The 56,949-nt window shown below is 71.3% G+C and carries 53 protein-coding genes and 3 pseudogenes (2 of these 56 only partly in view); 34 read left to right on the forward strand and 22 right to left on the reverse strand.

Features of this window, described 5'->3' with window-relative positions; genetic code table 11:
- Positions 1-176 carry the beginning of an SDR family NAD(P)-dependent oxidoreductase gene (locus IE239_RS07680; protein ID WP_190148501.1) on the reverse strand. 748 nt of this gene lie to the left of the window's left edge, so the window shows 176 of its 924 coding nt (coding positions 1-176); it begins with the start codon at positions 174-176; its stop codon lies beyond the left edge, outside the window.
- Between the two features lie 127 nt (positions 177-303).
- Here IE239_RS07680 and IE239_RS07685 point away from each other — a divergent pair, with 127 nt between their 5' ends.
- The 4 genes from IE239_RS07685 (at position 304) to IE239_RS07700 (ending at position 3,795) form a co-directional block, all read left to right on the forward strand.
- Positions 304-1,218 (forward strand): helix-turn-helix domain-containing protein, encoded by a 915-nt coding sequence (locus IE239_RS07685; RefSeq protein WP_229877893.1) that lies wholly within the window; start codon positions 304-306, stop codon positions 1,216-1,218.
- Between the two features lie 92 nt (positions 1,219-1,310).
- Positions 1,311-1,757 carry an IS3 family transposase gene (locus IE239_RS07690; protein WP_190148503.1) on the forward strand — a complete coding sequence of 149 codons (447 nt, stop codon included), beginning with the start codon at positions 1,311-1,313 and terminating at the stop codon, positions 1,755-1,757.
- A 199-nt stretch (positions 1,758-1,956) separates the two neighbouring features.
- On the forward strand, positions 1,957-2,655 hold the full coding sequence (locus IE239_RS07695; protein WP_190148504.1) for a tectonin domain-containing protein: 699 nt from the start codon (positions 1,957-1,959) through the stop codon (positions 2,653-2,655).
- Positions 2,656-2,997: 342 nt separating this feature from the next.
- Positions 2,998-3,795 (forward strand): SDR family oxidoreductase, encoded by a 798-nt coding sequence (locus IE239_RS07700; protein WP_373308069.1) that lies wholly within the window; start codon positions 2,998-3,000, stop codon positions 3,793-3,795.
- 210 nt (positions 3,796-4,005) lie between these two features.
- Here IE239_RS07700 and IE239_RS07705 read toward each other — a convergent pair whose 3' ends face one another.
- Both IE239_RS07705 and IE239_RS07710 read right to left on the reverse strand, forming a co-directional pair.
- Positions 4,006-4,878 (reverse strand): DUF3592 domain-containing protein, encoded by an 873-nt coding sequence (locus tag IE239_RS07705; RefSeq protein ID WP_190148506.1) that lies wholly within the window; start codon positions 4,876-4,878, stop codon positions 4,006-4,008.
- A gap of 38 nt (positions 4,879-4,916) precedes the next feature.
- The gene (locus IE239_RS07710; RefSeq protein WP_190148507.1) at positions 4,917-5,993 is read right to left on the reverse strand and encodes a hypothetical protein; all 1,077 of its coding nucleotides are present in this window, start codon (positions 5,991-5,993) and stop codon (positions 4,917-4,919) included.
- A 633-nt stretch (positions 5,994-6,626) separates the two neighbouring features.
- Between IE239_RS07710 and IE239_RS07715 the strand changes: the two genes are divergently transcribed.
- From IE239_RS07715 to IE239_RS07725, 3 genes are all read left to right on the forward strand, one after another.
- The gene (locus IE239_RS07715; protein WP_229877895.1) at positions 6,627-7,616 is read left to right on the forward strand and encodes a Rieske 2Fe-2S domain-containing protein; all 990 of its coding nucleotides are present in this window, start codon (positions 6,627-6,629) and stop codon (positions 7,614-7,616) included.
- A 413-nt stretch (positions 7,617-8,029) separates the two neighbouring features.
- The gene (locus IE239_RS07720; protein WP_190148570.1) at positions 8,030-9,790 is read left to right on the forward strand and encodes a S8 family peptidase; all 1,761 of its coding nucleotides are present in this window, start codon (positions 8,030-8,032) and stop codon (positions 9,788-9,790) included.
- Between the two features lie 85 nt (positions 9,791-9,875).
- Positions 9,876-10,121: a hypothetical protein gene (locus tag IE239_RS07725; protein WP_190148508.1), complete on the forward strand. Its 246-nt coding sequence runs from the start codon at positions 9,876-9,878 to the stop codon at positions 10,119-10,121.
- A gap of 25 nt (positions 10,122-10,146) precedes the next feature.
- Here IE239_RS07725 and IE239_RS07730 read toward each other — a convergent pair whose 3' ends face one another.
- A complete protein-coding gene (locus tag IE239_RS07730; RefSeq protein ID WP_229877896.1) occupies positions 10,147-11,373 on the reverse strand; it encodes an MFS transporter in 1,227 nt (408 codons plus the stop codon).
- A 403-nt stretch (positions 11,374-11,776) separates the two neighbouring features.
- Positions 11,777-12,584 (reverse strand): annotated as a pseudogene (locus tag IE239_RS43240) (SDR family NAD(P)-dependent oxidoreductase).
- A gap of 39 nt (positions 12,585-12,623) precedes the next feature.
- On the opposite strand from IE239_RS43240, the gene IE239_RS07740 reads away from it, so the two are divergent.
- A complete protein-coding gene (locus IE239_RS07740) occupies positions 12,624-13,007 on the forward strand; it encodes a MerR family transcriptional regulator (protein ID WP_190148509.1) in 384 nt (127 codons plus the stop codon).
- Positions 13,008-13,343: 336 nt separating this feature from the next.
- Positions 13,344-13,520, forward strand: a complete 177-nt coding sequence (locus IE239_RS07745; RefSeq protein WP_190148510.1) for a hypothetical protein — start codon at positions 13,344-13,346, stop codon at positions 13,518-13,520.
- Between the two features lie 773 nt (positions 13,521-14,293).
- On the opposite strand, the gene IE239_RS07750 is transcribed toward IE239_RS07745, so the two are convergent.
- The gene (locus IE239_RS07750) at positions 14,294-14,797 is read right to left on the reverse strand and encodes a GNAT family N-acetyltransferase (RefSeq protein ID WP_190148511.1); all 504 of its coding nucleotides are present in this window, start codon (positions 14,795-14,797) and stop codon (positions 14,294-14,296) included.
- Between the two features lie 366 nt (positions 14,798-15,163).
- Positions 15,164-16,012, reverse strand: a complete 849-nt coding sequence (locus tag IE239_RS07755; RefSeq protein WP_190148512.1) for a helix-turn-helix transcriptional regulator — start codon at positions 16,010-16,012, stop codon at positions 15,164-15,166.
- Between the two features lie 136 nt (positions 16,013-16,148).
- Between IE239_RS07755 and IE239_RS07760 the strand changes: the two genes are divergently transcribed.
- Positions 16,149-17,003, forward strand: coding sequence for an NAD-dependent epimerase/dehydratase family protein (locus IE239_RS07760; RefSeq protein WP_190148513.1), 855 nt, complete (start codon positions 16,149-16,151; stop codon positions 17,001-17,003).
- Here IE239_RS07760 and IE239_RS07765 read toward each other — a convergent pair.
- A complete protein-coding gene (locus IE239_RS07765; protein WP_229877900.1) occupies positions 16,961-17,290 on the reverse strand; it encodes an alpha-amylase family protein in 330 nt (109 codons plus the stop codon). The genes IE239_RS07760 and IE239_RS07765 overlap by 43 nt on opposite strands.
- A gap of 521 nt (positions 17,291-17,811) precedes the next feature.
- On the opposite strand from IE239_RS07765, the pseudogene IE239_RS41890 reads away from it, so the two are divergent.
- Together IE239_RS41890 and IE239_RS07770 are read left to right on the forward strand one after the other, a co-directional pair.
- Positions 17,812-17,919, forward strand: a pseudogene (locus IE239_RS41890) (IS21-like element helper ATPase IstB); the annotation flags it as partial.
- A gap of 150 nt (positions 17,920-18,069) precedes the next feature.
- The gene (locus tag IE239_RS07770; protein ID WP_190148514.1) at positions 18,070-18,420 is read left to right on the forward strand and encodes a hypothetical protein; all 351 of its coding nucleotides are present in this window, start codon (positions 18,070-18,072) and stop codon (positions 18,418-18,420) included.
- A 304-nt stretch (positions 18,421-18,724) separates the two neighbouring features.
- Here IE239_RS07770 and IE239_RS07775 read toward each other — a convergent pair whose 3' ends face one another.
- The 6 genes from IE239_RS07775 to IE239_RS07800 form a co-directional block, all read right to left on the reverse strand.
- Positions 18,725-20,641: a hypothetical protein gene (locus IE239_RS07775; RefSeq protein ID WP_190148515.1), complete on the reverse strand. Its 1,917-nt coding sequence runs from the start codon at positions 20,639-20,641 to the stop codon at positions 18,725-18,727.
- Between the two features lie 160 nt (positions 20,642-20,801).
- Positions 20,802-20,966, reverse strand: a complete 165-nt coding sequence (locus IE239_RS07780; protein ID WP_190148516.1) for a hypothetical protein — start codon at positions 20,964-20,966, stop codon at positions 20,802-20,804.
- Positions 20,967-21,148: 182 nt separating this feature from the next.
- On the reverse strand, positions 21,149-21,946 hold the full coding sequence (locus IE239_RS07785) for a hypothetical protein (protein ID WP_190148517.1): 798 nt from the start codon (positions 21,944-21,946) through the stop codon (positions 21,149-21,151).
- Between the two features lie 715 nt (positions 21,947-22,661).
- Positions 22,662-23,882 carry an NUDIX domain-containing protein gene (locus IE239_RS07790; protein ID WP_190148518.1) on the reverse strand — a complete coding sequence of 407 codons (1,221 nt, stop codon included), beginning with the start codon at positions 23,880-23,882 and terminating at the stop codon, positions 22,662-22,664.
- Positions 23,883-24,143: 261 nt separating this feature from the next.
- Positions 24,144-24,320 (reverse strand): hypothetical protein, encoded by a 177-nt coding sequence (locus IE239_RS07795; RefSeq protein ID WP_190148519.1) that lies wholly within the window; start codon positions 24,318-24,320, stop codon positions 24,144-24,146.
- Positions 24,317-24,655 carry a hypothetical protein gene (locus tag IE239_RS07800; protein ID WP_229877902.1) on the reverse strand — a complete coding sequence of 113 codons (339 nt, stop codon included), beginning with the start codon at positions 24,653-24,655 and terminating at the stop codon, positions 24,317-24,319. Before IE239_RS07800 ends, IE239_RS07795 begins: the two co-directional genes overlap by 4 nt.
- Before the next feature lie 16 nt (positions 24,656-24,671).
- Between IE239_RS07800 and IE239_RS07805 the strand changes: the two are divergent.
- Together IE239_RS07805 and IE239_RS07810 are read left to right on the forward strand one after the other, a co-directional pair.
- Positions 24,672-24,812 (forward strand): annotated as a pseudogene (locus tag IE239_RS07805) (lamin tail domain-containing protein); the annotation flags it as partial.
- Between the two features lie 422 nt (positions 24,813-25,234).
- Positions 25,235-26,605 (forward strand): hypothetical protein, encoded by a 1,371-nt coding sequence (locus IE239_RS07810; RefSeq protein ID WP_190148520.1) that lies wholly within the window; start codon positions 25,235-25,237, stop codon positions 26,603-26,605.
- A gap of 42 nt (positions 26,606-26,647) precedes the next feature.
- Here the strand turns inward: IE239_RS07810 and IE239_RS07815 are convergent, their stop codons facing one another.
- The 3 genes from IE239_RS07815 to IE239_RS07825 form a co-directional block, all read right to left on the reverse strand.
- Positions 26,648-26,977: a cupin domain-containing protein gene (locus IE239_RS07815; protein WP_190148521.1), complete on the reverse strand. Its 330-nt coding sequence runs from the start codon at positions 26,975-26,977 to the stop codon at positions 26,648-26,650.
- Positions 26,978-27,373: 396 nt separating this feature from the next.
- The gene (locus IE239_RS07820; RefSeq protein WP_190148522.1) at positions 27,374-27,589 is read right to left on the reverse strand and encodes a hypothetical protein; all 216 of its coding nucleotides are present in this window, start codon (positions 27,587-27,589) and stop codon (positions 27,374-27,376) included.
- A 200-nt stretch (positions 27,590-27,789) separates the two neighbouring features.
- Complete coding sequence (locus tag IE239_RS07825) at positions 27,790-29,076, reverse strand: NAD(P)H-dependent oxidoreductase (RefSeq protein ID WP_190148523.1); 1,287 nt, start codon at positions 29,074-29,076, stop codon at positions 27,790-27,792.
- Positions 29,077-29,569: 493 nt separating this feature from the next.
- Between IE239_RS07825 and IE239_RS07830 the strand changes: the two genes are divergently transcribed.
- The 7 genes from IE239_RS07830 to IE239_RS07855 all read left to right on the forward strand — a co-directional run bounded on the left by IE239_RS07830 (position 29,570) and on the right by IE239_RS07855 (position 36,391).
- On the forward strand, positions 29,570-31,270 hold the full coding sequence (locus IE239_RS07830) for an ABC transporter transmembrane domain-containing protein (RefSeq protein ID WP_229877904.1): 1,701 nt from the start codon (positions 29,570-29,572) through the stop codon (positions 31,268-31,270).
- Positions 31,267-33,009 (forward strand): ABC transporter ATP-binding protein, encoded by a 1,743-nt coding sequence (locus IE239_RS07835; RefSeq protein ID WP_190148525.1) that lies wholly within the window; start codon positions 31,267-31,269, stop codon positions 33,007-33,009. The genes IE239_RS07830 and IE239_RS07835 overlap by 4 nt, the downstream gene beginning before the upstream one ends.
- Positions 33,010-33,179: 170 nt before the next feature.
- A complete protein-coding gene (locus IE239_RS07840; protein ID WP_190148526.1) occupies positions 33,180-33,941 on the forward strand; it encodes an SAM-dependent methyltransferase in 762 nt (253 codons plus the stop codon).
- A gap of 32 nt (positions 33,942-33,973) precedes the next feature.
- On the forward strand, positions 33,974-34,366 hold the full coding sequence (locus IE239_RS41895; protein WP_229877906.1) for a hypothetical protein: 393 nt from the start codon (positions 33,974-33,976) through the stop codon (positions 34,364-34,366).
- Positions 34,367-34,438: 72 nt separating this feature from the next.
- Positions 34,439-34,720 (forward strand): hypothetical protein, encoded by a 282-nt coding sequence (locus tag IE239_RS41900; RefSeq protein WP_229877909.1) that lies wholly within the window; start codon positions 34,439-34,441, stop codon positions 34,718-34,720.
- Positions 34,720-35,748, forward strand: coding sequence for a phosphotransferase family protein (locus tag IE239_RS07850; protein ID WP_229877910.1), 1,029 nt, complete (start codon positions 34,720-34,722; stop codon positions 35,746-35,748). Before IE239_RS41900 ends, IE239_RS07850 begins: the two co-directional genes overlap by 1 nt.
- A 4-nt stretch (positions 35,749-35,752) precedes the next feature.
- Positions 35,753-36,391 (forward strand): HAD family hydrolase, encoded by a 639-nt coding sequence (locus IE239_RS07855; protein ID WP_190148527.1) that lies wholly within the window; start codon positions 35,753-35,755, stop codon positions 36,389-36,391.
- A gap of 5 nt (positions 36,392-36,396) precedes the next feature.
- Here the strand turns inward: IE239_RS07855 and IE239_RS07860 are convergent, their stop codons facing one another.
- The gene (locus tag IE239_RS07860) at positions 36,397-37,668 is read right to left on the reverse strand and encodes a DegT/DnrJ/EryC1/StrS aminotransferase family protein (protein ID WP_190148528.1); all 1,272 of its coding nucleotides are present in this window, start codon (positions 37,666-37,668) and stop codon (positions 36,397-36,399) included.
- A 299-nt stretch (positions 37,669-37,967) separates the two neighbouring features.
- On the opposite strand from IE239_RS07860, the gene IE239_RS07865 reads away from it, so the two are divergent.
- Positions 37,968-39,491, forward strand: coding sequence for a GMC family oxidoreductase (locus tag IE239_RS07865; protein ID WP_190148529.1), 1,524 nt, complete (start codon positions 37,968-37,970; stop codon positions 39,489-39,491).
- A 60-nt stretch (positions 39,492-39,551) separates the two neighbouring features.
- Positions 39,552-40,790: an aminotransferase class I/II-fold pyridoxal phosphate-dependent enzyme gene (locus IE239_RS07870; protein ID WP_190148530.1), complete on the forward strand. Its 1,239-nt coding sequence runs from the start codon at positions 39,552-39,554 to the stop codon at positions 40,788-40,790.
- A gap of 81 nt (positions 40,791-40,871) precedes the next feature.
- Here IE239_RS07870 and IE239_RS07875 read toward each other — a convergent pair whose 3' ends face one another.
- A complete protein-coding gene (locus IE239_RS07875; RefSeq protein ID WP_190148531.1) occupies positions 40,872-41,645 on the reverse strand; it encodes an inositol monophosphatase family protein in 774 nt (257 codons plus the stop codon).
- Positions 41,646-41,810: 165 nt separating this feature from the next.
- Here IE239_RS07875 and IE239_RS07880 point away from each other — a divergent pair, with 165 nt between their 5' ends.
- The 3 genes from IE239_RS07880 (at position 41,811) to IE239_RS07890 (ending at position 44,353) form a co-directional block, all read left to right on the forward strand.
- A complete protein-coding gene (locus IE239_RS07880) occupies positions 41,811-42,743 on the forward strand; it encodes a phosphotransferase enzyme family protein (RefSeq protein ID WP_229877911.1) in 933 nt (310 codons plus the stop codon).
- 62 nt (positions 42,744-42,805) lie between these two features.
- Entirely contained in the window at positions 42,806-43,675 is an 870-nt protein-coding gene (locus tag IE239_RS07885) for an inosamine-phosphate amidinotransferase 1 (protein ID WP_190148533.1), read from the forward strand.
- Positions 43,676-43,750: 75 nt separating this feature from the next.
- A complete protein-coding gene (locus tag IE239_RS07890) occupies positions 43,751-44,353 on the forward strand; it encodes a dTDP-4-dehydrorhamnose 3,5-epimerase family protein (protein WP_190148534.1) in 603 nt (200 codons plus the stop codon).
- Between the two features lie 95 nt (positions 44,354-44,448).
- Here IE239_RS07890 and rfbD read toward each other — a convergent pair whose 3' ends face one another.
- The 3 genes from rfbD to IE239_RS07905 form a co-directional block, all read right to left on the reverse strand.
- Complete coding sequence (gene rfbD, locus IE239_RS07895) at positions 44,449-45,360, reverse strand: dTDP-4-dehydrorhamnose reductase (protein ID WP_190148535.1); 912 nt, start codon at positions 45,358-45,360, stop codon at positions 44,449-44,451.
- A gap of 94 nt (positions 45,361-45,454) precedes the next feature.
- Positions 45,455-46,444: a dTDP-glucose 4,6-dehydratase gene (gene rfbB, locus IE239_RS07900; RefSeq protein ID WP_190148536.1), complete on the reverse strand. Its 990-nt coding sequence runs from the start codon at positions 46,442-46,444 to the stop codon at positions 45,455-45,457.
- 62 nt (positions 46,445-46,506) lie between these two features.
- Complete coding sequence (locus tag IE239_RS07905; RefSeq protein ID WP_190148537.1) at positions 46,507-47,574, reverse strand: glucose-1-phosphate thymidylyltransferase; 1,068 nt, start codon at positions 47,572-47,574, stop codon at positions 46,507-46,509.
- Between the two features lie 520 nt (positions 47,575-48,094).
- Here IE239_RS07905 and IE239_RS07910 point away from each other — a divergent pair.
- The 8 genes from IE239_RS07910 to IE239_RS07945 form a co-directional block, all read left to right on the forward strand.
- On the forward strand, positions 48,095-49,093 hold the full coding sequence (locus tag IE239_RS07910) for a ParB/RepB/Spo0J family partition protein (protein ID WP_229877913.1): 999 nt from the start codon (positions 48,095-48,097) through the stop codon (positions 49,091-49,093).
- A 206-nt stretch (positions 49,094-49,299) separates the two neighbouring features.
- Positions 49,300-50,223 (forward strand): aminoglycoside phosphotransferase family protein, encoded by a 924-nt coding sequence (locus IE239_RS07915; RefSeq protein WP_190148539.1) that lies wholly within the window; start codon positions 49,300-49,302, stop codon positions 50,221-50,223.
- A gap of 595 nt (positions 50,224-50,818) precedes the next feature.
- Positions 50,819-51,865: an inosamine-phosphate amidinotransferase 1 gene (locus tag IE239_RS07920; protein WP_190148540.1), complete on the forward strand. Its 1,047-nt coding sequence runs from the start codon at positions 50,819-50,821 to the stop codon at positions 51,863-51,865.
- Positions 51,866-51,947: 82 nt separating this feature from the next.
- Positions 51,948-52,793 carry a glycosyltransferase gene (locus IE239_RS07925; protein WP_190148541.1) on the forward strand — a complete coding sequence of 282 codons (846 nt, stop codon included), beginning with the start codon at positions 51,948-51,950 and terminating at the stop codon, positions 52,791-52,793.
- Positions 52,794-52,802: 9 nt separating this feature from the next.
- Complete coding sequence (locus tag IE239_RS07930; protein ID WP_190148542.1) at positions 52,803-53,402, forward strand: streptomycin biosynthesis protein StrG; 600 nt, start codon at positions 52,803-52,805, stop codon at positions 53,400-53,402.
- Positions 53,403-53,571: 169 nt separating this feature from the next.
- Entirely contained in the window at positions 53,572-54,723 is a 1,152-nt protein-coding gene (locus IE239_RS07935) for a dTDP-dihydrostreptose--streptidine-6-phosphate dihydrostreptosyltransferase (RefSeq protein ID WP_308435384.1), read from the forward strand.
- Between the two features lie 247 nt (positions 54,724-54,970).
- Complete coding sequence (locus tag IE239_RS07940; RefSeq protein ID WP_190148544.1) at positions 54,971-56,308, forward strand: alkaline phosphatase; 1,338 nt, start codon at positions 54,971-54,973, stop codon at positions 56,306-56,308.
- A 64-nt stretch (positions 56,309-56,372) separates the two neighbouring features.
- Positions 56,373-56,949: the 5' portion of a DegT/DnrJ/EryC1/StrS family aminotransferase gene (locus tag IE239_RS07945; RefSeq protein ID WP_190148545.1), read on the forward strand. It continues 566 nt past the right edge of the window; 577 of the gene's 1,143 nt are visible here — the first part of the coding sequence; the start codon lies at positions 56,373-56,375; its stop codon lies off the right edge, out of view.

Below are 56,949 nucleotides of genomic sequence, written 5' to 3' on the forward strand. Positions count from 1 at the left end.
CGCCGGACCGCCAGGGTCACCTCGGCGCCGGCGGCCAGCAGCGCCCGCGCGGTCTCCACCCCGATGCCGGACGTGGCCCCGGTGACGATCGCCCGCTGTCCGGAGAGTTCGACCCCGTCGATGACCTCGGACGCGGTCGAAAGCCGGCCGAACGGGCTCTGAAAGAACTGCGGCATGAGAATTTCACTTCCTGTGTGGTTGCGTCCCACCATCCGGCGTCGGCCGCCCACCGGCCAGGACCCTTCGGGACTGGGACTGCCAGGGCTACCCAGGCTTCGGCGGGAGCGGGTTAGGTTGGGGGATGTGCCACGCAACCAGGACGCCGACAGCCTGGGCGGCTTTCTGCGCGCCCGCAGGGGGCTGGTCCGGCCCGAAGAAGCCGGTGTGCCCGATCAGGGCAACCGCCGCGTCCCGGGTCTGCGCCGGGAGGAGGTGGCCTTCCTCGCGGGAGTCAGCTCCGACTACTACGTCCGCCTCGAGCAGGGCCGCGACCGGAACCCCTCCGAACAGGTACTGGAGAGCATCGCCCGTGCGCTGCGACTGGATGAGGACGCCACGCGGTACCTGCTCCGGCTGGCCAAGCCCAGGAGCACGGGGCGCAAGCGTCTCCGAAGGCCGGAGAAGGTCGGCGACGGCATCCGGAGCCTGATCGACAGCTGGCCGCTGACCGCCGCGTACGTCCACGACAACTACATGGACGTACTCGCCGCCAATCCCCTGGCGATCGCCCTTTCGCCGTTCAACGCACCGGGGCAGAACAGCGTCCTCGCCGCCTTCCTGGAGCCGGAGATGCGCGAGCTCCACGCGGACTGGGAGGACATGACGGCTCGCGTGGTCCCCTATCTGCGCTCCGTTGTCGGGGCAGCCGTCGACGACTCGCGTCTGGTGGAGATCGTCGGCGAGCTGTCCGTGCGCAGCGAACGCTTCCGCACCCTCTGGGCGCGGCAGGACGTCAAGTACAAGACGACGGGGGCGACTTTGCTGAACCACCCCCAGGTCGGCCCGCTGGAACTGCACTACGAGAAGCTGCTCGTGGCCGGCACCGGCACCCAGACCATGATCACCTACCACGCCCGGCCGGGCAGCGCCTCCGAGGAACGGCTGCGCCTGCTCGCCGGCATGAACGCACCGCGCGGCGCTTCCCCGCACGGTTCCGGGAACCGAGCGCACCCGGAAGCCGGTGAGCCGAGGCAGCGGGGCGCCGGCGCACAGCCGTAGCCGACCCGGCCGCCGTGGACCGGCCCACGGCCACGATTCTCGTGGGCTCGGCGCGCTGCGAGCCCGCCCACGGGTGCTGCCCGGGGGACGCGGTGCACGCCGTCCTCGAGCGCGAGGGCGTCCACATCGGCCGGAAGCGTGCCGAGCGGCTCATGAGCGAAGCCGGTATCGCCGGCATGAGCCCCCGCAAGTCCGAGGGGTTCACCCGCGGCGACGGGGATGCCGAACTCTCACCGGGCCTGCTGCAGCGCGACCTCACCGCGAGAGCGCCGAACCGGCTGTGGGACCAGGCCGTCGGGCAGTTTGCGCAGCCGGCCGCGGTCGACCAGCCTGACCGGCTTCTCGCGCAACGGTTCCAGCTCGGCCCGCATGCTGATGCCCACGCCCAGTATCTCGCCGACCTGCCGGGCCATGACCGGTCCCGCGGCCTTCCGCACACCGGCGCGGATGCGCTGGCAGTCCGGCGGGACCATATTCTCTTCCACGTCCGGTGCGCGGTGCGGGATCGGCATAGGCGTCAACCCGATGATCGCGAGTAGCCCGCAAGTGGGACCTCTGATCAGGTCGCCCCTGGGTCAACCGCCGGCCGCACCGTCCCAGCTCGAAGTACGCGACCCATCCGATAAACGTGGCTTTACGGACAAGAGAAGAATCATGCCGTAAGTGCGCTTGCATGCTGAATCGTTCCGTCGCGGGAGCGTCTGCATGCAACATCGCCGACGAAAAGGAGCCGGTGGAATGGCCGACTGGAAGCAGATCAGCGGTGCGCTCGTTCGGATCTCGGCCGGGTCGAGGACGAACGTGTGGGGTGTGAACTCGGCCGGGAACATCTACCGCTACACCAACGACGACGCCAGTCCCTGGGTGCAGGTCCCGGGGGCGCTGACGGACATCGGAGCCGCCGCGGACGGCACCGTCTGGGGCGTCAACTCCGCCGGCAACATCTACCGCTACACCGGCGACCGGGAAAGCGGCCACTGGAAGCAGATCAGCGGTGCGCTCGTTCGGATCTCGGCCGGGTCGAGGACGAACGTGTGGGGTGTGAACTCGGCCGGGAACATCTACCGCTACACCAACGACGACGCCAGTCCCTGGGTGCAGGTCCCGGGGGCGCTGACGGACATCGGAGCCGCCGCGGACGGCACCGTCTGGGGCGTCAACTCCGCCGGCAACATCTACCGCTACACCGGCGACCAGGAAAGCGACCACTGGAAGCAGATCAGCGGCGGACTCAAGGCGATCTCAGCAGGCTCCCGCACCGTGGTCTGGGGGGCGAACGCCGGCGGAAACATCTACCACTACACCAACAACGACGCCAGTCCCTGGCTGCAGATCCCCGGCGCACTCACCGACGTCGGAGCAGGAGTGGACGGCACCGTCTGGGGCGTGAACTCCGCCGGGAACATCTACCGCTACACCGGTGATCTGCCGGGCTGACCCCCAACCACTCGGCATCCCGCCGCCGGAAGTCAGGCCGGTCACGCCCCCCCCGGGGCGTGACCGGCCCCGGCACGAACAGCAACCGGCGAGGCGACGTCCCGGTCAGACGATAGAGGCGCGTCACGGGCTGACGGCATGGCGCGTAGTGCTCGGGCGCGCCTGCGGCCACGCCCGGAGCGTGGCCCGTCAGAAGGATCCCTGCCCCGGGACCGGTGAACTCGTACGGTCTCCTACGGCGAGGTGTCGCGTGACTCCGGACGGGAATGAGCTCTCGTCAGTGTGCCAACAGCCCGCAGGGGCGGGGGGCCTGGTGTGCCAACAGCCCTCAGGGGCAGGGGAGTGTGCTTTGTGACGACTGCGGAGGAGAGGCCGCTGCGCCACGCCGCCAGGCCGGTCGCGTTGGTGACCGGCGTCGGCAGGTCCATCGGGATCGGTGCGGGGATCGCTCGCCGACTCGCCGAGGCGGGCTGGAACATCGCCTTCACCTACTGGACGCCGTACGACGCGCGCATGGCTTGGGGCGTCGAGGCCGACGCCGCAACCACCATCGCCAGGACGCTGGCGGAGCAGGGTGCCACCACGATGGCGGTCGAGGCGGACCTCGCCGATCCCGAGGTCCCGGGGCGGGTCTTCGACCAGGCCCAGGACCGTCTCGGCAACATCACCGCGTTGGTGATGTGCCACTGCGAGTCGGTGGACTCGGGCCTGCTCGACACCACTCCGGAGAGCTTCGACCGCCACTTCGCGGTCAATGCGCGTGCCTCCTGGCTGCTGATCCGTGAATTCGGCCGCCGCTTCCGGGGATCTCCAGGGACCGGACGTGTCATCGCCCTCACCAGCGACCACACCGTCGGCAACCTGCCCTACGGGGCGAGCAAGGGCGCACTCGACCGCATCACCTTGGCCGCTGCCCACGAACTCGCCCACCTCGGGATCACCGCCAACGTGATCAACCCGGGCCCCGTCGACACCGGCTGGATGTCTGACGACATGCGCGATCACCTGCTGCGCCGGACACCGCTGGGGCGTCTTGGCAGCCCGCAGGACACCGCTCACCTCGTGGAGTTCCTGTGCTCTCCGCAGGGCCAGTGGATCAACGGCCAACTGCTGAAGAGCAACGGGGGTTTCGCCGGCTGACGGTTCGCAGGATGGGCGCGCTGTGCTCCTGCCGCTGGGCGATCACGGATTCGGCGCCGAGTTCGGCTGGGCCGGTGACCGGTTCGCGCTTCCTGGAGGCTGAACCTCTCCGCATCGGGCCTTGTCGACCACGTGGCGGGCGTGTCGACCACGTGGCGGGCGTGGCGGACGTGGCGAACCGGAGGTGTGTCCCCCCGGTGCACCGTGGTCTCACAACAGCGCCACTCCCACCACGGCCGCCGTCGCGAGCACGACGATCATCAAGACGTGGAGCGCGAGGTCCCACGTCGACGAACGGTGTTCGGCGACGCGATCGAGCGTGAACTCAACTGGATTGTGGGATGTGTGATGGACCGTCACCTCGCGCCCGTATGCGGTGGCGGGGTCTGCGAGGTGCGATGTGCAGTGGGCTGTGACGGCAGTGCCCTCGCGTGTGGCGAACGACACGACGGGGGTGATGGTGGTCGAGGTGTGGCTGTCGTCCTGGTCGACGGTGATGTCCTGCAGGACGGCGATGATCCGTCCTCGTGTGGTGTCCATTGCCGCCAACGTGCTGAGGCGGGGGGTGCGTTCGCGTACCGCTCCGGGGAGGTACGCGATTCCGAGGAGCGCCCACGGTCCGCAGAAACCGATCAGCGCCCACGGCCATCCCTGACGGACCGAGACGAGGATCACCAGTGCGGCATAGGCGAGGAAGACCGCGGCATTGGGCAGACCCGTTCCGCGATCGGGTTGTGCGGCGGTGTCGGAGAACCGGTAGGCGTGCGGTCTGTCCCGCGGGTGACTGACCTCGATCTCCCGGCCTTTCCACGCCGACGTGATCATCTCACCGCGTTCCCCGTCGTTCGTCACAGTGACTTCCTGTCCCGACACCGGGTCGCGGTAGGAGACGACCACCGATATCCCGCCCTTCCGGGATCCGCCGTGCCGTGGCTCCCGGACGCGCTCGATCCGTCCCGTCAGCCGGACCGTGCGCTGCGCCTCGGTCATACCGGCCAGTGACCTGCCGTACCCCACCAGCGCCACGCCGCCCCATGCCGCGCACCACAGCAGTACGAAGCCGTCCCACCCGTCCCACGTCACGCGTTCTCCTGCCTGCCTGCCTGCCTGCTTCGTGCCGGTCAACTGCTGCTGCGACGGGTCACTTTGCCCTGTCCGTCCGCCTCCAGTGTTCCTGTGCCCGCGGCGCCGGTCACCACGATCCTGAGCGTGACGGAGCCGGTGAGGCCGTCCGCGGTCAGCTGCCAACTGTGTGGGGAGCCGACGCCGAGGGTGGTCGTGGCCTCTTCGACCAGCGGCTGGACGCGGTCGAACGGCAGTGAACGCGGGTCGAACCCGGTGCTGCGCACACCGGTGGGGGAGAAGACGACTGTGAGCATGCGGTCCTGGACGACCACGCTGAGCGCCTGGCGCCTGTGGCCTCGCGTCAGCGACTCGACGGAGGAGCGAAGTTCGTTCTGCCCCAGCATCGACCGGCCTGGCCCGAGAGTGATCGTGCCCGTCGCCGACGTCACGGTCGTCGTGGACGAGGAGGAGGAGACGGACGGTCGTGGTGCGGCGCGGCTCGCGTCGGCGCCGAACAGGTCGGCCCGGTACGGCACCAGGACGGCGGCCGTGCCGAGCAGCAGGCCGAGCAGCGTGAGGAGGCCGCCGGCCCAGCCCTGCACGGGATCGCTCCTCATCACCGGACCGGGCGCCGAGTCCAGGCGTGCGCCGGCCGCCCGTTGCTCCCACTCGGGCGTCGGCCGCCTCACGATCCGGGCCTTCCACGGCCGGTCCGGCGGATACTCGACCACGACGATGCCGCGCGGCCGGTAGTCGGCGAGCTCGACGAGATTGACGTCCTGTCTGACCTCGACCCGGTACGCGGGCGAGTCGTCCGGTGCGACGGTCAGGTCGAACTGCACCGGCACGTCACTGGACTCGCCCCCCACGGCTTCCAGACTCTCGATCATCGCGAGAGCCGTGCGGGGCGCGACGGCCGCCTCACGCGCGCGTCGCGGCAGCGTGGCGAGGAAGAAGGCCAGGGCGTAGACCGCGGCTATGAGCAGCCCCATGACGATCAGTGACGTCTTCTCGATGACGCACCCGCTGACGAAGGCGGTCACTGATGCCCCGATCACGCCGCCCGTCACGAGGCCGCGCGCGAGGTCGGCGGGCGTGTCGTGTGTGGGCGGCGAGCCCGTGGTGATCGTCATGTCGCTGATTGTGCCCGTCGCGGGCAACCGCCGACAGGCCTGTGGACAACCGGACGCCTGTCGACGGCGGCGGTGACAGGCCCGGCGAGTCCCGGCGCGACCTGCCGTGCCATCCAAAGAGGGACGCCCACGGAGCGTGCCCGGGCCGCCAAGGCGGCCACCTCGCACCGGTCCTGGTGCCGCCGACCCCCGTGCGGTACGAGAGCCCGGACCCGCTGTATGCCGTCATGGCGTACGTCTTCGCCGCCGCGTTCGGGCTCGGCGACAGCACAGGCCTGGCGCGGTTCCCGGGGCAGCGCCGCCCGGTGCGTCAGCGGCGGCGCTCCGGATCACCGGCGAGGCGGCACGCGCGCGGGTGCCGTTCGGTGGCTTCCCCCGGGGTGAGCCGGTCGCCGTCGACGACGACCGGGACCGTCCCTGACTCGGCAACCTGAGCAGGGCGGGCGAGAACAACGAGCCCGGCGGCGGGAACGGCCCGGGCGCGGACAGCGGCGACGGCGGGGACTCCGGCGACGGCGATGGCGGGGCGGTGGTGGTGACGGAGGCGGTGACTGGGCCTGTTGTGGACGTCCCGAGTCCGCCCGGCGGCCCTCCGGACGACGACAAGAACGGTCGGACCGCTAGCATCTGCGCATGCCTTTACGTCGCAGTCATGACAACTTGGCCGCTCTGCCGCGCGATCCCCGGGCCGACCGGTATCCGATGCCGACCGTGCCGTACGGCTGGTACGCGGTGCTGCGCAGCCGTGAACTGCGGCCGGGCAAAGTGGTCAGCCTGCACTACTTCGGGCGGGCGCTCATCGCCTTCCGGGGAGCCGACGGCCGGGCCGCCGTGCGGGACGCGCACTGCCCGCACTACGGCGCGCATCTCGGCGCCGGTGGGAAGGTCGTGGACGGCACGGTGGAATGTCCCTTCCACGGGTGGCGGTTCGGTGCCGACGGCCGGTGCGTGGAGGCCCCGTTCGCGGTGCACACTCCCAAGGTCTCCCTGGGCGGATTCCCCGTCCGCGAGCACAGTGGGCTCGTCCTGGTGTACGTCGGGCCGGGCGAGCCGTCGTGGGAGGTGCCGGAGATCCCCGAGACGGGAGCGAAGGAGTTCGCCGCGCCCGTCGACGACACCTGCCGGGCACGCGTCCATATCCAGGAGATGCGCGAGAACATCGTCGACGAGTCCCACTTCCACTTCATCCACGGCCAGAGCCAACCCCCTGTCCAGGAATGGCGGGCGGACGGTCCGTTCGCCGAGGCCCGCGGCCGGATCTCCCGCCGCGTCCTCGGCCGGGACATCGACAACACCTTCGACGCGTTCATGTACGGGCCCGGCGTCATGGTGGTCCGTACCCACGGCCCCGTTCTGTCGGTGACCGCCGTCGCCCTGAGTACGCCCGTCGACGACCGCACCAGCGAACTGCGGATGCTGTACTACATCCGCAAACCGGCCCGGCTGCCGTTCCTGACGCCCCTGGCCAAACTCGTCTTCCGCATGGAGGCATTGGGCGAGGTGCGCGAGGAGGTCGGAATCTGGGACCACAAGGTCCACCAGCCGCGGCCCGTCCTGCTTCCCCACGAGAAGGGCATCAAGGCGCTGCGCCGCTGGTACGCGCAGTTCTATCCGGCCGAGTGACGGATCGCTCGAGCGATCGGCCAGGGGCGACACGCCCACTGCCGCTGTGCGGCCACCGCCTCCGGCACACCGCGCAGGTCGTGCTCCAGCGGCTGGTCGGGGCTGGTCGGCGTCCGTGTCCAGCAGCCACCGCTCGTGCCGGACACACACCCGCCGCCGCGCACCAGATACCGCACCGCCCGCACCGCCCGCACCGTCTGCCCGGTGCGCCCCGATGCCCGGAGCGCGTCTCTTTTCGGCCATACCCCTGTGGCGTCCCTGCACGGAAAGGTACTTCCGCACACGAGCATGCACCTGACATCTTGCATCCACCACTCGTTTCGTACGGTCCGGCCGGTGCCCTCAGCACGGCCGGGCCGTCTCCGGAGGACGCATTGATACCCCACATATCCAGCCGACCCAGACGCACGCTGGTGCTGGCGGCCACGCTCGGCGCCGCCCTCGCGTTCGGCGCTCCGGGAGCCCTCGCGGGCACGCTCCCCGTCGCCCCCTCCGCCGCGCCGGCCGCCAAGGCCCACGCTCCTGCCGCCGTGCCGGCTTCCCAGAGTGCGACCTGGGTGGCCGGCACGCGTGCCTACCTCGTGATCACCGCCCCCGGTGACAGTTCGGCGGTCCGCTCCGCGATCGCGGCCAACGGCGGCACCGTCTTCTCGAACTTCGACGCCATCGGCGTGATCGTCGCCCACTCGGCGTCCAGCGGCTTCGCCGCTGCCATGCGCGGCGTCTCCGGCGTGCAGAAGGTCGGCGCCACGCGTACCTCGGACGTTCCGGCCGACGCCTACAACCCGGCGCTCCCGGCCAATCCGGCCCAGGCCTCGACCCCGGCCGGAGAACCGGTCCGGGCCGACATGAGCCAGATCAAGGCCGACCAGGCCTGGGCGGTGAACCCGGGGTCCGCCTCCGTCACGGTCGGCATCCTGGACACCGGTGTGGACGACCAGCACCAGGACCTGGCGCCCAACTTCGACGCGGCCGACTCGGTCTCCTGCGCCTACGGCAAGCCCGACACCCGTGCCGGCGCCTGGCGGGACGTCGACACGCACGGCACCCACGTAGCGGGCACCGTCGCCGCGGCCAAGAACGGCAAGGGCGTCGTCGGCGTGGCACCCGGGGTGAAGATCGCCGCGGTCCGGGTCGCCGAGCCGGGCAACTCCTTCTTCTTCGCCGAGAACACCATCTGCGGCTTCGTCTGGGCCGGTGACCACGGCTTCAAGGTCACCAACAACAGCTATTACACGGACCCGTGGCAGTTCAACTGCCCGGACAACATCGACCAGGCCGCCATCATCGAGGGCGTCACGCGCGCCCAGGAGTACGCCGAGGGCAAGGGCTCCCTCCAGATCGCCGCCGCGGGCAACGAGAACTACGACCTCGCCCACAAGACGACCGACTCCGCGAGCCCGAACGACTCGACGCCGGTCACCCGCACCATCACCAACGCCTGCATCGACATCCCGACCGAGCTGCCGGGCGTGGTCACGGTCGCGGCCAACGGCACGGGCGTCACCAAAGCCTCGTTCTCCAACTACGGTCAGGGCGTCATCGACGTCGCGGCGCCGGGCAGCAACGTGTACTCCACCGTCCCCGGCGGCGGCTACGGCAGCAAGAGCGGCACCTCGATGGCCACCCCGCACGTGGTCGGCGTGGCGGCACTCATCGCCAGCGCCAACCCGGGCATCACCCCGGCGCAGATCCGCGCCAAGCTGGCCGAGCAGGCCAACGACATCGCCTGCCCCTCGGACAGCCGCTGCACGGGCACGACGGCCGACAACTCGTTCTTCGGCGAAGGACAGGTCGACGCACTCAAGGCCGTCGGGACCACCCCGCCGCCCGGCAAGTACTTCGAGAACCTCGCGGACTTCGCCGTCAACGACAACGCGACCGTGGAGAGCCCGATCGCCGTGACCGGTGTGACCGGCAACGCCCCGGCCACCCTCAAGGTGGGTGTGGACATCAAGCACACCTACATCGGTGACCTGAAGGTCGATCTGGTGGCGCCGGACGGCACCGTCTACACGCTGCACAACCACGCCGGCGGCAGCGCCGACAACATCGCCCAGACCTACACCGTGAACGCCTCCTCGGAGGTCGCGAACGGCACCTGGAAGCTGCGCGTCAACGACAACGCAGCATCCGACACAGGCAAGATCGACGCCTGGAGCCTGACCTTCTAGCGCAGGGCCCGGCAACGCCCGCTCTCGGCTGTCCCGTACGACTCGCTTTCCAGGAGCGGGTCCGCCGGACCCCTGACGCGCCGCCGTGAACTGCGGCGACCAGCGGCTGACCTATGCGCAGCTCGACGCCTGGGCCAACCAGCTGGCTCGGCGGCTGCTGGAGCCGGGCGTCACCGCGCCGATCCTGGGCCCCCGCACGGCCGAGCAGCTCGAGAACGGGCTCGCGGCGCTGCGGGTCTCCTCCGACGGCGACCGGCTCAAGGAGCTGGACGCGCTGTTCCCCGGCCCAAGGGGCCCGCCCCGGAGGCGCACGCCTGGTGAGGCCGGCTGACGCCGACGGGACCGCTCCGTCGGCGTCAGCCGCGTTCGGTGACGGTGTCCTGCGTCGACGGTTCCGGGCGGGCCTCCTGCGCTGCCCTCGACGAAGGCGGCAGCAGCCGCTCGCCGATCAGCACCGCGCAGGCGCCAACGGTCAGCAGTCCGCCCACGGCGAAGGTTTCGCGTACTCCGGTGAGCGGCAGGGCCAGGCCGCCGAGTGCGGCGCCCGCCGCGATACCGGCGTTGAAGGCACCGGAGTTGGCCGCGAGGGCGATCTCCGTACGGCCCGGCGCACAGCGCAGCATCTCGTTCTGGGTGGCCATGAACACGGGGCCGAGCGAACCGCCCAGCAGAGCCAGGAACGCTACCGCCGCCACCGGAGAGGAGCCGGAAGCGTACAGGCCGAGCAGACCCGCCGCCTGGGTGGCCACGGCGGTCGTGAGGGTGCCGCGCGGGTGCCGGTCCAGCAACGCCCCGGTGATGCTCACCCCGGCCACGCCCGAGACACCGGAGACCGCCAGCAGCACGCTGACCGTGCCCTGGGAGAACCCGCTCACCTGGACCAGGAACTTGACGATGTACGTGTATCCCGCGAATGCCCCGGTGACGGACAGGGTGGTGGCGGCCAGCACGATTCCGAACCGGCGAGTGTCCGGAGCGGTGCCGTACGCGGCGTGTCCCTCCTCCGGGCGCGAGGTCGGCAGCAGTACGGCGATCGTGATGAGGGAGAGCAGTCCCAGGCCCGCCAGTACCCCGAGCGGCACCGGCCAGTCGCTCTGCTGGCCCAGCCAGGTCCCGGCGGGCACACCGATCACCAGGGCCAGCGAGCCGGCGACGGACAGCGCCCCGACCACCCGCCCACGGACCTGGGGGAGAAACAGGCCGACCGCGACCGGCCCCATCACCGCCCAGAACAGAGCCTGGGCGAGTGCGGTCAGCAGCCGGGCGACGAGCAGCATCCCGTACGAGGTGGCGAGCGCCGACATCAGGCTGGACACGACGAGCACGGCCAGCAGCCCGGTCAGTACCTGGCGTCGGGGCACGGCCCGTGTGGCGTGGGCCAAGGGCAGGGACACCACGGCGACTGTCACTCCGTAGCCGGTGATCAGGTAGCCGACCGACGACGGAGACACGTGCAAGCCCTGGGAGATCAGTTCCAGGAGGCCGATCGGCAGGTTCTCAGCGGTGTTGAACGTGAAGGCGGCCGACATCAGAGCCACGAGCACCGACAGCCTGCGCCATCGAGCGGGTTGCGCCGCGACCATACGCCTCTCTTTCCGTTCCGGCTTGTGGCAGCCCGCACCGCCCACCCCGAAGCTGCTGAGCCTCATTCAACGTACACACAACCCCAGACGTGCAGACCCGTTGAGCCGAGGCTGTCCGAAAGCACACGGTGACGGAGCGGGAAGGGGTTCATCCATCTGTTCGGTGCATGTCTGTCTGTGAGGTTCCCCCGAGATGCGCTGATGGGTGACAGAGGGTCAGACGGGTTTCGTGAGAGGAGTCCGGACGATGCCTGCCCCGAGGAAGTACCCGCTGGAGTTGCGTGCGCGTGCGCTTCGGACGTATCGGACCGGCGGATGAGGGATGAGGGATGAGGGATGAGGGATGAGGGATGAGGCATGAGGCATGAGGCATGAGGGATGGATGCGGGGCTTGCGCGGGGCTTCAGTTCCCGAGCGCCGCCTTGCGCAGGATTCGCTCCGCGATCCGGGCAGCCGCTGACGCGGGCAGCAGGCGGCCGAAGACGAAGGTCTGGAAAGTGTTGAGACGGCCGTCCACGACCGCCGGGCCCCGGCCGCGCAAGGCGGACATGACGGTGTCCGGCACGGAACCGGGCCCCCGCTTGCCCGGCATGCGCCGTGTGTTCATCGCCGTGTCGGTCGGACCGGGGCTGACTGCCGCGACCCGCACCCCCGTCGCCCTCGTCTCGGCCCACACCGCCTGGGTGAAGGACAGCACGAACGCCTTCGAGGCCGCATAGGCGGCCACATACGGAGCGGGCGCGTACGCACCGGTGCTCGCGATGTCGACGATCGCTCCCCCGCGCGACCATGGGGGGCAGCAAGAGCGCCGTCAGCTCTGCCACCGCGCCGGCATCGAGGTCGACCAGGCCCCGCACCCGCGCGGCATCGCTGTCGGCGACCGGCCCCAACAGGCTGACGCCGGCATTGTTGACCAGCACGTCGACCTCGGTTCCCGCACCCGCCAGCCGCTCGGCCAGCCGGGAAGGAGCACCCTGGTGCGACAGGTCCAGAGCGAGCGTCGACACCTGAGCCCCGTGCTCGGCGTGCAGCCGCTTGGCCTCCGCCTCCAGGCGTGCGCCGTCCCGTGCGACCAGGACCAGGTGCATGCCCTGCCCGGCCAGCCGCTCGGTGATCGCGGCCCCGATGCCTGTCGCGGCGCCGGTCACGACTGCAGTTCCCGGCCTGGTCTGTTCCTTCGTCTTCATGCGCAGAACGGTAAATTTTGACATTAACGTGAATGTCAAGCCTGGATCGGCGGAGGAGACGGCGTGCGCATCGGAGAACTCAGCAGGGCCACTGGGACCAGTACCCGTTCGCTCCGGTACTACGAGGACCAAGGGCTGCTCTCCAGCGACCGCCGCTCCAAGGGATACCGGGAGTCCGGTGAGGAAGCCGTCCGCCAGGTCGCCTTCATCCAGGACCTCTACCGCGCGGGACTGCCCTCCCAGATCATCCGGGACATCCTGCACCGCACCGCACCGACACCGCCCGCAGGCGAGTGCACACAACTCCTGGCCCGCGTCCGGCAGGTCCGCGACGAACTCGCCCGTCAAGAGCAACAGATCGCTCAGCGCCGCGAGATGCTCGACCGGTACCTCACGGGCACGGCGGCCCCCACCGGCCTCGGCGGCCAACCCCACGGCTCCGCTTGAGGCGACTGAAACCGCCACGAGGAGGATGCCGCACACTCGGCTGGCTCCACCGAGTTCTCAACTCGTGGAGAGGCAGTATTCCGATGCTGCCCTGTTCCCTGGTCGCGACTGACGGGACTCACCCCCACCAGCCGTGCTTCAAGGCGGAAGTCGGCGGGCGTCGGGCAACCCGGGGTGAGGTGCGGCCGGGGCAAGGTGATCGGGGCAGAGTCGGTTGTGGGAGCTACTCTGTGCAGAACGCGTCAAGTTCGGCGTGGGGCGTGCCGGGAAGTCCGCTCGGCGTCTTTCCAGGGCCGTGTGCCCGTTCGTCGACGTTGCCCGGAGGACTTCACTGTCATGTCGCTTGCCACCAAACCGTTTATCGGCGTCGCCTTGGTGATCGTAGGAGCACTACTGCTCCTGGCCGGAGCTGTGCTCTACGTGCTGCCCGGTCCCGGCTTCCCCGTTCTTGCGCTCGGTCTGGCCACCCTCATCATCGGCTTCTTCGTGATCGCCGCGCTCCGCCGCAAGTGATCCCTTCACTGCCCGACAGGAGCTTGGCGCCGATGCTCTGGCAGTGGATTGGCCTCGCCGTTTTCTCTGTCACGCTGTTGCCTGTCGGCATCGCCCGCCTCACCGGCCGTGTACCACAGCGACTACGCCCTCGCCTGCATCCGACGCGTCCGCGCGGCCTGGCGTGTCTCGCCTTCTATGCCGCTGCGCCGCTCAACGCCATTCCGGCCCTGGCTCTGTGGCTCCTTGGCCATGCCGCTGGTCACGCCTTTGCCCTCACGGCATGCGCCGCATCTCGGCGTTGCTGGTCGGCATCGGGGAAATCGGGGACCGGGTGTGCCGGCGCTGGGCGACTCACCGCGGACAGACAGAGCCCTCTGCCGAAAGGTGCCGTTCGGGTCACGTGCAGGAGTGATCAGGTGCTCTCTCGTTGGTGGTTTGCCTGATCAGCGCCGCGTGCCTGCTGGGCTTCCTCGTCGCCGCGAGCACGGGAGCCTGCGCCGATGAGAACAAGGCCGGCCGGCTGTCTTCCGGCTGCGTCGCCATCGGAGGCGCCATGCTGGGCGTCGGACTGGGTATGGCCGGGAGGGCCATTGCACACCGTGGCCCGCGTGGAGAGCGACACACCACTGACGACTCTGACCGCCATGCGCGCCGACGGCACACACCTGGCCGCCATCACCGGAACCAAGGGCACCGTTGTCGGCTTCGTCACCGTGGAAGACCGCCGCACTCACCCGATCGAGACTCCCGGTCGATCGACAGCCTTCAAGATCGGTACGGGCAACAACCACTTACGTGTCGGGATGCTCCGGCAGGGCGAGCCAGTCCGACCAGGAGATCTCGCGACCGAGGAAGCGAGGCTGCTCGAACGGCCAGTCGTCGGCGATCCACTGCGGCACCAGCGGGTCGAGGGCTTGCTCGACCTTGCTGCCCACCAGCTCGTCCACCACCCACCAGGAGATCTCGCCGTCCGCGCCGGCCCTCTCCGGTGGGTCGATGTAGACGCAGCCGAGCAGAGCTGTCTCCGCCGCGTCGAACAGCGCGTAGTTGAAGGACTGGTGCGCGGCGATCTCCTTCTCGTGCCGCAACAGGTCGGCCCGGTCGGCCTCGTAGGTCATGGTGGCCGCGGGCCAGCCCCAGGCCGGGCCGAAGATGGTCCACAGCCGCTCGCGCGAACCCATCACAGCCGGATAGTCGAGCGGGGTGTCCGCCTCCCGGATCGGCCGCAGGTGATGACCACCGCCCGGGAGCGGTACCAGGACGGGGTGGACGAAGTCATCGGGAAGCCAGCTCATGGCGCCCGACCGTAGCAGCGAGCGCCCGTCCGCTCCCCTGGATTTTCCCCGTATATCCACAGGCCCTGCTCTCATGCCTGGCAGGACCCGCGCGATCACCCGATCGAAACTCCCGTTCGATCGACAGACTCCATGATCGCTATGGCAACGGCTTCTCACTGGCGGGGCCGCGGTGTGCTGTCGATCGCCTCGCCGGCTATTCGGCGTGGGTGTCGAGCAGAGCTTGAGTGCTCGGTAGCAGGGGTGGTCGTCTGCCTGCCTGTGCCAGTGGCGGGCATTGTGCCGCTGTCCCCCAGACGGCGCGGGAGTTCGCCGATCGTGGGCGATGAGCGGTGGCAGGGGGCGTCCGCGAAGGCGCGCACGCGGTCAGGGGCCCGTCGGCGTCAGGTCCTGCAAGCCCACCACCTGCAGCAACTGCAAGCGCTCGTACGACTCCGTGCCTGGGCGAGCCGTGTGGATGACGAGTTGCTGGTTGTGGTCGGAGTTGACCAGGACCTCGCAGTCGAGTTCGAGGATGCCGATCGTCGGGTGCCGGAAGCGTTTCGCGGCACCGCGGCGTACGGCGACCTCGTGCTCGTCCCAAAGGTTGGCGAACTCCTCGCTCGCCGTGCGTAGTTCGGCGACGAGGGAGGCGGGTTCGGGGTCCTTGGGGCGGGCCGAGACCACCGCTCGCAGGCCGGCGACCTGCTCGCGGGCGCGCTTTGGGCGGTCCTCGGGCGGGAACAGCTCCCGGGCCGCCGGGTCCAGGAAGAAGCTGCGGATCATGTTGCGTCCTCGGGGCGGACAGGCGAGGACGTCTCCGCTCAGCACCCGCGACAGCGCGTTCTGGGCCAGGACCTCGCCGTAGTCGGTCACCACCATCGCCGGGGTGTCGTGCAGCCGGTCCAGCACCAGGAGCAGGCCCGGGCGCACGTGCGTGCTGGTCGCCTCCCAGCGCGGCGGCTGTTCACCGGTGAGGTGGAAGAGGTGGTCGCGTTCGTCCTCCGTCAGGCGCAGGGCACGGGCCAGCGCGGTGAGCATCTGACGGGACGGGCGCGGGCCCCGGGACTGTTCCAGCCGCGTGTAGTAGTCCACGGACATGCCGGCCAGCTGGGCCACCTCCTCGCGGCGCAGCCCCGGCGTACGGCGGCGGGCTCCGGCCGTGAGGCCCACGTCGGAAGGGCCCAGGCGGGCGCGAGCGCGGCGCAGGAAGTCGGCGAGTTCGGCTCGGTTCACCTCTCCAGGGTGTGGGAGACCGGCCGGCTTATCCAGGGACTTGCGATCCCCTGATGAAGAGGTCTCTCCCGGTCGTCCCCGCATCCGCCGAGGCTGGTCATCAACGACAGGCGACACAGCGCGTGAGGAGCACATCATGCTGACTTTGGTGACCGGTACGACGGGACAGGTCGGACGCCGCTTCGTGCCGAGGCTGCTGGCCCAGCGGCAGTCGGGCGAGCAGGTGCGGGTCCTGGTGCGGGACGCGGCCCGCGGCGAGCGCTTCGCGGAGCTGGGAGCCCACGTCGCCGTAGGAGATATGCGCGACGAGGAGACACTCGGCAAGGCGCTCGCCGGTGTGGACGCCGTCGTGAACGTCGCCGCCTCCTTCCGCGGGGTGCCGGACGAGGAGGCGTGGGCCGTCAACCGGGATGCCGCGGTGGCCCTGGGCCGCGCCGCGCAGGCCTCCGGGGTGGAGCGGTTCGTGCAGGTCAGCACGAACAATGTGTACGGCGTCGGACGGGGCCGTCCGCTGACTGAGGAGGACGACAGCCGGCCGGGCGGCGAGATGTGGGGCGCCTACCCCGAGTCCAAGGCCGAGGCCGAGCGTGAACTGCTCGCGCTCAAGGGCCTGGACGTACGCATCGGGCGGCTCCCCTTCGTCTACGGTGAGGGCGACCCGCACCTCGCCAACGTCTTGCACTGGGCTGCCGGTTGGGCGCCGCACCAGCGCCTGCAGATGGCCCACCACGCGGATGTCGCCCAGGGTCTGATGCGATTGCTGTACGCGCCGGGTATCGCCGGCCGGATCTACAACATCGGCGATGACGCCCCCGTCACGACGGTCGAGCTGTACCAGCTCAACGGAGTCGAGGTGCCCGCCGGGCTCCACGAACTCACGGACTCCGACCCGTGGTTCGGGATCGTGTCCACCCAGCGGATCCGCCGGGAGCTCGGCTTCCGACCCATCTACCCGAGCGTCTGGACGGCCCGCGACGCCGGAGCCCTGTGACGGTCGTCCGTCGGATCGTCCAGGGACACCCCGAGAAACCGCACCGTGGTCATCGGCGAGGCGTCGGTGCCGGGCGACAGGCTCAGCTCGATCGGCCGCCCGCTGCGCTCAATGGCCCGCGCGTATGCGGCGATCTCCCGCTCGTGGTAGGGGAAGAGCATGTCGTCGGCCTTGACGAAGTCCATGCCCCACTCGGCGAACTGCGCGACCTGGGAGTCGTAGTACGCCTGGGCGCCCGGGTGGTCGCGGTCGAGACCGTAGTTGTCGGCGTTCCAGGGTGGCCCCACCCTCGAAGGCGCGGGCCGTGGCAGAATGCCGACATGATTCTGATCCGAAAGGGCGATGCCGCGTAGGCGCCCGAAGGCCGTCCGCGCTGAGCGGTGGCGGCCACCCAAGCACGTGCTGGTCCGTCAGATTCCAGGTGTATCCGCTCGAACCCGGGCGGCAGTGCGACGTGTTGAGGCCGAGTACTTGTGGCCGGACGCCGTCGCTTACGCACTGAGCCGGTTCGAGTGGGCTTTCAGGCAGCCGGGACGATATCTGACTGGCCCTTATGAGAGTCCCGGCATCGAGATCGAAGACGGCCGAGATGATCTGGAAGTGGCTTTGCAGCGCCTCCCGGGAGGAGCCCGAGCTGATCTGGGCCGCTTGGTAGAGCAGATCGACATCGAGTTCGAGCGGCGTACTCTTCCGAACCCGGGCTGGGTGAGCGAGTGGACAGCGGGGCGCTGGTGGTGGTGGCGCATTCGGGAACGGTGACACCGGTCGTCGGGAGCCCGCGCTGGCCTGTTGGCGGGCTCTGGTGTGGGCCATTGTCGACCGCCTCACCTACGGCGGCAACATCATCGAGGCCGGCACCGACTCATACCGTCTCGCCACTACTCGCGCCCGGGCCGGGCAGCAGCCGACCAGCTGAGCCCGTCCCGAAGACTTGATCTCTGCCGCCAGCGAGATCCAGGGTCGGGCGACCCGATGTCTTCCTCTGGAAGTGTTCATGCCTCGCCGGTCACCGGGCGAGATCAGAGCGCGGCTCCTGCCGCGCCGCATGCACCACCGGCGGGCACCCGTGATCCACGGGCTGTCCGCCTCGGCCAACAGACAGATCACCGTATTCGAGCGCCGTCACGGCCTTCCCGCGGGCCAGGTTGCGCACGCGTTTCGCCGGTGGAGTGACGTTGCCCGACGGCCATGCGAGAAGACGGATCGGTTCTACGAATGCGATGACATCGACCTCCGCAACGGCATCTACCACGTCCGCACCCTGCTGGAGATCACGCTCCATGCGCTGAGGACCAAGGCACGCCGCGAACTTGCCGCAGCTGTCGGCCCCGCGGACGACACCAACCTCCGGCGCACACTCAACAATCCCTTCGCAGCCACAGGTCTGCCGTGGTGGATGCGTCGAATCGATGTCTGACAGCCCAGCCGCTTCTACTTCTGACCGACATTCCCGAGCCGCTCGGGCGAGAACCGCTGTCAGCACTCAATGACATTCGTTCCTACGACTCACCTACGTAGCCAGGCCCGAGAAGCCGCGCCCCCTTGATGCCGCAGGGGGCGCGGTGGCGCCCGTGGGCTTCACCGGGACGGCTCCTGCCGTTCGACTCTCTTACCGCCGCTTGTGGCAGCGCCTCGGCCGCCGATCACGCCTGATCACCGTGCCGGATTGAGGGCCGCCGGACCCGGCATCGAAACGGCCCGGCCCCACGGCCGACACCACCTCACGCGGCGGCCAGCAGCTCCTCGATCGTGCCGCGCTCGGGACGACGTGGGTCGCGGCCCGCCAGCCGCCCGTACAGCCGCTGCCAGGCGGCGTCGTCCGTCGCTGGCAGGTGGGTGCGGACCAGGGCTCTGAGCTTCTCCACCGCCTCCCCGAGCTGCGGGAGAGCGTCCGGCCGGCACTGGGCGTCACCGAGGAGGCGCAGTACGCACGGGCCCTGATCCACGCGCCGCAGCAGGTCCTCGGACGTCACCACCCCCTCCGCGAGCAGTTCGTCGAGTTGCCCGGTGTCCTGGTCGGTACTGAAGTCCAGCAGGCCCCGCGGCGTGCCCCCGTCCGTGATCCACGTCCGCACGTACGACCGGTGCCTGCGGTGGTCGCGGCGTACCGCTTCGAGGTGGCGGGCCACGACGCCGGATGGTGTGCCGGGGCGGTTGACCATCTGTGACCAGTACCGGAAGGGCTCACGGGCGTGCTCCGCCTCCAGGTGGTCCCAGTCGGGGTCCGGGAAGAGCTGCATCAACCGGTCGGCGGCGACCGCGCCGGCCTGCGGACCGAGACGGCGCAGGCGCGAGGAGAGCTTCTGGGTGGTCAGCTCCTTGTCCACCCGGGCGCTGAGGGCCGTGAGCGGGTCGGCGGCGGTCAGCGCCTTCCGGCAGACACGGGTGACCGTCGGGCTCACGACCCCGGTGTTGAGCAGTGCCGCCAACCGGGCCGGACCCGCGTGCCGCAGCAGGTTCAGGCAGCCCGTGAGCTGCTCGGGCATGCCGAACTTTGACCGGTGGCTGCTGGCGAACGCCGCCTCGACGAGTTCCGGCTCGGCGGCATGCAGGCAGTCGGGGAGCGCGTTCCACGGGATGCGGTCGACGTGCGGCGCGAGCCGCACCGACGGGTCGGCGAGGGCCGCGCGGCGCTCCTCGGGGCCCACATAGAAGTGGAGGTCCAGGACGGCGAGGTGGATCTCCGGATCGCCGCACGCCAGCAGCCGCAGCGCGGTGCCCCGGGTCAGGTCGGCACCACGCCCGAGCACGAGCAGGGCCTCCCGGTCCCGGCTGCGCAGGAGGTGTTCCAGGACCGCCCTGGGCGTACCGCGGCGGAGGGCGAGCACATACTGCGCCAGCAACGTGCCCGTGCCGGAAGGTAGTTCCGGCATCAGGGCGTCCAAAACCTCGGCCTCGCACCGCAGGAGCACCTCGCCCGTCGGCCACCACCACTGGGCGCGCAGCAACTGGTCCGCCGTCTTCCGTCCCGTCAGCTGCTGCTCGGGCAGCAGGCGGGCGGGGGCGACCGCCACGGTGTCCGCGCAGCGTCGCACCAACGCGGGCCAGCCGAGCAGGGCGTCCGGGCCCGCTCCACCGGGCCGGCACAGGGCGTCGACGGTGATGAGCAGCTTGCGCCAGGAGGCCGGATCGGTCCCCAGCGAGGCCGTGAGGTGTCTGCGCACCTCGAGTTCGAAGGCACGACGCGCCCGGCTGCGCTCGAATTGCGCGCCGATCGGCATCGTCCAGCGCGCCGGGTACGTCTCAACGACGTCCTTCACCGCGAGCGTCCCGGCCTCATAGGCGGCCGACAGCCGGCGGACGTTGGCCCAGCGGCGATCAGCGGCGAGCGGGCCGGCCGCCACGTCGTCACGCAACGACTCAAGTGCCTCGCCGCCGTCGGCCGGAGGATGCGGGCGGAGCACCTGGGCGTCCGCCGGCAGGCCGCAGCGGAGCCAGGCCTCGGCCAGCCACTCAGGACGGCCGACAGACCGGGGGTACCGGTGGGCGGGAGTACGCCCCAGAAAGCGCACGACGTCGGCATCGGCGGGCAGCGGCGGGTCGCCCTGGCTCTCTTCGGCAGCCAGGCGACGCAACAGGTCGACCGCGGCGACCGCCGCCCTGTGGACCTCCTCGTCCGGTGCGTCGTACGACCCCATCACGGCCTCCCCCGGTGATTGTTCTCCTGATCGAAAACAGTGCATCACAGGGGTCTGACAGTGGGACGGCCGGACCCCGTGCGACGTGCACCGGCGCGTTCGCCGTCCACCGTCGTCGCGCCCCTGGAGGCCCGGCCCGGGTGCGCGCCGGGGGCTGGACCTACTTGACTGACATGCGGGCCGCGCCTGCGGCGCGCATACGCTGGCCGAGGAAGAGAACCACGTGGTCCAGTGCGTCGCCCGCCTCGCCCAGGACGCTGGCGAACGACTGGAAGAGGTGCGGCACGTCGGCGGTGGCGTCCAGTATGACGTCCGCTCCAGCCACCCTCCCGCGCGCGGCTGGATTCTGTCCGGCGGATCATGTGACTTTCCGACCGGTCGCTCGTTGGTCCGGTCATGGGGCGGGGGGATCTGACGAACGGCGCTCTTCGCCCTCACCAGGGTAGAGCGATCCTGTCCCAACCAGCCGCGAGGTGGTCGTCGATCGGGCCGTCCGCGAGCGGTTGCTCAGAGTGTGAGCACCGGGCGCGTGGAGAAGTTTTCGTACATGTCCTCTCCGACCGGTCCGTACACGGACTCGGCCATCCCGGGGTTACGGTTGGCTGTCGCCAGGGGGAGCCAGGCCAGCAGATGGCCGTAGCCGCCGCACACCGACTCGCCCCCGTCGCCGCCGTGGACCGCGGTGACATCGCTGGTCAGCTCGGCGCGGTAGGTGTCGTAGGCGATGTGCAGCCCGAAGGCGTTCAGCTCGTTGTGCGGGCCGGTGTCGTCGCCGTAGGGGATGCGGTCGAGGGGACAGTCGTCGCCCCACCGGAACAGGGTGTCCGATCCGGCGCCGCAGGCGTGTTCCCACTCGTCGGAGCTCGGCATCCGCAGACCACGGGCGGAGAGGGCTGCCGGTATGTCGGCCGGAGGTTCGGTCAGGTTCTCGTCCTCCACGGCCATGAGGAGGGTGTCCAGGTGAACGCTGCGGCGAGCGCTGAGGATCCGCTCGAGGTGGGTCCGCAGATCGGGCCCGTAACCGTAGCCCTGCTCCAGGCTCTCGGCGTAGTCGGCGGTCTGCTGCGCGGTCGGCTGCCAGGTGGCGACGTCGAAGCCCAGGGACATCCGGCCTCCGGGTATCAGGGCGAACTCTTGCCCGTCCCGCTCGACCTGGACGCGGTGCAGCGGGGCACCGAGGTGTTCTGTGGCCTCGACCAGTGACACCCGGCCGCCAACGTGGTCAGCGGCGTCCTGGGCAATCCGCCGGGCGGTGACCTCGTCGAAGGTCCGCCACAGGTCGAGAGTGAGATCAGCGAGCGACATGGCCAGCAGTGTGGCAGGCGGCACTGACACAGCAGCGATGTCCGCCACGCCGACCCCTGCCTGGTGTTCACCGATCCCCGTCGGGAGGGGGGAGCGGTGGCGGGCTGGGGTCCCGCGGGCCGTCTGCCGGAATCGGACCGCCCGCTGTACTACCGCCGTCGCGACCGCTGACGCGTGAGCAGACCGCGTCGTCCGGTCGTGGTTGCGGGGGCGCAGCAGCTGCTGCGATGTGGCCGGGCCCGTCGCAGGCGCATGGCCGGTTGCAGCTGCCTGGGCATCCCGGCATCAGTCCGGGTCGGGGCACCCTTGGCCAGGCGTGCGGGCGGCAGCTTCCCTGCGCCGGCCCGCCGCGCCAGGGCGGCGAAGGTGCGTCGTCCCTTCGCCGCGCTCAACCAGCGGCGCGGCCGGGCCAGTTCCACCGGCTCGGGCGTCCGGCGGCTCACTCGCGGCCGCCGCCGACGGCGGCGGCGAGCTCGGCGACGACGAACAGGAGCCGGGCCGCGCGACGGCCGACGAGCAGCAGCCCCGCGGCGCCCGTGAGCAGGGCCAGCGGCCGTCGCCTGTCGCACAGACGGCTACCGTGCTGCGGGCGGTGCCGAAGCCGGGCTGCGCCCCGGTACGCCCGGAATGTGCATGGCTACCATCCGTATCCCGCGTCGAGTCGGCAGGCCCGGAACGCCGAGAGGGCGCTCGTCGACGGCTGCGTACCGGGCGACTACGTTCCGGCCTGAACGGCGATGTCCTGACCGGCGCCCTGCGGCTTCGCGAAGGGGGTGAAGCGGGCGGGTGGGTGGTCGATGGGCAGGTCGGGGCGCCAGGCGGTGAGGATCTGGGCGCTGCAGTCGAACAGGCCCGGCGGCAGGGCGTCCAGCGGCCACCATCTCCAGTCGCCGACCCGCTCGCCCGGCTGGTCGGCGGGCTCGCCGCGCCACCGCGTGACGAGCGCGCCGAACGTGATCCGCACGACGCCGCCGACCTGGTCCAGGAGCATGCCCAGCAGGCGCACGTCGGCCGGGTCCGCGTGCAGACCGCTCTCCTCGGCCAGTTCCCGTACGACCGTCTCCTGCAGCGACTCGCCCGGCTCCACCGTGCCGCCGGGCAGCTCGAGGGTTCCTCGTTGATGGCGGCCGAGCAGCAGACCGTCCGGTCCCACCAGCACCGCGCCGACGCCGGCCGCCGCGTGGGCGACGGGCGGCCGGGCGGTGCGGGGACGGGAGGGGATCCGGGCCGGCCTGCGGACCTGGAAGAGCCGGTAGGAGGCCTGGTTGCCCTCCTCGGGGGCGTCCAGCACGGTGACCTCCTCGGTGCGCAGCCCGTGCTGCGCGAGCAGGTCCGTCCACAGCCGGGTGGTGAGCACCCACATCTGCCCGCTCAGTTCGCCGCCGCCGGCCAGGTGGAGGATCTCCGGGCGGGACATCACCTGCGAAGAGGGGCCGTTCCCGGCAGAGTTGGTGTGCAGCACGGTGAAGTACAGCCGTCCGCCGGGCCGGAGGGCCGCTGCAAGGGCGGGCAGCAGCCGGTGCGGGTCGATGAAGTGGACGGCGGACAGGGAGCAGATCACGTCGTACGGCGCCGAAGTGCGCAGATGCGCGACGGCGTCGGCGTGGATCAGCCGCAGGCCCGGCAGACCGTTGTAGCGCGCCCGGGCGCGCTCGATCTGCGTCGGTGAGAGGTCGACGGCGTTCACTGCGGCGTGACGGGTGCGGGCGAGGTGGGCGGCGTGCCGGCCCGGGCCGCAGCCCAGGTCGAGCACGCGCAGGCCCGACAGCTCGCCCAGGACCGCGTCCCCCGGCCCTGTTCCACCCGGCCCCCAGGCGATCTCGTCCACCTCGGGCACAGGTGTGGCCCGGGCGAGGTGGTGCGCTCCGTAGGTGTGCCACATTGCGGCGTTGACCTGCTCGGCCTCGGTCCTACCGGCTGCGTCGGGTGCTGTCATCGCGTCCTTTCGTCAAGCTCGTCGCCGAGCCGCCTCGTCATATCGTCCCGCTCGCCACCGGGCGCTGTCCCGGTCTCCGGCTTACTGCCGAGCCCTGATCTCCCTCCCGCGGCCCTGGCGGTCACCGACCGCTCAAGCCGGTTTCCCGGCGCTGCCCGCGCTGCCCCCGGAAGTGCCCCTGTCCACTGACGCGGCCAGGTTCGCCCTTCTTCGGCTGGGGAGCGGACCTGGCCACGGCTGCTGCCGGTGGCGGCTCAGGTCTCAGATCGCGTGGCGCAGCCACCAGGAGAGGAGGCCGACGGCGCCGGCGCCCGAGCTGTAGGCGGCACCGCGCAGGGCGCTGGAGATGAGGGCGTTGCGGCGGCGGATCCAGGCGTGTGCCAGGCCGAAGCGGCCGGGCACACGCGCGGCGGGGGCGGTGCGGTCAGGCTCGTTCATGGCGGTGCTCTCTCGTGGGTCTGCTGGTGAAGTCCGGTGGGGCGGGTGGGCGTGGAAACCTTCGTCCCTGCCGGGCTCTCTTCTGCCGGTGCCTGGTCAGTGGGGTGCAGTGAGTTCCTGGATGCGGTCGGGCAGCCGGCGGTCGGGCCCAGACCGACCTCGTCGTGGCGGTCGGCGAGCGCCTCGTAGCGCTGTTGCAGGTGGTGGGTGGGGATCGGCGCCGGCTCGCGGTGGCGGGCGCAGGAGGCGGTGAAGGCGTCCACGGCGCCGACCAGGTCGCGGGTGTAGTCGTTAGGCGGGCCGTCGAACCACTGCTGTGAGGTGCGGTCGCGCATAGCGCTCATCTGCCGCCGCGACACCCGCACCGACCTCTGCCAGGACTGCCGTGCCTACGTGTGGAACAACGACCACGACACCGCCAGCCTGCGCAACGACCGCGGCCGCCTCATAGACCGCGAGTCCTGGGGCCGTCACCGAGGCGGCCGCCACTGACCACCCCCACCCGCCACGCACCGGTGAGGGCTGACCGCCCCACCCGCACGCACGCATGAAGCACCGGCGCGCCCGGCCACCTCCACGGCCGGGCGCGCCACGGTGCATGCTCCGGTGAGGACTGGGCCGTGCGCTGTACCCGAACCGCAGTCGCCGCCGCCACGCTCGCGGCCCTGCTCCTCCTCGCCACCGCCCACCTTGCCCCCGGTCGCGGCCGTCTTCGCTGTGCGCGAGCCGGGCAGGAACATCGCTGTGCCGGTGCTCGAGGTGTCCGCCAGGCTGCCCGTCCTTCACCAGCGGCCGACATCCTCACCGGCCCACGGCCTCCTCGGCTCTGTTGTCAGTGGTCTGCAGCATGATGCGGGGCAGGTGACGGCCCGTCCGACGGGGATTTCCGAGGCCGTCCTGGACGAGGGGGTGCTGTGCGCAGGCCGGTCACGGGCGAGGTGCATGTTCACTACAGTCAGATCTACGTCGAGAGCGATCCGGGCGGTACGACGCCGGGTCTCCTGGAGGCGTTCGCGGGCCAGAGCGGCGGGTTGTGCGGGGCTGCGGTCCCGGGCGCGCTCCGGCTGCACACCGGACTGCACACGGGCGATGTCGGCTTCGTCGTGGAAGTCCACGACGCACCCCCGGCAGTGGACCCGGACTGGGAGGAGGTGGTGGAGGTGTCCTTCCGGCCGGTGTCGGAACGCACCAGCTTGGTGCAGTGGGCGGGCGAGGCCGCGTGGGACCTGGACCTGTCCCGGACCGACCACCGGGTGCGGTACTGCGCCCGGGGGATGGACCGGGGACGCGAACGCGGCACCAGAGTGACCGGGGAGCCGCGGGCGGACAGCTACCTTCTGCAGTTCTGGCCCGCCCCGCCCCGCCCGGACCGGGTGATCCGCCAGACCTCGCAGATCGCCGCGTACTGGCACCGCTACGCCCGCGAACTTCCGCCCCAGCCCACCCCTGAGCGCCGCGCCGAGACCGAACGCCTGGCCCGCCGGGCGCAGGAGCGGGCCGCCGAGGAACGGCGAGTGCACCACGAGCGGTGGCAGTGGGGCGGACGGCTGCCGAGCCAGACACTGCGCGACGCCCGCGAGAGCAATGTCCTCGGTCTGCTGCGCTTCGACAGCGACCTGGTGCACGCCCTCGATGCCGCAGGCCCCCGGGTCCAGCGTGCGGTGGCGTTGCTGGCCGCGCGGCGGGCCTGCGAAGCGGCAGGCCTGACCGATGTGCCGTGGGTCGCCGAGGCGCTCACCGCGTTGGCGCACAAGCGTCCGCTGCCGCCGCCGTTCGACGACCGGGCCCTGCTGTCGCAGACCCTGCGCTCCGATCCGCGCGTACCGGATCGGTCGGTGCTCGAGGCGATACCTCCGCAGCGACCGCCGTACCGGCCCCCGACCCCCGCGGACCGACCGCTCCACCAGCAGCAGGCCCCTCCGGCGGCGGCTGGCGGAAAGTGGGTCTCGGCCACGAAGTCGGGGGAGGACCCACCGAGCCGGCCGGGCCTCGGCCGGGCACCGGGCACGCTCGCATCGACGGCGCCCGCCGACCGGAGCACCACATCGACCACAGGCACGGGACACGATGCCGCCGTGGTGGTCCACACCCGCGGCACCCCGCGCGAACCCTCGCGGATTTCACAGCCGCACTTCGCCCTTCCCGCCGTGCTCGCCGCCGCCGAGCCCGTCCCGCTCAAGGCGGCACTGGACGCGGTCTGGCATGCCCTGAACACCTACGGCGAGCACTACCCGGAACTGCTGGAAGAGGTCCGGTCGGCGCACGCCGAGGGGACGGGGGAGTAGACCGCCCCTCCGTTGTTGCCGGCTGGCGATGACGGTGGGATGTCAGGTCTTCGCGACGGTGAGCAGCATCGCGGCGTCTTCCACCGCCTGCAGGCTGTGCCGGTCTTCTGGGATGGCGATCAGGTCGCCGGTGCGGCCCTCCCAGGAGGTGTCACCGCTGCTGAGACGGACACGTCCGCGCAGCATCAGCAGGGTTGCATCACCAAGGTTCTCGTGCTCGGCGAGCACGGCGTCGGCGGTCAGCGCGAGGAGGGTCTGGCGCAGGACGTGTTCGTGGCCGCCGTGGACGGTGGCGGCGCTGCGTCCGGTGGAGGCGGCCCTGGCGCGTTCCAGGTGCTCGCGGAGCAGTGCGTCGAGTGAGAGTTTCTGCATGGTGACAGGTCTCCATGGGGGAGAGCGGTGACCGCCGACGCGCCGTACGGGTGACGGGCAGCAAGTGCTTCAGGGGCGCTGGTGGCGGAGAACCGGCATCGGGTGCGGGTGGCCCCGGCCGCGAGGTCCCCGTCTGCCGTGAACAGCCCGGACGACGGCTCGGCCAGGATCCCGCGCTCCGCCAGCCGCTTCAGCTTCGAGCGCATCCCCGCAACATGGCGCGGTTCGGTCCCCAGGCCCAGGTGCTGGCACACCTCTTTGCAGCGCATCGCCGCCCCCGAAGTCGCGAACAACGCGATAACCGCCCGGTACTCCTGCGACCTCACCGTCACATCCAACTCAGCCTCAGCCTTCACCGGCGCCGCGGCCCCGCCACCGGCATCCCCGCCACCGCCCTCAGCGTCCGGCACCTGCGAAGAAGGCGCCGCCTGCCTCCTCCACCGTCTCCCGCGTGATACGCAACCGCGACAGCCGCTCCTCGGCCGGCGGCAACTCCTCCGACAGACCAGCGATTTGCTCACGCAGCCGCTCGGCCTGGCCCGGTACCCCGGCCTGGCTGGTCTCCAACGCCTCGATCAACGACGGCACCGCATACCCGCCCTCGCTCAGCACCCGCCCCTCACGGCGGGTTCGACCCCGGCGACGGTAGAAGCTGACACAACCTGCCACATCCCGAACTGCCGCGAATCACCGCAACGAGGCACCTTCATAAGATCTGCTCCCAAAGCCGTATGGGGAGGACCGTACGTACGGTTCGAAGCGGCGGGGGCTGGAAACGGCGCGGAAGCCACCGCGCCAGTCCCCGACCCTCCTCAGGGACTGAACAGCTCGTTCTGTTCCGTGCGCAGTTCGTCCACGAGCCGTCCCGGCGGCAGAGTGACGTCCGCGTATCCGATCACGGTGTCCTTCGCCACGGCACGGCGCAGGACGCAGCCCTGGGCGATCCCCATCGGGAGCAGGTCCTCGGCGCGGGTGACCGCATGCGACTCGGCCACTCCGAAGATGTCGTAGCCGCCGATCCCGTCCAGCACCGCACCGGCGGGCAGGTCCCGCTTGGCCGTGGCCACCACGTCCACCCGGGGGCCGGCGGGCGGGGTCAGCGCCGCGTCGCCGAAGTCCACGGCGCGCACCACGGTGTGCGGCACCTCGAAATGGCAGAGGTGGTAGGGGGCGTAGAAGCTGTAGAGCGGGCCGCGGCCGAGTTTGTACAGATCGAGGTAGCTGCGCTGGGCCGGGTCGTCGTGGGTGCCGAGGACGTACACGCCGGGAGCGGGCTTGGCGCCCACCACGTAGTCCACGATGCCGCCGTGCTCGCGCAGTTCGTCGACGTCATACATCTCGGTCAGCTCGTCGACGTGCCCCCGGTGGTCGCGCCCGTACATCCCCCGCCGTGGCACGGTGAATCCGAAGGCGTTCGCCACGATGGCCTGCTCGAACGAGACCTTGGTCCCGTCCGTGAAGCTGGTGATCATGTGGACGTTCTGGCCCCAGCGGTCGGCGAACGGCTGCTGCGTGGTGGGGGTGCGGTACTCGTCCTGGAAGCCCTTGACGTTGCCGGACACCAGCGGCGTCACCCCCAGGCTCCGCACGAAGCGCAGCAGGTTGGCCTGCACCGCCGGCTGGTCGCCGTCCGCGCCGCTGAGCACCACCCGGGCCGAGCGGGCGCGATGAGCCAGCAACGGTCCTATCGTGCAGTCGAGTTCGGCGTTCATCGTCACCACCGGCAGGCCACGTTCGATGGCCGCGACGGTGACCCGGGCGCCGAACTCCACCGCGCCGGTGACGTCCACCAGGCAGTCGATGCCCTCGGCGCAGATCAGGGCGAAGGCGTCCTCGGTGACGACCGGCCGCCCGCCGGCCACGGCCGCCGAGATCGCGTCGCTGGTGTCCGCCCTGACCGGTGCGAGACCCGCCTCCTTGTATGCGCGTTCCGCGTTGGCCGGGGTGCGGTTGGAGATGGCGGCCACCCGCATCCCGGGGACCGAGGCGGTGATGTGCCGCACCAGCCCTCGCCCCATGTAGCCGGCGCCCACCATGCCCACCCGGATCGGTCGTCCCTCCTCCATGCGGCGGCGCAGCGCGGTGTCGACGATGATCATCGGCGGACCGCCGGAAACCGGTCCCGACCGCACCGGCTCAAAACCTGTAATGTAGGATGGTCCTCCCGATTCTTGTGCACGGTGAGCACCGCACCCTTCGGCGGAGTGGCGTGAACCAGCATGGCGAATCTCCGATGCCCCTTGATGCGTCGCGGAATTGCGAGGCTAAGTCTGCGGTACAAAGCTGGGCAACAACTGCGTGTTCGCCACCTGTTCGTTCTCATGCGGCGGCAGGGAAACGACTTTCGTCGCCGGACGCCCTTGGCCGCAGGGGCCAGTGGAACGCCCGATGAGGCCGGGAAAAGGGCCGTCACCCTGTGCGGGCCATCGTGAGAAGGGCTTTCGACTGCTTACCGTACGCAGTTGAACAAGGAACCCGAGTGCAGCGGAACAGAGTTGACGATCCGTCCGGCAGTGTCGATATGTTCGCGCCATGCGCCCGCTCCCCGTCGCAGACCCAGGCGATCCCGATATCCGATCGGCTTCACGGTATTTGCTGTGGCTCGCGGGGCGCATCGCCGGCCCGCTGAGCGCCGCTGCGCTCCTGGGCCTGTTGTGGCTGGGCTCGCAGGCACTCGTGCCGGTCGTCGTCCGCGAAGCCGTCGACGAGGGGCTGGTTCCCGGTGACATGGGCGCCGTCCTCATGTGGTCCGCCGTGCTCCTCGGCCTCGGAGTGCTCCAGGCGGTGTCCGGCATGCTCCGCCGGCGGATCAGCATGCACAACGCGCTCTCGACCGGCTTCCGCACCGTCCAGCTCGTCGTCGGACACGCCGACCGGCTCGGCGCGGACCTGGAGAAGCGCGTGGACGACGGGGAACTCGTCAGCGTCGGCACATCGGACATGACCACGATCGGCAACGCCTTCGACGTGGTCGGCCGGGCTTTCGGAGCCGTCGTCTCGACGGTCCTGGTGGCCGTCGTCCTCCTCGACCAGTCGCCCACGCTGGGACTTCTGCTGATCGTCGCCCTGCCCGCGATCATCCTCGCCATGGGCTATCCCCTGCGTCCGCTGCACCGCAGGCAGAGCGCCTATCGTGAGCTGCAGGGCGAGCTGACCTCCCGGCTCACCGACGTGGTGACCGGGCTGCGGGTCCTGCGCGGCGTCGGCGGCGAGAACTCCTTCGCCCGCTCCTACCGCGAGCGCTCGCAGCGCGTGCGCGCCGCCGGTTCCGGCGTGGCCGGAGCGGAAGCTCTCATCCGGGCGGCGCAGGTGCTGCTGCCCGGCCTGCTGGTCGGCGCCGTCACCTGGATCGGCGCCCGCGCCGCGGTCAACGGGTCCGTCAGCCCCGGCGAGCTGGTCGCCTTCTACGCATACGCCGCCTTCCTCGTCGAGCCGCTCGCCATCTTCACCGACACCGCCGACCGCTTCGCCCGGGCCCATGTCGCCGCCCGGCGCGTCATCGCCGTCCTCCGCCTGCCCGCACCGTCTTGCGACACCGCACGCGAGCGCGCCCCGATGCCCGCCGGAGAGCACGAGCTGGTGGACGCGCGCACCGGACTTGTGGTCGCCCCCGGCGTCCTCCTGGCCGTGGTCGCCCCGCCCGCCGAAGGAGTGCGTCTGGCCGACCGCCTCGGCGGCTACGCCGACGGGCCCGTCCGCTACGGCGGGCTGCGCCTCGACGGCCTGCGCACCGAACAGGTCCGCGCCCGCGTCCTCGTCGTGGACAACCGCTCCAGGCTCCTGCGCGGCCCCCTGCGCGACAGCCTGGACCCCCATAGGGCCGCCGACGACGACGCCGTGCGGGCCGCGCTGCGGGTGGCGGCCGCCGAGGACGTCGTCGCCGCGCTGCCCGACGGACTCGACACCGCCGTCACCGCCGACGGCAGCCGCTTCTCGGGAGGACAACGCCAGCGGCTGGTCCTGGCCCGTGCGGTCCTCGCCGACCCGGAGATCCTGGTCGTCGTCGACCCCACCTCGGCCGTCGACGCCCACACCGAGGACCGGGTCGCCCGCGCCCTGCGGTCCGCCCGCCGAGGCCGCACCACCGTCCTGGTCAGCTCCAGCCCGCTGCTGCTGGAGCGGGCCGACCAGGTCGCCCTCATCGCCGACGGCTCCGTCGCCGCCACCGGCCGCCACCGCGAGCTGCTGGCCACCGACGCCCGGTACCGCCGGGTCGTCCAGCGCGCGACGGGCGAGGACCCCGCCGCGAATCCGACCGCCGTCGGCCTGGCCGCCCGGGGGAACACCGAATGAGCCGCGCCGCACTGCCGGTCGCGGGCGCCGCCGAGGTACGCGCGCACGCCCGCGCCCTGGCCCGCCGCCACCGCGCCGACCTCGCCCGGGTCCTGACGCTGCACGCCCTGGCCGCCGTGTGCGGGCTCGTCGCCCCCTGGCTGGTTGGCCGGCTCGTCGACGAAGTCGCCGACGGCACCACGATCGGCGCCGTCGACCGGCTCGCCCTCGGACTGCTCGCCTCGCTCGTCGGCCAGGCCGTGCTCACCTACTGCGCGGTCCAGTGCTCCTGCCGGTTCGGCGAGAAGATCACCGCGGAGGTGCGGGAGGACTTCGTCGACCGGGTCGTGGCCCTGCCGCTGTCCACGGTGGAGGACACCGAACCGGGCGACCTGATCACCCGCGCCTCACGCGACACCGACGCGCTGGCCAACACCGTCCGCTACGCTGCGCCCGAGACCCTCATCGCCACGCTCACCTGCCTGTTCACCTTCGGTGCCCTGATCCTCGTCGGCCCCCTCACCGCCCTGCCCAGCCTGCTCGTCATCCCTTTGCTGTGGGCGGGCACCCGCTGGTACCTGCGCCGCTCCGGCGATGCCTACCGGCGGCGCGCCGCCGGATACGTGGCGCTCGGCGACACCCTCGCCGAGACGGTGCCCGGCGCTCGCACCGCCGAGGCGTTCGGCCTGCGGCGCCGCCGCCGCGAGACCCTCGGCCAGGACCTGGCAGAGGCCTACCGGGGCGAGCACCGCACCATGTGGCTGCGCAGCTCCTGGTACCTGACGGTCGAGTTGAGCTACGCGGTCCCGCTCGTGGCCACCCTCGCCGTCGGAGGGCTCCTCCACCTTCAAGGGCACGCCTCGCTGGGCCAGGTGATCGCCGCCACCCTCTACGTGCGGCAGCTGATCTTCCCGCTCGACGACGTCCTGAGCTGGATGGACGAGCTGCAGATCGGCTCCGCATCGCTCGCCCGCGTCCTCGGCGGCAGCCAGCTCCCCGCGGACCGTGAGCCGACCGGCGCCCGCCCGGACGGCCAGGAGCTGAGCGCCCGCGCCGTCACCTACGCGTACGTTCCCGGGCGCCCCGTCCTGCACGGCGTCGACCTGGACCTCGCACCTGGCGAACGCCTCGCCGTCGTCGGCCCCTCGGGCTCCGGTAAATCCACCCTCGGCAAGCTCCTCGCGGGCGTCTACCATCCCGCCACCGGCGCCGTACGGGTCGGCGGCGTGCCGCTGGTCGAGCTGAGCACCGCCGATCTGCGCCGCCGCATCGCCCTCGTCACCCAGGAGCACCACATCTTCCGCGGCACCCTGCGCGAGAACCTCACCCTCGCCCGGGAGGGCACGGACGACGCCGAAGCCCGCCGCGCCCTGGAGATGGTCGGCGCCGCCGACTGGGCGGCGACCCTCCCCGCCGGTCTCGACACCCCCGTCGGCTCGACCGGCCACCAGCTCACCGCCGCGCAGGCCCAACAGGTCGCCCTGGCCCGCCTGGTGCTCGCCGATCCGCACACCCTCGTCCTCGACGAGGCCACGGCGCTCCTCGACCCGGCCACGGCACGCCGGGCCGAACGCGCCATGGCCGCCGTGCTCGGCGATCGCACTGTCATCGCCATCGCCCACCGGCTGCACACCGCGCAGGACGCCGACCGGATCGCCGTCATCGAGGACGGGCGCGTCGCCGAGCTGGGCAGCCACCAGCAGCTGCTGGCCGCCGACGGGGCCTACGCCGCACTGTGGCGCGCCTGGCACGGCGCGTGAACCGGAATCGTCCGCACGGCCGGGGAATACGGCCACTCGCACGGCACGGGGAATTTCTTTGCCTTCGCGATGCGCCGGCCGCGCAGCCCGCCTATCTAAATGCATCATGTTTCCCGTCCTGCGCTTGAAATTCTTGCGGACGACGCGGAACCGGACCTAGCCTTCCGCGTATGAACCCAAGGAAGCCGCATGTGGATTGGGACCGGCTTTTCGGCGACGATTACGACTACTTCGACCTTCCCGACCTGACCCCCGAACTGAGCGAGGCCGAGGCGACCGACATGGTCGAACTCGGCGGGTTCGAACAGGGATCGCGCATCCTCGACGCGCCCTGCGGGCACGGCAGACACGCCAACATCCTGGCCTCGCGCGGCTATCGGGTGGTCGGCGTCGACCGCGACGAGCGTTTTCTCGACATGGCCAGGAACGAGAGCGAGAAAATGGGGGTCGAGGTCGATTACTGTCACGTCGACCTCCGGGAAATGTCCTTCGAGAGAGAATTCGACGCGGCCGTCTCTTGGTACACTTCCTTCGGCTACTTCGACGACGAAACCGACCGCGATATTCTCTGTCGCTATCGTCGCGCACTGCGGCCCGGCGGACGTTTCCTGCTCGACATCCACTCCCCGTACCGGCACATCCCGAGCATGCTCGCCAATCACGAGATGCACGTCGACATTCTGCGCCGCGGAGCGGACATGGCCGTCGACATCCACGAGCTGGACGCCGAGGCGAGCCGACTGTACGCCGAGAAGCTCACCCTCCGGGACGGCACGGTGGAACGGGCCCGCTACAGCGTCCGGATGTTCACCGCCCCCGAGATCCTGGAGTGGTTCCGCACCGCCGGCTTCTCCCACGCCCGCGTCATGGACGAGACGGGCGGCGCCTTCACCATCGCCAGCCGCCGCCTGATGGTGCTCGGCACCGCCTGAGCGGCGCACCACCCCGAGGAAGGAAGGTTCTCGTGGACACACACCGAGGCGACACACGGCGGGCCGGTGAAGAGGGGAGCAGCGCCCGGCAACACGGCGCGGATGCCACCCCCGTAGCCCTGCCCGTCGGCCGCTTCCGCACCTGCGGACCCGGCATCGACGTCGACGCCCTCCGCGATCACTACACCGCGCACCGCTGCGCCCAAATCCCGCAGGTCACCGACGTCACCGCGCTCAAGGCCGCAGCCCTGTCCGCCTACCGGCGACTCAGTGACGAGCCCCTGCTCGACGCACAGGAGCACGCCTCCGACGACGGCTCGCTCGGGTACGGCTTCCGCTTCCAGCGCCTCGACGCGAAGTCCGATTCGCCCGCCCACGCCGAGCGCGTCACGACCGTCTTCCGCGAGCTCGGCCTGCTCCAGTGAGCCGCGCACGCCGCCCGCGACCTGCTGCCGGTCGTCGACGACATCACCGGGCGCACGCTGCGCTTCGAGCGCGTGTTCCTCCTGGCCTACCGCGAGAGCGACTGCATCGGCCCGCACGGCGCCGAGCAGGACACCGACCTCGACCGCTTCAACCTGCAGTTCCCGCTCTGCTACGACGCAGTCGGCGCCATGCGCGTCCTCAAGCGAGGCTACCTGGAGCCGATGTACGACCGCGACGGCGACGCCCGGCTCCTGGGACCGCGCATGTGGCACGAGGTGCCCCCGCTGCTCCGGCTGCCCGCGGGACGCGACCCGCTGCGCCTGGTGGTCTCCCTGAGACTGATGGCGCGCTGATGACCGGCGCTCCGACGCAGACCGAACGGGCGGCGCGCGCCGCCGAGATCGCCGCCGTGGCCGCCGCGGTCTTCCGGCGGCAGGGCGTGGACTTCCGGTCCGCCCGCCGAGCCGCAGGCTGGACCAACGCCACCTGGATCGGCGGCGGTGTCGCCGTCCGAATCGCCGGCAGCGCCGCCGCCCGTGACCTGGTGCGCGAGACCGAACTCGCCGCCCTGCTGCCGGCGGAGGTGGGCTGTCCGGCGGTGCTCGACTCCGGCGCCGAGCAGGGGCACGAGTGGGTGGTCACCCGCGAGATCGCGGCGACCAGCCTGGACGACGCCTGGGCGGCCCTGGGCGGGGAGCAACGGGTCTCCGCGACACGGCAGTTGTGGGAGCGGGCCCGGGCCCGGGCGGTCCACCGAGTCGACCGGGAGGCCGCGGCGCGCGTGGCCCGCGCCCGCAACCCCTTCTACACGCGCGACCCCGACGAGGCGGACGCGTCCCTGGCTCGGTTGCAGGCCGCGGGCGTGCTCTCGGCGGGGGAGAGGGTCCGGCTGAGCGCGATCCTCGACCGGCACTGGGCGGCCCTCGACGGGGCCGCGCCGGTCCTCAACCACGGCGACCTCTCCCCGGTGAACGCGCTGTGGGACGGAAGCGACGTGGTCAGCCTGCTGGACTTCGAGTTCGCGGTCCTCGCGCCCGTACAGCTCGACCTCAACGAGCTGGTCAAGACGGCCTGGGCGCCATCGGACCGCGACAGTGCGCCCACCGCCCGCGAGAGCGCCGACCGCGCCCTGCTCCAGGAGGCGGTGACCTGGCCCGCCCGCTGCTGGGCACCGACGACGAGGTGGCCCTGCTCCTCGGCCACTCGGTCCAGCTGGAGTGCTGGGGCCTGGAACGTGAACTGGCCAAGCCCGGCGGGAAGGACCACCGGGACCTGGAGCCGTACCGGATGTTCGTCGCCTGCGCGCACGCGGACGGCGGCTGCTACGCGCCCTTGCTGGGGAGTTGACCACCGGGGCCGCACGGCCGCCGGAGAGAGGTGAGGTGATGATCCGTACGCTGTTCGTGGACGCTGGCGGAGTGCTCTACAACAACGTCAACGAGGAGACCGACTTCCTGGACCGCGTCGCCGAACGCTACGACGTGGACCGCGCCCGGCTCGCCCGCCGCGTCGAGGAGGCCGCCCCCCGCTACGAGAGCGGCGCCTCCCACGTCCACGAGGTGATCGCCCGCCTCGTCACCGACGGTCGCCGGCCGATGGTCCGCACCCCGGCGGAGGAGCGCTGGCTGAACCGGACCTACCTCGACTGCGTCCGCCCCCACCCGGGCAGCTTCCGTGCCCTGCGGGAACTGCGCGCGGAGCGGCCCGAGGTGACCCTCGTGCTCACCAACAACGAGGCCGAGCACTGGGACCGGCTGAAGGACGCGGCGTACGGGCACTTCGGGCTGTTCCACGCGCTCTGCTCCTCCTGGCGCACCGGCCGGGTCAAACCGGCGGCCTCCTTCTTCACCGAGGCGTTGAGCGCCTGCCGTGCGAGAGCCGCCGAGACCCTCCTCGTCGACGACCGTGCCACGGTGCTGCGGGTGGGAGCCGGGCTCGGGCTGCGGACTCTACACGTCACCGCGCCCGAGGTCCTCGCGGAGCGCCTGCACGGGGAGGTCCGCGCCCTGCCGTCCGCACCGTGAGTTCCTCAGCGAATCTCCCGTACATGGCCCAGGACCTTCTGGAGCGCGCGGACGATGTCGTCGACCGCGTCGAGCGGCGCCAGAAGCACCTCGTGGCCGAAGCTCACCACGCTCTCGTGCACGCGCTTGGCGACCGGAAGGTCGAACCGGACGGGATCCACCCGCGCCAGATAGCGGGCGTCGGTGGCGAACCGCCGCCGCGAGGAAGGACGGTGCAGCGGGTTGTCGTTCAGCGGCCGGTGCGTCTGCATCACGGCGAAACCCAGCTCGGCGCTGAGCGCGCGGGCGATCAGCTCCACCGGGGCCACCGCCAACGCCTCGTCGGGCAGCCGCACCATGAACCGGTAGTAGGCGCGGTCGGTGGTGCCGGCGGAGGTCTCCTGAACCGCGAGACCCATCTCGGCGAGCCGGCCGGCCAGATGCTCCGCGGCCCGCGTCCGACGGGAGTTCTGCCCGTCCAGCAGGGCAAGCTGGTCGAGAAGCACGGCGGCGTGGAACTCCGAGAGGCAGGCGTTGCTGCCCATCAGGCGGCCGGTCTCCTCCAACTCCATCTCGCCGACGCCCACCGGCTCCTGGCGCAGCACCCGCCCGTCCGCGCGCAGGTGTTCTGCGCGGTTGGCCACCTCCGCGTCATCGGTCACCAGCGCGCCGCCCTCGCCACAGGTCAACAACTTGCTGCCCTGCATGCTGAACACCCCGGCGGCGCCGAACGCGCCCACCGGCCAGTCCCCGTAACGCGCCCCGTGCGCATGGGCGCAGTCCTCTATCAGCGGGAGCCCGTGCCGCTGGGCGATGTCCAGCAGGGAGTCCAGGTCCGCCACCGCCGAATAGGCGTGCACCACGGTGATGGCCCGGGTCCGCTCCGTGATCGCCGCCTCCACGGCCGCCGGATCCAGGCAGTACGTCCGCGGATCGACGTCCACGAGCACCGGCACGGCGTTGACGCCCAGTACCGCCGACGCCGACGCCACCCAGGTCAGCCCCGGCACGATCACCTCGTCACCGGCGCCGACCCCGCACGCCTCCAGCCCAACGGCCAGCGCCGCGGACCCCGTGGCCACCGGCACGCAGTGCGCCGAACGGCAGTAGTCCGCGAAAGCCGCCGCGAATTCCCGTTCGTAGGACTGGCGGCCCTGATATGCGCAACTGATGGTCCAGCGCCCGCTCGTCAATACGTCCTCGAGGCTTTTCAGTGCACGCTCGCCCGGCTGCGGCCACCGTGGCCACTCCCGGTTCGTGAGGCGCTCTCCACCGGAGATCGCCAGAGTGTTTCCCATGATTTGCCCTCGCTTTCGAGAATGCGACGGATGAGGAGGGAATTTACGCACCAGGGTCGGCCGTACGCCACAGCGTGCGCGGTCGGCCTGAACCGCCTTTGGCTTACTGGGCGTTCGACTGAGGAATGCCTGCAGTCGAACGGATCGGTACGCTTCGGCCCACCGCGGGCCGTGAATCCGGCCGCCTCGCCAGCGGCTTCGTGAACAAAGGCCTTACAGCCGACGCATTCGCGTGGCACCGCGTCGAGATCGACACTTCGCGTCCCCGGCGCATCGCGCACCAGACGAGGGAGTCACAGATGTCCGGCAATCCCCCCACCGGGCACCGCCCGGTCGGCACGCACCAGGCCACCGGGCCGGGCCTGACCGGTCCCGTGCCCCGCCGCGCCCGGATCGTGATCGTCGGAGGCGGTCTCGCCGGCGCCGAACTGGCCGGCGCGCTGTCCAGCGAGGGCGCCACGGGCGTCCTGCTCCTCGAAGCGGGCCCGGTAGCGGGCTTGACCCACATCCACACGACGCACTCGCCGCAACGCGCCACCGAGCTGGTCTTCGCACCCGACAGCGACCCCTACTTCCACCGCCCTTGGCGCTCCGCCACGCCCCCGCACTACACCGGCATCTCCGGCCTGCGCCGCCGGCTCGGCGGCCGGTCCCTGTACTGGCACGGCGTGGTGCTGCCGCTGGAGGACTGGGCGCTGCGCGCGCCCGAGTGGCCAGCCTCCATCGTCACGGCCCTGACCGGCGGCGACGGCACGCCCTCCTGGTACGACCGGGTCACCGCCGACCTGACCAGGTGGAGCGGCGGCGCCTTGTGGGACCCGGCGCTCCCCACCCGCACCGCCTTCGGCGGCGAGGAGTTCCGGCCGCTGCCACGCGCCTGCCGCCGCACACCGGGCGCCGACCGCTGGGAGGCGTACACCGCCTTCGACGCCTGGCGCGACGCCGACGGCCGCACCGGCCCGCCGCCCGGCGTCTCGGCCCGCTGCGACACCGAGGCGCTCGCCGTGGACGTAGGCGGCGGACGCGCCCGAGGCGTGGTGGTGCGCGCCGCCGACGGCAGTGTCACCACGGTCGCCGCGGACACCGTGGTGCTGTGCGCGGGCGCCGTGGAGAGCACCCGGCTCGCCGCCCACGCCCTCACCGCGGCCGACGTCCTGCCCGAGCCCAGACTGGGCGGGCTCGCCGACCACATCGTGCAGGGCTTCGTGGTGCGGCTGCCCGCCGACCGGCTGCCCCCGCCCGGCTCGTACCACGTCCCCACCGACCCGGTGCTGCGTTCCTACCTGCGGATGGACGTGCACCCCGACGGCCCCGGCCGGGCCCTGCTCGACGTACGCGTCACAGGAGAGCAACTTCCCAACCCGGACAGCGTCGTCGAGTGCGAGGTCTCCGGCTCCCGCCCCGGACCGGCGAAGGTGAGCACCGAACTGCTGCCCGAGGACCGCAAGCTGATCGCCGCCCAGCGCGATCTGCTGCGCGACTTCTGGGCCACGGCCGCCGCCGAGACCGGAGCGCCCAAAACCCCGCTGGAGTTCACCGACTTCGGCGACGCCGACCGGGACAACACCCGGGTGCTGCCCGATCGCACCCGTGCCCAGTCGGCGAGCCGGCCCGAGAGCTGGACGAGCCTGCTCGGCACCGAGGACCATGAGGGCGGCAGCCTGCCGCTCGGGCGGCTGCTCGACGACCGCCACGCCTTCACCGCCCTGCCCGGCCTGTACGCCGCCGGGCCCGCTGTCTTCCCCCGGCTCGGCGCAGCCAACCCCTCCCTCACGGCCATCGCGCTCTCCCGCCGGCTCGCCGGACTGCTCGCCGCCGCCTGACGTCCGCCGCCCGTCCGGGCGACACGCACCGCCACCCCCGCCGACCCAGGAGGTTCCACCGTGCCGGGCCCCGGATACCGCTTCTTCGGCGCGGAGGAACGCGCCAACGTCATGGCCGTCCTCGACCGCTGGCAGACCGACTGTGAGGTGTTCGACGACCCCGGCGAGGGGGAGTGGGTCCGCCGCTTCGAGGAGGCCGCCGCCGAGCGCTTCGGCGCCGCGCACTGCCTCGGCGTCAACAGCGGCACGTCCGCCCTCGTCGCCGCCCTGGTCGGGCTCGGCATCGGACCCGGTGACGAGGTCGTCGTGCCCGGCTACATGTTCGTCGCGTCGATCGCCGCCGTCCTCCACTGCGGCGCCGACGTGGTGCTGGCCGAGGTCGACGAGTCGCTCACCCTGGACCCGGCCGACGTGCGCGCCAGGATCACCCCACGCACCCGCGCGATCATGCCCGTGCACATGCTGGGCGCACCCGCGGACCTGGCGGCCCTGCGCGCCCTGGCCGACGAGCACGGACTGCACCTGCTGGAGGACTGCGCGCAGAGCGCGGGCGGCAGCTACCGGGGCAGGCCCCTCGGCACCTGGGGCAGCGCCGGCACCTTCTCGCTCAACCACTACAAGGTGATCACGGCGCTGCAGGGTGGGTTCGTGCTCACCGACGACCCGAAGGTCTTCCAGCGCGCGTACTCCTTCCACGACCAGGGCTGGTTCCCTTACCGCCAGGACCACGGCGACGGCGACCTGCTGCTCGGCATGAACCTGGGCCTCGGCGAACTGCAGGCCGCCGTCGCGCACGCCCAGCTCGGCAAGCTCGACCTCGTCCTCGACCGGGTACGGGACGTCAAACGCCGCCTGGTCGAGGCGATCGGCGACCTGCCCGGAGCACGGCCGAGGACCCTGCACGACCCGGCCGGGGAGTGCGGCACGACGGCCGTGTACGTCTTCGACGACGTCCGGCACGCCCGGGACGTCGCCGACCGGCTCGGCAGCCGTACGCTCGTGGAATCGCCGACGCACTACTACGGAGCCCTGCCCGCGCTCACCGCGTTCAGCCGTGGCGACCACTCCACAGTGCCGTTCCGCGCGCCCGGCGGCGCCCCAGTTCCCCGGCCCTTCGAGCCGGGTCTGCTGCCCCGGACCGACAGCGTCCTCGCCCGCTCCGTCGCCCTGGCCACCGGCGTCTCGGACAGCTACCTCGGAGCCGGCTTCGGGGTCCACCCGGGCTCCACGCAGGCCGAGATCGAGCAGGCGGCCGACACATTCCGGCGTGCGGTCAAGGGGGAGACGACCAAGGCCTGAACGAACGGGCGCGGTCACCCGGGATCCCCGCGGTGACCGCGACCACTGTCGTGACGGTGACCGAAGCGCTACCGGCGGGCCTCAGCCGACCGTTTCCCGCAACAGCTGGAACAGTTCGGGTGCGACGCCCCGCGCGGCGTAGACCAGCCAACGGCCGTCCAGCCGGGCGCCGCCGCACAGGTCGTCGACGCGTCCCTGAGCCTCCGCGACCAGCAGGGCGGCCGGGGCCCGGTCCCAGACGTGACCGCCCTCGTCGATGACCGCGTCGACCCGGCCCTCCAACAGGTCGGCGACCGCACACACCGGGGATTCGGTCCACCGCACCCGGTTCCGCAGCGGCTCGACGGGTGAGTCCGGCATCAGGAAGCCGCCGACCCGGGCATCAGCAAGGGACATGGCCCCTCCCAGGATCCGCAGCGGACGCGACGTCGAGAGCGGTTCGCGCCGGGCGGACGCGAATGCTCCTCCGCCCCGCGAGGCCCACCAGCGCACGCCCTCGGTGGGCCGGCTCAGGACGGCGACCCGCAGCTCACCTTCGGCTTCCAGGGCGACATGGGTCCCCCAGTCCCGCCCGCCCGCGAGAAACGGGACGGTGCCGTCGATGGGATCCAGGATCCAGCGGCGGTGCGAGGCGCCGCCGAGCGCGCCGCACTCCTCGCTCAGCACCGCGTCACCCGGGCGTTCCTCCGCCAACACCGCCAGCAGGGCCTTCTCCACCGCGAGGTCGGCCTCGCTCACCGGGCTGCCGTCGTCCTTGTGCCGTACGGCCGGCTGCCGTTCGAAGTAATCCAGCGCCAGCGAATCCGCCAGGTCCACGAGCCGGTGTGCGAGCCGTATATCGCCGTCATTCTCCATCGGGCCACCATAGCCATCCGGTCGACCCGCGAACCGCCGGCCACGCCGCACATTCGTCATCTACGCATTCCGGCATCGGCAGTTGAACGCCTCGCAGGTGAACGATCCCTGCTTGAACACGTATTGGGGAAGCCCGGCAGTCGGTCCGCGATGTTAACCTCTGGCATGCTCTTGGAGAACACGCTCGTGGAACGCCGGAGCCTGCTCCGGCTTGTCGAGGAGAACTTCCAGGAATTCGTACCCGGCGCCCGGGAAATGCCCGAGCCGGAATTCTTTCCGCTCGGCGAGGACAGCTGGTCGTACCGGATGGGGCCGTTGTGGATCAGCGTCCGCAGAGATCTGGACGGTCATTTCCCGGGCGCCTATGAAATTGCGCTCCTGTTACGCGAGAGCGGAAAGAGCTATGTCCTCGCTCCGCTGCCCGGCCGGAACGGCCACGTCGTCCACCGCATCGGCGACTTCCCCGTCGTGGTGTTCCCCTACGTGGAGCACGCCGCCGCCGGCCCCAAGTCGCCCACCGCCGGGCAGATCGAGCTGCTGGTGCGGCAGCTGCGCGAGGTGCACGCCTTCGACCCGCCCGCCTCCCGGCCGGTCGACGTCCCCACCGAGGACTTCCACTTCCCCTTCGACAACGATCTCGACAAGGCACTGGAGGCGGCGCAGGACGGTGCGACCGCGCGGTGCGGCCCGTACGGCCCCCTGCTGGCCGACCTGGTCGCCCGCAACGGCGACCACCTCGCCGCGCTGCGGGAGGAGGCCGCCTCGGTGGCCGCCCGTTGCACCGCGCTCTGGCGCGGCGAACGGCCTGCGCTCACCCACGGCGACCCCAGCCTGTCGAACGTCGTGTTCGGGCGGGGCGTGGACATCATCGACTGGGGCGGCGCGATGTGGGCCCCGCCGGAGCGCGACTGGGCCGCGCTGAGCCGGGTGTTCGGCACCGCACCCGAGGGACGCCCGGAGTTCCTGCGGTTCTACGAGCTGCGCTGGACGCTCGCGGAGATCGCCGAATACGGGAGCCGGTTCACCGGCCCCCACACCGGCGATGCCGACGATCACGCCATGTGGGACCGGCTGCAGCGGTACCTCCCGCCGCCCTGACTCGCGGCGCACCACCCTCGTGACCGCCCGCCACCTTGACCGACTCATACCGAAGGACCGCCGTGAGCCAGGTGAGCGTCCACCACGAATGGGACCCGTTGCAGGAAGCCGTCGTGGGCACGGTCCTCGGCGGCCGGACACCGCCCGCTCGCCCGGACGTCCGGGCGCCCGCCCACGCGGGGAACATCCGGCCCGCGCACCCGCGTCAACTCGGCCCGCACCCATGGCCCGACCGGGCCCTGCGCGAGACCGAGGACCAACTGGACGAGCTGTGCGAGGAGTTGCGCGGCCTCGACGTGACCGTTCGCCGCTGCCGCGACCGCACATCCCGCGTGCGGACGCCCGGCGACCGCAGCCACGCCCACCGCCCGTGGGCCGGGCGGGTCGCCGTCGGCCGGCGCCTCGTCGAGGCCCCCGCCGCAGGACACGTGGTGCGGCTCGGCGCCGACCTCCTGTACCTGGACTGCGGTGGCGGCGCGCCGGCCGCCGGCCGGCTCGCCGCCGCCGCGGGCGACACCTACACCGTCCACCACTGCCGCGGCCTGGCCGGCGACCCCGACTCCACCCGGCTCGACCCGGTCCTGATCCCGCTGCGCCCCGGCCTGGTCCTGGTCAACCCCTCGCGGGTGACCGACGACAACCTGCCGCCGCCGCTGCGCTCCTGGCGGCGGATCGACTGCCCCGAGCCGGTCGCTCTCGGCTACGCCGGGGACGTGCCGCGCTGCTCGGTGTGGATCGGGATGAGCGTGCTGGTGGTCCGGCCGGGCCTCGTCATCGCCGAAGCACGTCAGCGCGAGTTGCTGCGCGTGCTCGAGCAGCACGGCATCGACGTCCTGCCGCTGCGCCTCACCCACGCCCGGATGCTCCGCGGCGGCTTCCACGACGTCGTCCTCGACCTGCGCAGGACCGGGCCGCGCACGTGCGGCATCTGAACCGCCGAAGCAGTTCCGTCCTCTCCCGTCCCCTCGGATCTTCACAGTCCCCCGACTCTTTGCAAGGAGGCGCGAATGCGTCCGCTGAGTGTGCCCGGTGCCTGGCTGTCGAGGACCCGGGCGTTCGCCGACGACCGAGGCGAGTTCCAGGAGCTCTACAGCGCCCGGGAGCTGAGCGGGACGCTCGGCTACGAGCCCACGGTCGCCCAGATCAACCGCTCGGTCTCGCGGCGCGGTGTGCTGCGGGGTGTGCACTTCGCCCAGATGCCGCCCAGCCAGGCCAAGTACGTCACCTGTCTCAGCGGGGCCGTCCTGGACGTGGTGGTCGACGTCCGCGTCGGCTCGCCCGCCTTCGGCACGTGGGAGGCGGTGACGCTCGACGACCCGCGCCACAGCCTGTACGTGGAGGCCGGGCTCGGCCACGCGTTCATGGCGCTCACCGACGACACCGTCGTCGTCTACCTCACCTCGCGGGGCTACGCCCCCGGTCGCGAGCACGCGGTGCACCCGCGCGACCCCGAACTCGGCATCAAATGGCCCGGCGACATCGAGCCCGTCCTCTCCGACAAGGACCGCAAGGCCCCCGGGCTCAGCGAGGCGCGCCGATGCGGGCTGCTGCCCTCCTACGACGACTGCGTCGCCTTCCATCGCTCCCTGCGCGAGCATGCCGCGGTCTGACCGGCAGGGCCTGACCTGTCAATTGGTCTGATCACAAGCGTTGTTGCGGCGGCCACAGCCGGGACGCGCACTCGGCGCCGAAACGCCCTCGGGGCTCAGGGCCGGGGCAGCGCCGAACGCCCCGCGGCCGCGTACAGGGCGGGGAAGGCCTCCGCCAGTGCGTCGTTCCACTCCCGCATCGGCTCCAGCCCGGCCTCCCGCCACCGTGCGTGCCCGAGGACGCTGTAGCCCGGCCGGCCGGCCGGCCGGGCCAGCGCCCGCGTGGTGGTGGGCCGTATCCGGCCGGGATCGGCGCCCAGCAGCCGGAACGTCTCGCGGGCCAGGGCGTACCAGGTGGTGTCGCCCGAGTTGGTCGCGTGGTAGACCCCGCCGGGCGCGCCCGCCAGCGCCGCGCCGCCCAGGGCCGCCAGACGTTCGGCCACGTCCGCGGTCCAGGTCGGCTGTCCGCGCTGGTCGTCCACGACGTGCACGGTGTCCCGCTCCGCCTCCAGGCGCATCATCGTGGCCACGAAGTTGGAGCCCCCCGCTCCGTAGAGCCACGCCGTGCGCACGACGTACCCGGTGTCCGGCAGGGTGTCGAGCACAGCGCGCTCCCCGGTCCGTTTCGTGACCCCGTACACGGTCGCCGGTCCCGTCGGGTCGTCCTCCTGGTACGGCCGCTTCGCCGTGCCGGCGAACACATAGTCGGTGGACACCTGGAGCAGTACGGCTCCCAGAAGGCTGCAGGCCCGCGCGAGATGGCGCGGGCCGTCTCCGTTGACCGCCATCGCTCGCGACGGCTCGGCCTCCGCCGCGTCCACCGCCGTCCACGCCGCGCAGTTCACGACCACGGCCGGCCGGTGCAGGGCGAGAACGGACCGCACGGCGTCCTCGTCGGTGATGTCGAGGGCGTCGCGGCCGAGCGCGGTCACGGCGGCTCCCCGCCGGGCGAGCACGTGGGTGAGATCGCGCCCCAGCATGCCGGACGCACCGGTGACGAGCCACCGCGGGCGGGGGGACGGGGACATGGAATCGGTCTCCGAGGGGTGCGTGCCGGGCGTCGGTGCGGCGGGCCTGCCGCCAGGGGTGTCGTACGGATCGGACGAGGCGTGAATCCGGGTGCTACGCGCGCACTTCTCCCACCGGCAGGAGCGGTTCCCACCAGGAGCGGTTCGCCCGGTACCAGGCGACGGTGGCGGCGATCCCGTCGGCAAGGTCTATCTCGGGCCGGAAGCCCAGCTCCCGGCGTGCCCTGGTCCCGTCGATCGAGTAGCGCCGGTCGTGGCCCTTGCGGTCCTCCACGTGCTCCACCCTGCTCCGGTCCGCGCCGCATGCGGACAGCAGCAAACCCACCAGTTCGCGGTTGCTGAGGGTGGCGCCGCCGCCGATGTGGTAGATCCGGCCGGCCCGGCCGCGTGTGCGCACCGCCTCGATGCCGCGGACGTGATCGTCGACGTGCAGCCACTCCCTCACGTGCAGACCATCCCCGTACAGCGGCACGTTCCGCCCGTCCATCAGCAGGGTGGTGAAGCGGGGTACGAGCTTCTCGGGGAACTGATGGGGCCCGTAGTTGTTGGAGCAGCGCGTCACTCGCACGTCCAGACCGTGGCTGACGTGGTGGGCCAGCGCCAGCAGGTCGGCGGACGCCTTGGACGCGGAGTAGGGGCTGTTGGGGCGCAGCGGGGCGTCCTCGGTCCACGATCCGTGCTCGACGGACCCGTACACCTCGTCGGTGGACACCTGGACGAAGGGCGTCGTGTCGTGCCGCCGCGCCGCGTCGAGCAGAGTCTGCGTGCCGTGCACGTTCGTGCGGACGAAGGCGGAGGCGTCCAGGAGCGAGCGGTCGACGTGTGACTCGGCGGCGAAGTGGACGACCTGGTCCTGACCCGACATCACCCGGTCGACGAGGGCCGTGTCGCATATGTCACCGTGCACAAACCGGTAGCGGGGGTGGTCGCGCACGGCGGCCAGGTTGGCCGGGATCCCGGCATAGGTGAGTGCGTCGAGCACGGTCACCACGACATCGGGCGGCCCGTCCGGGCCGAGCAGGGTGCGGACGTAGTGGGAGCCGATGAATCCGGCGCCCCCGGTGACAAGCAGGTGTGTGGTCATGGCAGCGGGCTCCGCTTTCCGGTCGGAACGTTCGGCAGGGGCGGCAGGGGCGGCGGGGGACGTCAGGAGGAGATCTGTGCCTTGCTGTGGTCGCCGAGCACCAGGCGGTGCGCGTGCGGCACCGGAGGTGCGGAGGTCACCCGCACGTGACGGCCGATGAGCGAGGCCTCGATGCGGCGCACCCCGGAGATCGAAGCGCCGCGCAGCACGATGGAGAACTCCACCTCGCTGTCCTCCACCAGGCAGTCCTCGGCGATCGACGTGAACGGTCCCACGTATGATCCGGCCACCACGGCGTTGGCCCCGATCACCGCGGGGCCCACCACGCGGGAGTTGCGCACCTCTGCGCCCTCCTCGATCCGGACCCGGCCGATGAGCGTGCTGTGCTGGTCGACCAGCCCCTCGTGCCGTGCCTCGGTCTCCTCCAGGACGAGCCGGTTCACCTCAAGCATGTCGGCCACGTTGCCGGTGTCCTTCCAATAGCCGGTGATCTGCGTGGAGCGCACGTCGTGGCCGACGTCGATCAGCCACTGGACCGCGTCGGTGATCTCCAGCTCCCCGCGCCAGGACGGCTTGACGGCCCGCACGGCTTCGTGGATGGCGGGGGTGAACAGGTAGACGCCGACCAGCGCGAGATCGCTTCTGGGGTGGGCGGGCTTCTCCTCGAGGCTGCGCACCCGGCCCGTCGCGTCCAGTTCGGCGACGCCGAAGGATCGCGGGTCCGACACGTGAGTGAGGAGCAGGTGCGCGTCCGGGCGGGCCGCCCGGAAGTCCCGGATGGGGCCGTCGATCCCTCCGACCACGAAGTTGTCGCCGAGGTACATGACGAAGTCGTCCTCGCCCAGGTAGTCGCGGGCGACCAGTACCGCGTGCGCGAGTCCCAGGGGTTTCGGCTGGGGAATGTAACTCACGTCGAGACCGAATTTGGAGCCGTCCCCGACGGCCTCGGTGATTTCGTCCGAGGTGTCGCCCACGACGATACCGACCTCGCGGACGCCGGCGGCGGCTATGGCCTCGAGTCCGTAGAAGAGGACCGGTTTGTTGGCGACGGGCACCAGTTGTTTCGCGGAGGTGTGCGTGATGGGCCTGAGGCGGGTACCTGATCCGCCGGCCAGTACGAGCGCTTTCATTTCGTTCTCCCTGTGTGGTCGTGGATCACAGCGTTCCGGCGCGGCGTAGGAAGGGGGTACGCAGCCGTATACCGGCGATAAAATTCCGGGAGTCCGGCTCGTTTCAAGACGTGTGAGTACCCCTTTTGCGCTAAGACTCCGTCCGTCTGGATGCCTGATCGGCCCTCGTGGGTGGCCGAAAAGGACGGCCGCAGGCCCGGATGGGCGGCTGCCCACGTCAGGGCGACGCCATCTGTTGTACGGGAAGCCCTCGTGACAACGAGGCGTGGCTCCCTCGCACCCTTCGAGGCGAGGGGCGAATATCGGCCACTTTGTTCAAACTTTACTCAACCGGGCACAGGTGATAGGCATATGACGAGTGAAAGTTTGAGGCGATTCTCCGTGCTGCCGTGAAGGCCTGGCGACCGAAGGATGGTTAATGGAGCCTAATGCAGGTGACAATCCCTTTCAAGCTCGTGACCGACCGACCGGGTCCACGGGAGCACCAGATGAATACGGCTTACAATTATCCGACACCTTCATGGTGCCCATCAATTCCCTCCGCGCGTCGGAATCCCCGCGCAGCGCGGGCGAGGACGCCGATCACATTCGCACCCTCGCCGAATCGGGGGCGGTACTCCCGCCCATCGTCGTGATGTCGTCCACCATGCGCGTCATCGACGGCATGCACCGGCTCAGAGCGGTCGAACTCCGGGGCGAGACCGAGATCGCGGTCCGCTACTTCGAAGGCGAGGAGAACGAGGCGTTCGTCCTCGCCGTCAAGTCCAACATCGCCCACGGCCTGCCGCTCACCCTGGACGACCGCAAGGCCGCCGCCAGGCGCATCCTGCGGACCCACCCCCTGTGGTCCGACCGGGCCATCGGGCGGGCGACCGGACTCTCCGCCAAGACGGTCGGCGCCGTCCGGGCGTGTTCGACTGCGGTAGTTCCCCAGTCGAACGTACGCATCGGCAGCGACGGCCGGTCCCGCCCGCTCGATCCCACCGAAGGGCGTCGGCTGGCGGGCCGGCTGATCGAACAGAATCCCTCGGCGCCCTTGCGCCAGATCGCCGCCCAGGCCGGCGTGTCCCTCGGCACCGCCTCCGACGTCCGCAGGCGACTGCGCCGCGGCGAGAGCCCTCTGCCCGGCGGGGACCGCGAGCGCGACACCACGGCGGACACCCCCGCGCCGGCCCGCAGCGAGCGCGCCGAGGAGATCCGCCCTTCGCGTGCCCTCCTGTTGCGCCATCTCAGCCGCGACCCGTCCATCCGGCTCACCGAGGACGGCCGGGTGCTGCTGCGCTGGCTCAACGTGGTCGCCGTCCACAGCAGGGACTGGGCCCGGCTCCTCAGCAACGTTCCGCCCCACCGCGTCGAGACCATCGCCGAACTGGCCCGCGGCTGTGCCGAGACCTGGGAGCGGGTGGCCGAGCAGCTCGAACGGGCCGGCTCCGGCGCCGACGGAGTACCGTCACCCCGCGCCGGCGCCGGCGACCCCCGTGACCGAGTGCCCCCGCCCGCTCTTCGGCGCAGGGTCTGAGCCGTGCCGCACCGTCCCGGTCTCCTGCCGCGCCCGTCAGAATCACCTCACGCCACCGGCCCCACACCGCGGAGCCCTACGACACCCAGCCCTACGACACCCACCCCTACGACACCGCAAGGCCGCCGGGCCGCGCGGCCGGAACCCCGCTCGGGTCCCGGGACCGTCCCCGGCGCACAGCTCACTTTCTCCGAAGGAAACACCCCATGAGCAGGCCCGTATCCATCGCCATCCCCGACGCCCTCACCGCGTCGTACACCAGAAGCGGCCGAGAAGAGGAACGCGCCTGGATCGCAGCCCTGCCCGAGCTGGTCGCGACCTTCCTGGACCGATGGCGACTGCGGCCGGACGGCAAAGCGGGTTCTGGCGAGGCCTCGCTCGTCGTGCCGGTGCGGCGCGCGGACGGCACCCGGGCCGCGCTCAAGCTCCAGATGCCACGCGAGGAGTCCGCCGCCGCACTGACCGGACTGCGCGCGTGGAACGGCGACGGCATCGTGCGGCTGCTCGACCACGACCCGGAAAGCAGCACGATGCTCCTCGAACGCCTGGACGGCTCCCGCACCCTGGCCTGCGTCGAGGACGACGACACAGCCACCGGCGTCCTCGCGGGACTCCTCGCCCGGCTGCACGCCGTCCCGGCGCCCGAGGGACTGCGCCACCTCCGTGACATCGCGCGAGAGATGCTCGACGAGGCGCCGAAAGCCGTCACCGCGCTGACCGACCCCGGCGACCGGCGCCGACTGAGCGGCTGGGCCGCCGTCGTCACCGAACTGGCCGATGAGCCGGGGGACCGCATGCTGCACTGGGACCTGCACTACGACAACGTCCTGGCCGCCGCGCGTGAACCCTGGCTCGCCATCGATCCCGAGCCCCTGGTCGGAGACCCCGGCTTCGACCTCTGGCCCGGCCTGGAATCCGGCTTCGACAAGCTCGCCGCCTCCGGCGACGCCCCGCGCGTGCTGCGCCGGCGCTTCGACCTGCTGACCGAGACCCTCGGCCTCGACCGGGAGCGCGCGGCCGGCTGGACCCTCGGGCGCCTGCTCCAGAACACGCTGTGGGACATCGAGGACGGCAAGACCGTCGTCGATCCCTCCCAGATCGCCGTGGCCGAGGCGCTGGCCCGCTACTGAGGAGCCTCACCGGCACACCGGCACACCGGCACACCGGCACACCGCGCGACATCCACCTCGCGGACACGGACCCACCAGGAGGGCAGCCGTGTGCGTGGGCGCAGGCGGCCCGGCCGTCGTCCGATCCGCTCACCCTTCACGAGCCCGCTCTCGCACGAGAAAGCGGCCCTGTTCAACCGCGTGCGCTGCGGGCGCGGATCCCGTCTCCTCGATCCGTGCCCACGCTGAAAGTGCTCATGATCGAGGGGGCGGTGTTAGCCTTCGAAAGGTCCGGAGATCGCGACCGACCGGATCCGGGATCATCAGTAAGTCCCCTGTGGGATAAGGAAGTTGGAGCAGCCCCCGTCTCTCCCTTCCCGTGCCGGCGGCACGCTGCGGTCCGCCGGATTCCGCGCTCTGCCGGGACACGACCCCGCCCCCGGTGCGGCCTACGGCCGCCCGGTGCGCTTCCGGGCGGCCGTACGCCGCGCATCCAGCCGGGACGGTGCAGGGCCGGACGGCACCGTCCCGGACTTCGCACGGCCTGCCCCTGTGCTGGCCGACGGCGGCCCGCGCCCCGGCCGCCGACACCACGCCCATCCATCTGAGGAGTGCTATGAGCCTGGTCGACGTGCACAACGAGTGGGACCCGCTGGAGGAGATCATCATCGGGACGGCTGCGGGCGCCCGAGTGCCCCGGGCCGACCGGAGCGTCTTCGCGGTGGAGTACGCGGGGGACTATGACAGCCAGGAGCAGATACCCTCCGGCGCCTACCCGGACCGGGTGCTGAAGGAGACCGAAGAGGAACTCGACATCCTGGCGGCGGAGTTGACCAAGCTCGGCGTCACCGTCCGCAGGCCCGGAGCGCGCGACAATGCAGCGCTGATCACGACGCCCGACTGGGAGACGGACGGCTTCCACGACTACTGCCCGCGCGACGGCCTCCTGGCCGTCGGCGACACCGTCATCGAGACGCCGATGGCGCTGCGCGCCCGCTTCCTCGAACCCCTCGCCTACAAGGACATCCTCCTCGAGTACTTCAACAGCGGCGCGCGCTGGCTGTCGGCCCCCAAACCCCGGCTGACGGACGCCTCCTACGACCCCCAGGCCCCGGCCGGCGAGCGGCTCACCGACGTGGAGCCCGTCTTCGACGCCGCCAACGTGCTGCGCTTCGGCACGGACCTGCTGTACCTCGTCTCCGACAGCGGCAACGAACTCGGCGCACGCTGGCTGCAGTCGGCGGTCGGCGACACCTACACGGTGCACCCCTGCCGCAAGCTGTACGCCTCCACCCACGTGGACTCCACCATCGTTCCGCTGCGTCCCGGGCTCGTCCTCGTCAACCCCTCGCGGGTCAACGACGCGAACATGCCGGACTTCCTGCGCTCGTGGGAGACCCTCACCTGCCCCGACCTCGTCGACATAGGCTTCACCGGCGACAAGCCGCACTGCTCGGTGTGGATCGGGATGAACCTCCTGGTGGTACGGCCCGACCTGGCCGTCGTGGACCGGCGTCAGACCGCGCTGATCAAGCTGCTGGAGAAGCACGGCATGAACGTGCTGCCGCTGCAGCTGACCCACTCACGCACCCTGGGCGGCGGCTTCCACTGCGCGACGCTCGACGTCCGGCGCACCGGCTCGCTGGAGACCTACCGGTTCTGACGCCGCCCGTCCGCCGCGCGGCCACGACCGGCCGCCGCGCGCGGTCCGCCCCAGTCCACGACTCCTGCAGGAGGCGACCAACGTGATCGGTTACGGCGTCTGCGTCGGCCCGGGCAACCTGTTCCATCGCCTGAGCCTGCCGGCCATCGAGCGGGTCCGCACACCGGGCAGCCCGGTGTTCACCATGCGCAACCAGCGCTCCCTCTTCGCCGCGTACAACGCCATGTTCGACCAGGCCGCCGCCAACTCCGATGTCACCGGCCTGGTGATGCTCCACGACGACGTGGAGCTGCGCAAGAATCCCGCCGACGTGGCGCAGTCGGTGTTCGAGGACGACTCCGTCGGCATGCTCGGCTCGGTCGGCGGCTCCGACACCGTCTCGCTGGCCTGGTGGAACGAGAGGGAGACCCGGCGCGGCCGGGTCACCGACTACGACAAGGTGCACGACTACGGCTCCGACCGGTACGAGGTCCACGCCGTCGACGACGTCATCCTCTGCGTCAACCGCTGGACCATCGAGAACATCCGCTTCCCCGAAGGCCACTACCGCGGATTCGAAGGTCTCGGGGTCATCCTCGCCACCCTTGTGCGTGCCGCGGGCAAGCGGGTGATGGTGCAGGATCTGCAGGACGTCATGCACCACAACGACGGACGCGGCTTCAACGGACTGAAGGACTGGCGGCACAACGAACTGCGCTGGCAGCGCGAGTTCTTCGACCTGAGTCCGCTGGAGCGCCTGGGCAACCACCTGGAACGGCTCACGATCCCAGCCATCCCCGCGCGACTCGCCGCCCGCAGGCTCATGATGCGCGCGACCGGCGAGATCCACCGGGCCAGCGATGGCGAGACGGGGGACCCGGTGATCGACGAACTGGTCGGCGGCTGGTACCGGCGGTGCACTCGCCTGCGCGGCCGCTTGTTGGTGTGAGGAGAGCACATGGCGACACACACACGGCTGCGCTACGACGCGGCCAAGGTCGGCCTGGCCGACCTCGTCCGTAAGGTGCTGGACGTCGACGACCTGGAGGGCCTGGCGGCCAGCGAGCGACTCGCCACCCGGGAGACCGATCAGAGAACGCCGTACCACAAGCGGTTCTACGAGCACTTCGACGCCGTCTCGCCCGCCTACCGCCTGCTGGCGCGGCACCTGCTCGGCGACACCGCCGACGACGTCTACCTCCAGCGGATCCCGACCTTCCGGGTACACCTGCGCAACTCCGTCGCGGTGGGCTCGTGGCACCGGGACCGCGACTTCGGTCACGATCCGGCGGAAGTCAACTACTGGGTGCCGCTCACCCGTGCCTACGGCAACAACACCCTGTGGATCGACAGCGAACCCGTGCACGCCGAGTACGGCGACGTCATCGTCTTCGATGGCGCCAACTCCTGGCATGGCAACGTCGTCAACGACACGGAGACCAGCCGCGTCAGCATCGACTTCCGCACGATTCCCCGGTCCGCCTACCGGCCCACCACCAAGAAGTCCGTCTCCTTCGAAATGCCCTTCCTGCTGGGCGAGTACTGGGACGTCGTCTGACCCGCGCCCGACGCCCACGCGACGAGGGGGCCGGCGCCGACCCGCCCCGCTGCGCCCTGCCCCGCGTCGCCCCGGCGAGGCGGTCCTCGCGCACCCGGCAGCCCCACCGCACACCCCCGTCTTCCGGGGACACCCGGCGGCACGCACGGAAACGGCCACCAACATGGCGATGACCATCGAACCGAAAAAGGAGCTCCAGGGCAGCGAAAGGCCCGGTGAAGCCCTACTCCACCTCGACGAGAGGTTCCGCGCCTTCCTGGCCGGCGTCCCGGCCGACCGCCCAGCGTGGTTCTGCTTCTTCTCGTCCGGCCTGCTGCACGTCGTCCATCACTTCCTGCGCTTCGTCCCCGAGCGGCTGAACTGCGTGTTCATCTCCTCCGCCCTGGACGCGCAGGAGCGGGAGCTGCGCGACCGCATGAGCGGCGGACTGCCCGTCTTCGACATGGACGAACGCGTCGGCAGCCACGAGATCTTCGAGCTTCTGCTGCGCAACGCCGACCGGCCCTTCGGCATCGTCGACGTCGACTGCTTCGTCACCGACACCGACTGGTTCGACCGCTGCACGGACGGCCTCGAACCCGGTGTCGCCGTGAGCGGACCCCTCAGCTACGGGCCCATCCCGTTGGCCGCACCGCCCTTCCTGGCCCTCGACCCGCGGGTGCGTCCCGACATCGAGCGCGGCGTCGGAGGGCCCGTCTCGCCCGCCGCTTACGCCTACGTGCCCCCGGGGCCGGAGAAGGAGATCGACGGCGCCACGGTACGGCTCATCGAACCGCACCACGAGCGTGCCCTGACCCGCGTGCTCGCCATGGAGGGCCCAAGGCTGCCGTTCCCGCAGGGCGGCGTGGTCGACGTGCTCGACGACGGCCGCGAGGTGCGCAGCCATGAACGCCACCACCACCTCCGCAACGGCAGCGAGGTGATCCGGGTCGTCTACGACGGCCTGATGCTGTACCAGCTCATGGCGCTGGCCGCGGGACTGCGCATCGCCCGCTTCCACAGCTACCCCGGCACCAAGGTCTTCGCGCCGGAACTGGTCCACGCCGGCGGCATCTCGTACTGGCACCGGCTGCGCCCCAGCGAGGTCGCCGCCGGCATCCATGAACTGCCCTGGTCGGCCCACGTCGACGCCCTGCTCCTGGACGACTTCAACCACAGGCCCGACGCCCCGCCCGCATACCGCAGACGCAGCATCCGCCTCGCCGCGAGCCTGAAGCAGTCCGACACCGACCTCGACCGGTTGCGCGTCGAACTGCGCACCAAGCTCGCCGCCTCGGGGGCCGACGTGACCGACCCGCGCTGGGCCGCCGTACTCGACTGACGCCGACGGTCCGTGACGGAGACAACGGAGACACGATGAGAGTGGCCACCGACGCACCCGGCTGGACGGGACGCCCTCACGCGGGCCCACCCCTTCAACTGCCCCCTTTGCGAACGCTCTTGCCCGACGGCAACGGTCCCCGAGCCGCCCACCGGCCAGCCTGCTTACGCGCCGACGACACCGCCGTCCCGGCGCCGACGCGTCCGGCGCTCGTAGCCGCTGTGACGACGCGAGGCGGCCCGAGGTGATGCGGCGCACCGAGCGCCGGCGGCGGCGCGGCGCCGTACTCGGCACCGCCCTGGTCGTCCTGCTGGCCGCCCCCGCCGCGCCCGTCGTCACGAGTGTGAGCGGCGACCGGCCGCCGGCGGACAACGTCATCCTCCTGATCGGCGACGGCATGGGCGACAGCGAGATCGCCGCCGCCCGCAACTACTCCGTCGGCGCGTCCGGCCGACTCGCCATGGACACCCTGGACAGGTCCGGGCGACGCACCACCGCCTCCGTCGACGAACACGGCGACCCGGTGTACGTCACCGACTCCGCGGCGGGCGCCACCGCCTGGGCCACCGGCCGCCGAACCGTCAACGGCCGCGTGTCCAAGACCCACGACACCGACCGGCCCCTGCCCACCCTGCTGGAGAAGGCCCGCCGTCAGGGCCTCGCCACAGGCAGCGTCACCACCGCCTCCCTCGCCGACGCCACCCCCGCCGCGCTCGCCGCCCACGTCAGCGACCGATCGTGCAAGGGGCCCGAGGACATGGCCGCGTGCCCGGCGGACACCCGGGCCGCCGGGGGAGCGGGCTCGGTTGCGGAACAGACGCTCGCGGCCCGCCCGGACGTCCTCCTCGGGGGCGGAGGCGACCACTTCGCGCAGACCGTCCGGGACGGCCCCCACCGCGGGCGCACCGTGCTGGAACAGGCCCTCGCCGAGGGCTACCACGTCGTGCGGGATCGCGCCGCACTGCGGGCAGCCCGCCCCGACCGGCCCGTACTGGGCCTGTTCGCTGCTGACTACCTGCACGTGGAGTGGACCGGGAAGCCCGCGGCACCCGGCGGCACTGCGTCCCAGCGCTGCGCTACCCGCAACCCCGCCCGGCCCGCTGGCACCCCCACGCTCGCCGAATCCACCAGCGCCGCCCTCGCCCTCCTCACCGCCCGCCGCGACCGCCTGGGCTTCTTCCTCCAAGTAGAGGGCGCCTCGATCGACGACCGGGCGCACGAGGCCGACCCCTGCGGCCAGATCGGCGAGACCCTGGCCTTCGACCGAGCCGTCTCCGTCGCCCGCGCGTACGCCGCACGGCATCCGCGGACACTGGTGATCGTCACCGCCGACCACGGCCACGCCACCCAGATCCTGCCCGACGACGCCCGCCCGCCCGGACGGTCCACCACGCTCCTCACCGACGAGGGCCGACCGATGCTCCTGGCGTACGCCACCAGCACGGAACAGCCGGGCGGTAGCCAGGAACACACCGGCGTCCCCGTGCCGGTCTCCGCGAGCGGGCCGCTCGCCCACCGCGTGCTCGGCCTGCGGGAGAACACCGAGCTGTTCACGACCGTGAGCGAGGCCCTCGGCCTCGGATGACCGGCCACCGCAGCCGCTCACGACCTCATGTCACCGAAGTCCCCTCACCGAAAGGTATTTCGCGTTGAGCTCCTTCCAGGAACTGCCCCGCTGGCCCCAGCTGACGGACGACGACATCGAGGCGGCGGTGGCGGCGCTGCGCACCAACCGCCTGGTGGGCCAAGGCAACAGCATCGTCGAAGAGTTCGAGGCCGCCCTGGCGGCCGGACAGGGCGTCGAACACGCGGCGGCCGTGTCGACCGGCACCGCCGCGGTCCACCTGGCACTGCACGCCCTCGACGTCGGCCCCGGCGACGAGGTCATCGTCCCGACGCACACCTTCATCGGCTCGGCCAGCCCCGTCACGTACCTCGGCGCACGCCCGGTGTTCGCCGATGTCACACCCGACACCCACTGCCTGGACCCCGACTCGGTGAAGTCGCTGCTCACCTCCCGGACCAAGGCCGTCGTGGCGGTCCACATCAACGGCGTCGCCGCCGACATGGCCGCCCTCACCGCCGTCGCCGCGGAGGCGGGCGTCCCCGTCGTCGAGGACGCGGCACAGGCCCTCGGCACCGAGATCGCCGGACGTCCCATCGGCGGCTTCGGCGACCTGGCCTGCGTCAGCCTCTTCGAGCAGAAGGTCATCACCTCCGCCGGTG

It is taken from the genome of Streptomyces humidus (assembly GCF_014649655.1).
GTDB lineage: Bacteria > Actinomycetota > Actinomycetes > Streptomycetales > Streptomycetaceae > Streptomyces > Streptomyces humidus.

Coding starts and splice junctions, on each gene's coding strand:
- IE239_RS07880 (WP_229877911.1), top strand. CDS start 41,811: ATGCTCTTGGAGAACACGCTCGTGGAACGCCGGAGCCTGCTCCGGCTT.
- IE239_RS07905 (WP_190148537.1), bottom strand. CDS start 47,574: ATGAAAGCGCTCGTACTGGCCGGCGGATCAGGTACCCGCCTCAGGCCC.
- IE239_RS07935 (WP_308435384.1), top strand. CDS start 53,572: ATGACCATCGAACCGAAAAAGGAGCTCCAGGGCAGCGAAAGGCCCGGT.
- IE239_RS07835 (WP_190148525.1), top strand. CDS start 31,267: ATGAGCCGCGCCGCACTGCCGGTCGCGGGCGCCGCCGAGGTACGCGCG.
- IE239_RS07815 (WP_190148521.1), bottom strand. CDS start 26,977: ATGCAGAAACTCTCACTCGACGCACTGCTCCGCGAGCACCTGGAACGC.
- IE239_RS07850 (WP_229877910.1), top strand. CDS start 34,720: ATGACCGGCGCTCCGACGCAGACCGAACGGGCGGCGCGCGCCGCCGAG.
- IE239_RS07825 (WP_190148523.1), bottom strand. CDS start 29,076: ATGATCATCGTCGACACCGCGCTGCGCCGCCGCATGGAGGAGGGACGA.
- IE239_RS07915 (WP_190148539.1), top strand. CDS start 49,300: ATGAGCAGGCCCGTATCCATCGCCATCCCCGACGCCCTCACCGCGTCG.
- IE239_RS07890 (WP_190148534.1), top strand. CDS start 43,751: ATGCGTCCGCTGAGTGTGCCCGGTGCCTGGCTGTCGAGGACCCGGGCG.
- IE239_RS07710 (WP_190148507.1), bottom strand. CDS start 5,993: ATGACGATCACCACGGGCTCGCCGCCCACACACGACACGCCCGCCGAC.
- IE239_RS07860 (WP_190148528.1), bottom strand. CDS start 37,668: ATGGGAAACACTCTGGCGATCTCCGGTGGAGAGCGCCTCACGAACCGG.
- IE239_RS07730 (WP_229877896.1), bottom strand. CDS start 11,373: ATGGTCGCGGCGCAACCCGCTCGATGGCGCAGGCTGTCGGTGCTCGTG.
- IE239_RS07940 (WP_190148544.1), top strand. CDS start 54,971: ATGCGGCGCACCGAGCGCCGGCGGCGGCGCGGCGCCGTACTCGGCACC.
- rfbD (WP_190148535.1), bottom strand. CDS start 45,360: ATGTCCCCGTCCCCCCGCCCGCGGTGGCTCGTCACCGGTGCGTCCGGC.
- IE239_RS07865 (WP_190148529.1), top strand. CDS start 37,968: ATGTCCGGCAATCCCCCCACCGGGCACCGCCCGGTCGGCACGCACCAG.
- IE239_RS07855 (WP_190148527.1), top strand. CDS start 35,753: ATGATCCGTACGCTGTTCGTGGACGCTGGCGGAGTGCTCTACAACAAC.
- IE239_RS07695 (WP_190148504.1), top strand. CDS start 1,957: ATGGCCGACTGGAAGCAGATCAGCGGTGCGCTCGTTCGGATCTCGGCC.
- IE239_RS07795 (WP_190148519.1), bottom strand. CDS start 24,320: ATGAACGAGCCTGACCGCACCGCCCCCGCCGCGCGTGTGCCCGGCCGC.
- rfbB (WP_190148536.1), bottom strand. CDS start 46,444: ATGACCACACACCTGCTTGTCACCGGGGGCGCCGGATTCATCGGCTCC.
- IE239_RS07760 (WP_190148513.1), top strand. CDS start 16,149: ATGCTGACTTTGGTGACCGGTACGACGGGACAGGTCGGACGCCGCTTC.
- IE239_RS07875 (WP_190148531.1), bottom strand. CDS start 41,645: ATGGAGAATGACGGCGATATACGGCTCGCACACCGGCTCGTGGACCTG.
- IE239_RS07930 (WP_190148542.1), top strand. CDS start 52,803: ATGGCGACACACACACGGCTGCGCTACGACGCGGCCAAGGTCGGCCTG.
- IE239_RS07920 (WP_190148540.1), top strand. CDS start 50,819: ATGAGCCTGGTCGACGTGCACAACGAGTGGGACCCGCTGGAGGAGATC.
- IE239_RS07800 (WP_229877902.1), bottom strand. CDS start 24,655: ATGCGCGACCGCACCTCACAGCAGTGGTTCGACGGCCCGCCTAACGAC.
- IE239_RS07840 (WP_190148526.1), top strand. CDS start 33,180: ATGAACCCAAGGAAGCCGCATGTGGATTGGGACCGGCTTTTCGGCGAC.
- IE239_RS07790 (WP_190148518.1), bottom strand. CDS start 23,882: ATGACAGCACCCGACGCAGCCGGTAGGACCGAGGCCGAGCAGGTCAAC.
- IE239_RS07910 (WP_229877913.1), top strand. CDS start 48,095: ATGGTGCCCATCAATTCCCTCCGCGCGTCGGAATCCCCGCGCAGCGCG.
- IE239_RS07785 (WP_190148517.1), bottom strand. CDS start 21,946: ATGTCGCTCGCTGATCTCACTCTCGACCTGTGGCGGACCTTCGACGAG.
- IE239_RS07745 (WP_190148510.1), top strand. CDS start 13,344: ATGTCGCTTGCCACCAAACCGTTTATCGGCGTCGCCTTGGTGATCGTA.
- IE239_RS07715 (WP_229877895.1), top strand. CDS start 6,627: ATGCCTTTACGTCGCAGTCATGACAACTTGGCCGCTCTGCCGCGCGAT.
- IE239_RS07750 (WP_190148511.1), bottom strand. CDS start 14,797: ATGAGCTGGCTTCCCGATGACTTCGTCCACCCCGTCCTGGTACCGCTC.
- IE239_RS07775 (WP_190148515.1), bottom strand. CDS start 20,641: ATGGGGTCGTACGACGCACCGGACGAGGAGGTCCACAGGGCGGCGGTC.